55 protein-coding genes (2 of these 55 running past the window's edge) are annotated in these 56,817 nt (G+C 58.4%); 36 read left to right on the top strand and 19 right to left on the bottom strand.

The genetic code is table 11. The features are described 5' to 3' along the window. Window positions 1-253, top strand: the final stretch of a protein-coding gene (locus NAC44_RS04580) for a chromate transporter (RefSeq protein ID WP_250938257.1). The gene continues 269 nt to the left of window position 1, outside the view; 253 of the gene's 522 nt are visible here — the last part of the coding sequence; its start codon lies off the left edge, out of view; the stop codon is at window positions 251-253. Between the two features lies 1 nt (window position 254). Here NAC44_RS04580 and coaBC read toward each other — a convergent pair whose 3' ends face one another. The 6 genes from coaBC to ubiE all read right to left on the bottom strand — a co-directional run bounded on the left by coaBC (window position 255) and on the right by ubiE (window position 6,957). Next, window positions 255-1,484, bottom strand: coding sequence for a bifunctional phosphopantothenoylcysteine decarboxylase/phosphopantothenate--cysteine ligase CoaBC (gene coaBC, locus NAC44_RS04575; protein ID WP_250938255.1), 1,230 nt, complete (start codon window positions 1,482-1,484; stop codon window positions 255-257). Window positions 1,485-1,500: 16 nt separating this feature from the next. Continuing rightward, complete coding sequence (locus NAC44_RS04570) at window positions 1,501-2,532, bottom strand: sensor histidine kinase (RefSeq protein WP_250938253.1); 1,032 nt, start codon at window positions 2,530-2,532, stop codon at window positions 1,501-1,503. Between the two features lie 17 nt (window positions 2,533-2,549). Beyond that, the gene (locus NAC44_RS04565) at window positions 2,550-2,987 is read right to left on the bottom strand and encodes a response regulator (RefSeq protein WP_250938251.1); all 438 of its coding nucleotides are present in this window, start codon (window positions 2,985-2,987) and stop codon (window positions 2,550-2,552) included. Window positions 2,988-2,989: 2 nt separating this feature from the next. After that, a complete protein-coding gene (locus NAC44_RS04560) occupies window positions 2,990-4,477 on the bottom strand; it encodes a sensor histidine kinase (RefSeq protein ID WP_250938249.1) in 1,488 nt (495 codons plus the stop codon). Window positions 4,478-4,542: 65 nt separating this feature from the next. Then, a complete protein-coding gene (ubiB, locus tag NAC44_RS04555; protein ID WP_250938247.1) occupies window positions 4,543-6,114 on the bottom strand; it encodes a 2-polyprenylphenol 6-hydroxylase in 1,572 nt (523 codons plus the stop codon). A 66-nt stretch (window positions 6,115-6,180) separates the two neighbouring features. Then, on the bottom strand, window positions 6,181-6,957 hold the full coding sequence (gene ubiE, locus NAC44_RS04550) for a bifunctional demethylmenaquinone methyltransferase/2-methoxy-6-polyprenyl-1,4-benzoquinol methylase UbiE (protein ID WP_250938245.1): 777 nt from the start codon (window positions 6,955-6,957) through the stop codon (window positions 6,181-6,183). Window positions 6,958-7,190: 233 nt separating this feature from the next. Here ubiE and mutM point away from each other — a divergent pair, with 233 nt between their 5' ends. From mutM to dnaA, 4 genes are all read left to right on the top strand, one after another. After that, window positions 7,191-8,084 (top strand): bifunctional DNA-formamidopyrimidine glycosylase/DNA-(apurinic or apyrimidinic site) lyase, encoded by an 894-nt coding sequence (gene mutM / locus NAC44_RS04545; RefSeq protein ID WP_250938243.1) that lies wholly within the window; start codon window positions 7,191-7,193, stop codon window positions 8,082-8,084. A gap of 216 nt (window positions 8,085-8,300) precedes the next feature. Beyond that, complete coding sequence (rpsT, locus tag NAC44_RS04540) at window positions 8,301-8,567, top strand: 30S ribosomal protein S20 (protein ID WP_250938241.1); 267 nt, start codon at window positions 8,301-8,303, stop codon at window positions 8,565-8,567. A 796-nt stretch (window positions 8,568-9,363) separates the two neighbouring features. Further along, a complete protein-coding gene (locus tag NAC44_RS04535) occupies window positions 9,364-9,546 on the top strand; it encodes a hypothetical protein (protein WP_250938239.1) in 183 nt (60 codons plus the stop codon). A 164-nt stretch (window positions 9,547-9,710) separates the two neighbouring features. Continuing rightward, entirely contained in the window at window positions 9,711-11,252 is a 1,542-nt protein-coding gene (gene dnaA, locus NAC44_RS04530; protein WP_250938237.1) for a chromosomal replication initiator protein DnaA, read from the top strand. 359 nt (window positions 11,253-11,611) lie between these two features. On the opposite strand, the gene gcvA is transcribed toward dnaA, so the two are convergent. Next, window positions 11,612-12,526, bottom strand: a complete 915-nt coding sequence (gcvA, locus tag NAC44_RS04525; RefSeq protein ID WP_250938235.1) for a transcriptional regulator GcvA — start codon at window positions 12,524-12,526, stop codon at window positions 11,612-11,614. 168 nt (window positions 12,527-12,694) lie between these two features. Between gcvA and NAC44_RS04520 the strand changes: the two genes are divergently transcribed. Further along, window positions 12,695-13,615 (top strand): DMT family transporter, encoded by a 921-nt coding sequence (locus tag NAC44_RS04520; protein WP_250938233.1) that lies wholly within the window; start codon window positions 12,695-12,697, stop codon window positions 13,613-13,615. A 21-nt stretch (window positions 13,616-13,636) separates the two neighbouring features. Here NAC44_RS04520 and hemW read toward each other — a convergent pair whose 3' ends face one another. Genes hemW through rph form a run of 4 tightly spaced genes read right to left on the bottom strand, consistent with a single transcriptional unit; the run spans window position 13,637 to window position 16,665 of the window. Beyond that, the gene (gene hemW / locus NAC44_RS04515) at window positions 13,637-14,818 is read right to left on the bottom strand and encodes a radical SAM family heme chaperone HemW (RefSeq protein ID WP_250938231.1); all 1,182 of its coding nucleotides are present in this window, start codon (window positions 14,816-14,818) and stop codon (window positions 13,637-13,639) included. Window positions 14,819-14,823: 5 nt separating this feature from the next. Continuing rightward, window positions 14,824-15,468 carry an RdgB/HAM1 family non-canonical purine NTP pyrophosphatase gene (gene rdgB / locus NAC44_RS04510; RefSeq protein ID WP_250938229.1) on the bottom strand — a complete coding sequence of 215 codons (645 nt, stop codon included), beginning with the start codon at window positions 15,466-15,468 and terminating at the stop codon, window positions 14,824-14,826. 23 nt (window positions 15,469-15,491) lie between these two features. Further along, on the bottom strand, window positions 15,492-15,935 hold the full coding sequence (locus NAC44_RS04505; protein ID WP_420839871.1) for a VOC family protein: 444 nt from the start codon (window positions 15,933-15,935) through the stop codon (window positions 15,492-15,494). 13 nt (window positions 15,936-15,948) lie between these two features. Beyond that, complete coding sequence (gene rph / locus NAC44_RS04500) at window positions 15,949-16,665, bottom strand: ribonuclease PH (RefSeq protein ID WP_250938217.1); 717 nt, start codon at window positions 16,663-16,665, stop codon at window positions 15,949-15,951. Between the two features lie 172 nt (window positions 16,666-16,837). Between rph and hrcA the strand changes: the two genes are divergently transcribed. Continuing rightward, on the top strand, window positions 16,838-17,920 hold the full coding sequence (hrcA, locus tag NAC44_RS04495) for a heat-inducible transcriptional repressor HrcA (RefSeq protein WP_420839882.1): 1,083 nt from the start codon (window positions 16,838-16,840) through the stop codon (window positions 17,918-17,920). A 128-nt stretch (window positions 17,921-18,048) separates the two neighbouring features. Beyond that, window positions 18,049-18,672 carry a nucleotide exchange factor GrpE gene (grpE, locus tag NAC44_RS04490; protein ID WP_250938195.1) on the top strand — a complete coding sequence of 208 codons (624 nt, stop codon included), beginning with the start codon at window positions 18,049-18,051 and terminating at the stop codon, window positions 18,670-18,672. 81 nt (window positions 18,673-18,753) lie between these two features. On the opposite strand, the gene ptsN is transcribed toward grpE, so the two are convergent. The 6 genes from ptsN to lptC form a co-directional block, all read right to left on the bottom strand. Continuing rightward, window positions 18,754-19,218: a PTS IIA-like nitrogen regulatory protein PtsN gene (gene ptsN / locus NAC44_RS04485; protein ID WP_250938193.1), complete on the bottom strand. Its 465-nt coding sequence runs from the start codon at window positions 19,216-19,218 to the stop codon at window positions 18,754-18,756. 70 nt (window positions 19,219-19,288) lie between these two features. Next, window positions 19,289-19,855, bottom strand: a complete 567-nt coding sequence (gene hpf / locus NAC44_RS04480; protein WP_250938191.1) for a ribosome hibernation-promoting factor, HPF/YfiA family — start codon at window positions 19,853-19,855, stop codon at window positions 19,289-19,291. A gap of 359 nt (window positions 19,856-20,214) precedes the next feature. Beyond that, entirely contained in the window at window positions 20,215-21,759 is a 1,545-nt protein-coding gene (rpoN, locus tag NAC44_RS04475) for an RNA polymerase factor sigma-54 (protein ID WP_250938181.1), read from the bottom strand. Window positions 21,760-22,238: 479 nt separating this feature from the next. Next, window positions 22,239-23,042: an LPS export ABC transporter ATP-binding protein gene (lptB, locus tag NAC44_RS04470; RefSeq protein WP_250938179.1), complete on the bottom strand. Its 804-nt coding sequence runs from the start codon at window positions 23,040-23,042 to the stop codon at window positions 22,239-22,241. Window positions 23,043-23,054: 12 nt separating this feature from the next. After that, entirely contained in the window at window positions 23,055-23,615 is a 561-nt protein-coding gene (locus tag NAC44_RS04465) for an LptA/OstA family protein (protein WP_250938177.1), read from the bottom strand. 8 nt (window positions 23,616-23,623) lie between these two features. Continuing rightward, the gene (lptC, locus tag NAC44_RS04460; protein WP_420839881.1) at window positions 23,624-24,283 is read right to left on the bottom strand and encodes an LPS export ABC transporter periplasmic protein LptC; all 660 of its coding nucleotides are present in this window, start codon (window positions 24,281-24,283) and stop codon (window positions 23,624-23,626) included. A gap of 369 nt (window positions 24,284-24,652) precedes the next feature. Here lptC and NAC44_RS04455 point away from each other — a divergent pair, with 369 nt between their 5' ends. The 25 genes from NAC44_RS04455 (at window position 24,653) to trmB (ending at window position 52,959) form a co-directional block, all read left to right on the top strand. Next, window positions 24,653-24,964 carry an integration host factor subunit beta gene (locus NAC44_RS04455; RefSeq protein WP_250938173.1) on the top strand — a complete coding sequence of 104 codons (312 nt, stop codon included), beginning with the start codon at window positions 24,653-24,655 and terminating at the stop codon, window positions 24,962-24,964. A 193-nt stretch (window positions 24,965-25,157) separates the two neighbouring features. After that, window positions 25,158-25,508 carry a LapA family protein gene (locus NAC44_RS04450; protein WP_250938162.1) on the top strand — a complete coding sequence of 117 codons (351 nt, stop codon included), beginning with the start codon at window positions 25,158-25,160 and terminating at the stop codon, window positions 25,506-25,508. Window positions 25,509-25,827: 319 nt separating this feature from the next. Continuing rightward, a complete protein-coding gene (locus tag NAC44_RS04445) occupies window positions 25,828-26,949 on the top strand; it encodes a class I SAM-dependent methyltransferase (RefSeq protein WP_250938159.1) in 1,122 nt (373 codons plus the stop codon). Then, the gene (locus tag NAC44_RS04440; RefSeq protein ID WP_250938157.1) at window positions 26,946-27,821 is read left to right on the top strand and encodes a TrmH family RNA methyltransferase; all 876 of its coding nucleotides are present in this window, start codon (window positions 26,946-26,948) and stop codon (window positions 27,819-27,821) included. The genes NAC44_RS04445 and NAC44_RS04440 overlap by 4 nt, the downstream gene beginning before the upstream one ends. After that, window positions 27,818-28,312, top strand: coding sequence for a signal peptidase II (lspA, locus tag NAC44_RS04435; protein WP_250938136.1), 495 nt, complete (start codon window positions 27,818-27,820; stop codon window positions 28,310-28,312). The genes NAC44_RS04440 and lspA overlap by 4 nt, the downstream gene beginning before the upstream one ends. Window positions 28,313-28,646: 334 nt before the next feature. After that, the gene (locus NAC44_RS04430) at window positions 28,647-30,245 is read left to right on the top strand and encodes an ATP-binding protein (protein WP_250938134.1); all 1,599 of its coding nucleotides are present in this window, start codon (window positions 28,647-28,649) and stop codon (window positions 30,243-30,245) included. Between the two features lie 345 nt (window positions 30,246-30,590). Next, complete coding sequence (gene olsB, locus NAC44_RS04425) at window positions 30,591-31,460, top strand: l-ornithine N(alpha)-acyltransferase (protein WP_250938132.1); 870 nt, start codon at window positions 30,591-30,593, stop codon at window positions 31,458-31,460. 265 nt (window positions 31,461-31,725) lie between these two features. After that, window positions 31,726-34,371, top strand: a complete 2,646-nt coding sequence (gene mutS / locus NAC44_RS04420; protein WP_250938761.1) for a DNA mismatch repair protein MutS — start codon at window positions 31,726-31,728, stop codon at window positions 34,369-34,371. Window positions 34,372-34,452: 81 nt separating this feature from the next. Continuing rightward, on the top strand, window positions 34,453-37,287 hold the full coding sequence (locus NAC44_RS04415; protein ID WP_250938130.1) for a [protein-PII] uridylyltransferase: 2,835 nt from the start codon (window positions 34,453-34,455) through the stop codon (window positions 37,285-37,287). A 230-nt stretch (window positions 37,288-37,517) separates the two neighbouring features. Beyond that, window positions 37,518-39,089: a murein biosynthesis integral membrane protein MurJ gene (murJ, locus tag NAC44_RS04410; RefSeq protein ID WP_250938128.1), complete on the top strand. Its 1,572-nt coding sequence runs from the start codon at window positions 37,518-37,520 to the stop codon at window positions 39,087-39,089. Window positions 39,090-39,224: 135 nt separating this feature from the next. Continuing rightward, a complete protein-coding gene (gene trpS / locus NAC44_RS04405) occupies window positions 39,225-40,289 on the top strand; it encodes a tryptophan--tRNA ligase (protein WP_250938126.1) in 1,065 nt (354 codons plus the stop codon). Window positions 40,290-40,387: 98 nt separating this feature from the next. After that, window positions 40,388-40,879 carry a universal stress protein gene (locus NAC44_RS04400; RefSeq protein ID WP_250938124.1) on the top strand — a complete coding sequence of 164 codons (492 nt, stop codon included), beginning with the start codon at window positions 40,388-40,390 and terminating at the stop codon, window positions 40,877-40,879. A 148-nt stretch (window positions 40,880-41,027) separates the two neighbouring features. After that, a complete protein-coding gene (locus NAC44_RS04395; protein WP_250938122.1) occupies window positions 41,028-41,585 on the top strand; it encodes a NifU family protein in 558 nt (185 codons plus the stop codon). A 112-nt stretch (window positions 41,586-41,697) separates the two neighbouring features. Beyond that, window positions 41,698-42,357, top strand: a complete 660-nt coding sequence (tsaB, locus tag NAC44_RS04390) for a tRNA (adenosine(37)-N6)-threonylcarbamoyltransferase complex dimerization subunit type 1 TsaB (RefSeq protein WP_250938120.1) — start codon at window positions 41,698-41,700, stop codon at window positions 42,355-42,357. Continuing rightward, window positions 42,350-42,847, top strand: coding sequence for a GNAT family N-acetyltransferase (locus NAC44_RS04385; RefSeq protein WP_250938118.1), 498 nt, complete (start codon window positions 42,350-42,352; stop codon window positions 42,845-42,847). Before tsaB ends, NAC44_RS04385 begins: the two co-directional genes overlap by 8 nt. 72 nt (window positions 42,848-42,919) lie before the next feature. Further along, window positions 42,920-43,354: a Fur family transcriptional regulator gene (locus NAC44_RS04380; RefSeq protein WP_250938116.1), complete on the top strand. Its 435-nt coding sequence runs from the start codon at window positions 42,920-42,922 to the stop codon at window positions 43,352-43,354. A gap of 25 nt (window positions 43,355-43,379) precedes the next feature. Beyond that, window positions 43,380-44,177, top strand: a complete 798-nt coding sequence (olsA, locus tag NAC44_RS04375) for a lyso-ornithine lipid O-acyltransferase (RefSeq protein WP_250938114.1) — start codon at window positions 43,380-43,382, stop codon at window positions 44,175-44,177. 53 nt (window positions 44,178-44,230) lie between these two features. Next, a complete protein-coding gene (gene miaB, locus NAC44_RS04370) occupies window positions 44,231-45,625 on the top strand; it encodes a tRNA (N6-isopentenyl adenosine(37)-C2)-methylthiotransferase MiaB (RefSeq protein WP_250938112.1) in 1,395 nt (464 codons plus the stop codon). Between the two features lie 36 nt (window positions 45,626-45,661). Next, window positions 45,662-46,717: a PhoH family protein gene (locus NAC44_RS04365; protein WP_250938110.1), complete on the top strand. Its 1,056-nt coding sequence runs from the start codon at window positions 45,662-45,664 to the stop codon at window positions 46,715-46,717. A 28-nt stretch (window positions 46,718-46,745) separates the two neighbouring features. Continuing rightward, window positions 46,746-47,249, top strand: coding sequence for an rRNA maturation RNase YbeY (ybeY, locus tag NAC44_RS04360; protein WP_250938108.1), 504 nt, complete (start codon window positions 46,746-46,748; stop codon window positions 47,247-47,249). A gap of 12 nt (window positions 47,250-47,261) precedes the next feature. Then, the gene (locus NAC44_RS04355) at window positions 47,262-48,287 is read left to right on the top strand and encodes a hemolysin family protein (protein WP_250938106.1); all 1,026 of its coding nucleotides are present in this window, start codon (window positions 47,262-47,264) and stop codon (window positions 48,285-48,287) included. A gap of 394 nt (window positions 48,288-48,681) precedes the next feature. Beyond that, entirely contained in the window at window positions 48,682-50,274 is a 1,593-nt protein-coding gene (lnt, locus tag NAC44_RS04350) for an apolipoprotein N-acyltransferase (RefSeq protein WP_250938104.1), read from the top strand. 146 nt (window positions 50,275-50,420) lie between these two features. Further along, the gene (locus NAC44_RS04345; RefSeq protein ID WP_250938103.1) at window positions 50,421-50,843 is read left to right on the top strand and encodes a helix-turn-helix domain-containing protein; all 423 of its coding nucleotides are present in this window, start codon (window positions 50,421-50,423) and stop codon (window positions 50,841-50,843) included. 170 nt (window positions 50,844-51,013) lie between these two features. Continuing rightward, window positions 51,014-52,252 carry a methionine adenosyltransferase gene (gene metK / locus NAC44_RS04340; protein ID WP_250938101.1) on the top strand — a complete coding sequence of 413 codons (1,239 nt, stop codon included), beginning with the start codon at window positions 51,014-51,016 and terminating at the stop codon, window positions 52,250-52,252. Between the two features lie 5 nt (window positions 52,253-52,257). Next, window positions 52,258-52,959: a tRNA (guanine(46)-N(7))-methyltransferase TrmB gene (gene trmB / locus NAC44_RS04335; RefSeq protein ID WP_250938759.1), complete on the top strand. Its 702-nt coding sequence runs from the start codon at window positions 52,258-52,260 to the stop codon at window positions 52,957-52,959. Between the two features lie 140 nt (window positions 52,960-53,099). Here trmB and NAC44_RS04330 read toward each other — a convergent pair whose 3' ends face one another. Beyond that, window positions 53,100-53,357, bottom strand: a complete 258-nt coding sequence (locus NAC44_RS04330) for a BQ00720 family protein (protein ID WP_250938099.1) — start codon at window positions 53,355-53,357, stop codon at window positions 53,100-53,102. Window positions 53,358-53,654: 297 nt separating this feature from the next. On the opposite strand from NAC44_RS04330, the gene NAC44_RS04325 reads away from it, so the two are divergent. The 3 genes from NAC44_RS04325 to NAC44_RS04315 all read left to right on the top strand — a co-directional run bounded on the left by NAC44_RS04325 (window position 53,655) and on the right by NAC44_RS04315 (window position 56,448). Further along, window positions 53,655-54,599, top strand: a complete 945-nt coding sequence (locus tag NAC44_RS04325) for a nucleoside hydrolase (RefSeq protein ID WP_250938098.1) — start codon at window positions 53,655-53,657, stop codon at window positions 54,597-54,599. Window positions 54,600-54,622: 23 nt separating this feature from the next. Next, on the top strand, window positions 54,623-55,336 hold the full coding sequence (locus NAC44_RS04320) for a pyrimidine 5'-nucleotidase (RefSeq protein WP_250938096.1): 714 nt from the start codon (window positions 54,623-54,625) through the stop codon (window positions 55,334-55,336). Between the two features lie 284 nt (window positions 55,337-55,620). Further along, window positions 55,621-56,448 carry an EF-hand domain-containing protein gene (locus tag NAC44_RS04315; RefSeq protein WP_250938095.1) on the top strand — a complete coding sequence of 276 codons (828 nt, stop codon included), beginning with the start codon at window positions 55,621-55,623 and terminating at the stop codon, window positions 56,446-56,448. 173 nt (window positions 56,449-56,621) lie between these two features. On the opposite strand, the gene NAC44_RS04310 is transcribed toward NAC44_RS04315, so the two are convergent. Continuing rightward, window positions 56,622-56,817, bottom strand: the final stretch of a protein-coding gene (locus NAC44_RS04310; RefSeq protein ID WP_250938094.1) for a HAMP domain-containing methyl-accepting chemotaxis protein. The gene runs 1,760 nt beyond the window's last position; the window shows 196 of its 1,956 coding nt (coding positions 1,761-1,956); the start codon falls outside the window, past its right edge; it ends in the stop codon at window positions 56,622-56,624.

Genomic DNA, 56,817 nt, shown 5'->3' with positions numbered 1-56,817 from the left:
GATCACGGCGGGTGCGCTGACCCTTTGGGACCGTTACAAGGATAAGCCCTGGCGCAAGATCGTTATGGGCGGGCTGCAGCCCATGACGGCCGGTCTTGTCGCCGCCAGTGCCGCCATCATCACCCATGCCTCGGTCACAAGCCTGTTGCTCGCAGCCGTGACAGCCGCTTCCGCCGCTCTGATGATCGCCACGCGGCTTCATCCGCTTGTCGTTCTGGCCGCTGGCGCGGTGATCGGCATGGTGTTGTTGTAAGTCAGGTTTTTGCCAGAAACATCTCGGCCATGCGCAGGGCAAGCTTTTCGGCCACCTGATCCTTGGTCATGTCCGGCCAGTGTTCGACGCGGTCGGCAAAGATCAGGCTGACGCTGTTCTGCGTGCCGCCCATAATGCCGGTGGCGGGCGAGACGTCGTTGGCGACGATCAGATCAGCGCCTTTGCGCGCGAGTTTCGTCTTACCGTTTTCCTCGACATTGCGGGTCTCGGCGGCAAAGCCCACCACCAGTGAAGGTCGCTCTGGATGATGACCGACCTCTTTGAGAATGTCGGGATTTTCAACCATCTGAAGCGTGGGGGCGGCATCGCCGGGCTGTTTCTTGATCTTGTGCTCTGACGCTGTGGCCACCCGCCAGTCGGCGACGGCAGCGACCATCACCGCCAGATCGGCGGGAAAGGTAGCCAGCACCGCCTGGCGCATCTCCTCTGCCGTCTCGACATGGATGGTTTTCACCCCATGCGGATCGGCAAGCGTGACGGGTCCGGAGACCAGCGTGACCTCTGCGCCGAGACGGGCAAGGGCGCTGGCAATCGCATGCCCCTGACGGCCAGAGGAACGGTTGGCGATATAGCGCACCGGATCGATGGGTTCATGGGTTGGCCCGGAGGTGACGATGGCGGTCTTGCCGGAAAGCGGTTTTTCCGCAGGCGTGAGGAGCGCTTCAATGGCAGCGACGATCTCCAGCGGTTCGGCCATGCGGCCAAGACCGCTTTCGCCCTTTTCCGCCATTTCACCCGCCATCGGCCCGATGAACGTGAGGCCATCGGCTTTCAAGGTTGCGACATTGCGCTTCGTTGCCGGATGCGCCCACATTTTCGGGTTCATCGCCGGGGCGATCAGAACCGGGCGATCGGCCGCCAGAAGCACGGTGGAGGCCAGATCGTCCGCCAGCCCGTTGGCCATTTTCGCCATGAGATCGGCAGTCGCGGGCGCCACGACGATCAGATCGCATTCCCGCGCCAGTCTGATATGACCGACATCCTGCTCATCCTCGCGCGAAAACAGCTCTGTATAGACATGAGAGGCAGACAGGGCGCCAACGGCCAGCGGCGTGATGAAGTGCTGGGCAGCAGCCGTCATTACCGGTCGCACCTCGGCCCCCCGTTCCTTGAGCCGCCGGATGAGATCGAGGCTTTTATAGGCGGCAATGCCGCCGCTGATGATCAGCAGAATCCGTTTGCCGTGAAGGCTTTTGGTCTCAAGGCTCATGACGCGCCCTTTCCGCTTATCCGAGCGTGATCGGCACGCGGGCAAGGGTGCCGTGGCCGGTTTCATCATAGCTCAAACCATCTCCGAGCGACGCAGCCATGGATTTGATGATCCGGCTGCCAAGCCCGGTTCCCTTCGGCGCTGCCGCCGGATTGATGCCGACGCCGTCATCCTCCACCGTCAGAAGTGCCCGGTCTTCTGCCACCTGTTTCAGCCGCACGCGGATTTCGCCGTCCGAGCGTTCCGGATAGGCATATTTGAAGGCATTGGTGACGAGTTCGGTGACGATCATGCCGATCGACACGGCCCGGTCGGATTTCAGCACGATGGGATCGGCCTCGACCCGCACATCGATCTTCTTTTCCGGATTGGCAAGCGAACTGGCCAGCTCGTTCACCAGATGGGCGGTATAGATGTTGAGATCGACGCGGCTGACATCATGGGAGGTGTAAAGGCTGCGATGCATACCGGCAATTGCGGTGATCCGTGCCTGGGTTTCGGCAAGCTCAGCCTTGATCTCATCATTGCGGGCATTGGCGATCTGCAGCCGGATCAGGCTTGCCACCAGCGCCAGACTGTTGGCGACACGATGATTGACTTCGGCCAGCAATGCTTCAGCGCGTTCCTTGCCCAGCCGGATTTCTTCTTCCGCGCGCGCCTTTTCCGCTCGCAGACGGGCATTGTCCACCGATTGCTCGATGGCGCTGGTCAGAAGCGGCAGGAAATCCCCGTCCACCGTCTTGATCACATAGTCGGATGCGCCGGCCTTGATGGCATCAATGGCCACCTGCGCTTCGTTCGACCCGGTGACATAGACGACCGGCAAGGTCACGCCTTCGCCTCTCAGCCGCGCCAGCACGTCGTGGCCGGTCATGGCCTGGAGATAGTGGTCGAGGACAATGGCATCGAAACGGTCCTCAGCCAGCAGGGCAAGTGCGCTGTCGAGGTCTTCGGCATGAATAACGGAATGCCCGTTGCGCCCGAGGGCCTTCTGCACGAGGCGCACGATCGCCGGATCATCGTCGAGGTAAAGAACGCGGACATTCATGGCTGACGACACGAAATTCAGGAAATTTGCATGACGGAGAAAAACAGGCCGAGCTGCCGGATCGCATGGGCGAAATTCTCATAATCGACCGGCTTGGTGATATAGACATTGGCGCCGAGATCGTAGCAGCGCTGGATTTCGCGCTCGTCATCGGTGGTGGTGAGAATGACGACCGGCAGGCGGCGCGTATGCGGATTGTTCTTCACCTTCTCCAGAATATCGGTGCCGGACATGTCTGGAAGGTTGAGATCGAGCAGGATCAGAAGATAGCGCTCGGACGAGACCTCACCGGAGCGGTCCGGTCCCAGAATATAATCCAGCGCTGAATTGCCGTCGGTAAAAGGCAGGATTTCGTTGTTCACGCCGGCGCGGCGCACATTCTTTTCGATCAGACGGGCATGCCCCTCATCATCCTCGACCATGACAATGGTGACTTCGCGGCCAACAGCTTTCATACTCAACTCCTTACCAGTTTAGAAAGGTCTCGCGGAAACCGCAGGATGAAGGTTGAGCCGACACCCAGTTCCGATCGAACTGTGATTTCTCCACCCAGGTTTCGCACCAGAGAGCGTACATGAGCAAGTCCTATCCCTTCGCCAACCTGATTTTGTTGGCCTGAACGGCGAAAAAGTTCAAAAATACGCTCGTGGTCTTCCTTGGCAATGCCGCGGCCATTGTCTGCAATCTCTATCCTGACGAAATGCCGCCCTTCGGCAGTGGCCGTGACGCCAAGTTGCAGGGGTCTGTCATGTGACTTGTACTTGATAGCATTATCGAAAAGATTTCCAAGGATTTGTTCGAGCGAAAGCCGGTCCGAGATGATGGTGAGGTCGCCAGCCTCGATCAGGGTTTCACCGCCATTGTCGCTGATCTGATGGTGAACGCTGGCGGCGGTTGCTTCGATGGCCTCTTTCAGCTCGAAAGGTTCCGGTTTCAATTGCCGGCGTCCGTCGCGGGAAATCTTCAAAATGGCATTGATCAGTCCGTCCATCTTGCGGGTGGACGAGCGGATGAAATCGATGGCTTCCGGCAGGTCTTCGGCAGCAGCCAGCCGGGCATCCTCGATATCCTGGGGCGAAAGGTCCTTGCCATCGGCCAGAACATAGGTCTGAAGCGCCTTGAGAGCGGTTTCCAGCTCGGCGGTAAAACCCATGATATTCACCAGCGGTGCGCGCAGATCGTGGGTGATGATATAGGCGAAACGCTGGATTTCCTGATTGGCCTGAATGAGATCTTCCGTGCGCTCCTGCACCCGTTCCTCCAGCCCCTGATTGAGGTCCTCCACCTCCCGTCGGGCGCGGGACAAATCCTTCACATGGTCGAGAACGATGAGGATTGCTCCACCGACAACGGCGAGAATGGCAAGGGCAACCCCCAGCCCGAACCAGGTCAGCATGGTGTTGACCGCAAGCTGCCGGGTAATCGCCTCATTCATCTTGCGGTCGGAAATGTCGCGGATATGGTCGAGAATGGCCCGGTTTTGATCCATCAATTTTTTGCCATAGCCGCTGCGCACCTCCGTGAGTGCGTCGGCGACCTCGCCGTTATTGGCCATGACGATGGTTTTAGCCAGTTCCTCAAGCTTGGCGTGAACCAGATTTTTCAACCCCGTCATTTCAGCCTTGCGCTCGTCCTGCGGCGGCGTGATGGCAATCAGCGCCTCCATCTGGGCGGAGACCTCCTTGATCGCTTCCTTGTAGGGCGTCAGATAGGCGGTATCCAGGGTCAGAAGAAAACCGCGCTGGCCGGTTTCGGCATTGGTCAGGGTCTGCATCAGATCAGCGCTGGTGCGGCGAATGGCCTGTTCAGTGACGACGGCATTGAAGGTGGTTCGGGTCTTGTCGACCATCCAGAGCGAAGACCCGATCAGTCCGAGCAGCAGAAGACAGCCAAGGCCCAGCATGACAAGGCTGGAGCGGACGAAATTCCGGTTGGTGGCAGGCATGGTCTTATCCCCCTTGTCTCGGAACCTATGTGAGAAGACCCGTCAGGCTGTCCTGAAAAGGCCCCTCACACATGCAGGGCAATGGCCAGCAGGCTGAGCGCGATGACCCAGAGCGCCAGCCGTCCGCTGCGGCTGTGGCGCGCTTCGGCTTTGCCGATGGCCTCTGCCGTTTCAGCATCGAAGCGCAGGCCGTGCTCGCTCATATGCATCAATTCGCTGTGCAGTTTCTCGGTCTTGGCGGCAATGTCGGGCAGGGCTTCGGCCACGCGCAAAGCGGCCTTGACGCCATCCTGCACATCGACCAGCAGGCGTTTCGGGCCAAGATTGTCCCTTATCCAGCTGGCGACGACCGGTTCGGACGCTTTCCACATGTTGAAGCGCGGATTGAGCATGCGCGAGACACCCTCCACAACCACCATGGTTTTTTGCAGCATGACCAGTTCGGGCCGCGTCGCCATGTCGAAGAGTTCCGTCACCTCGAACAGCAGCGTCAGAAGCCTTGCCATGGAAATGGTTTCGGCGGGCTGGCCGTGGATCGGCTCGACAATGGCGCGGATGGCCTGAGCGAAGCTGGCGACATTCTGGTGTGAGGGTACATAACCCGCCTCAAAATGCACCTCTGCCACCCGCATATAGTCGCGGGTGATGAAGCCATAGAGAATTTCCGCCAGAAACCGCCGCTCTTTCTTGCCGATCCGACCGCTGATGCCCATGTCGACGGCGACGATGACACCCTTTGCATCGACGAAGAGATTGCCGGGATGCATGTCGGCATGGAAAAAGCCGTCGCGCAGCGTGTGGCGCAGGAAGGATTGCATCAGCGTATCGGCCAGCGCATCGAGATCGTGACCGGCGGCTTTCAGCCCCTCGACATCCGACATCTTGACGCCGTCGATCCATTCCATGGTCAAGACGTCGCGACCGGTGCGCTCCCAGTCCACCTCCGGCACACGGAAACCCGGATCCTTGCTTGTGTTTTCCGCAAGTTCCGACAGGGCGGCGGCTTCGAGCCTCAGATCCATTTCCAGCTTGGTGGTCTGTTCCAGCGCCTTCGTCACCTCGACCGGCTTCAGCCGGCGCATATGCGGCAGAAACAGGTCCTGCAGCCGCGCAACCAGATACATGACTTCAATATCGCCGGCAAAACGGCGGCGCACGCCGGGCCGGATGACCTTCACCGCCACCTTGCGCGCTCCCGACGGCGTGTCGACCTGACAGGGATGGACCTGGGCAATGGAGGCGGCGGCGATCGGTGCACCGAAGGACGTGTAGAGCGCATCGACCGGGCGACCGAGCGAATTCTGGATGGCGCTCTTTGCGTCTTCCATCGGGAAAAAGGTCATACGGTCCTGCAGACCGGTCAGATCGGCGGCAAGCTCCGCCCCCACCACATCCGGACGGGTGGCGAGGAACTGGCCGATCTTGACATAGGAGGGCCCGAGCCGCTCGACCGCGCGCGACAGGCGGTCGGATCGGACCGAGCTTATCTTTCGCTTGCGCTCGAGAAGACTGAGGGCGGATTTCACCATCACGGCCGCCGGTGGCAGGCCGTCCGTCGGCAGGGCCGAAATCACCCCTTCACGAAGCAGAATCCACCCGACCTTGACCAGCCGGAGATAAGCGCTGAACGTACTCATGAAACCTCATCGAACCGCGGTCACACGCCGCATCGCCACGATTGGACCGCAGCCTCTACCCTGTCGTCAGATTTTCCAGCCGGAATGCAGCGCCACAATGCCGCCGGTGTAATTGGTATAGGCCACTCTGGAAAAGCCTGCGGTCTCCACCATCCGGGCAAAATCCTTTTGATTGGGAAACTTTCGGATCGATTCCACCAGATACTGATAGGGTTCGCCATCGCCGGTGATCATTTGGCCAAATTTCGGAATGGCCTTGAACGACCACTGGTCGTAAACCTCGTCGAGAACGGGAAGCTGCACCTCGGAAAATTCCAGGACCAGCAGACGTCCGCCGCGTTTGAGCACGCGGAAAGCCTCCGACAGCGCCGTATCGATGCGCGGTACATTGCGGATGCCGAAGGCGACCGTATAGGCATCGAAACTGTTGTCCTCGAAGGGTAGCGCTTCGGCATTGGCTTCGACAAAGGTCACATTGTCGCTCAGCCTCTTCTTGGCTGCGCGTTCTTCGCCGACCTGAAGCATCGAGGCATTGATGTCGAGCACGGTCACATGTGCCTGACGCTTCGAGGCTTCGACGATGCGGAAGGCGATATCGCCTGTGCCGCCTGCCACATCCAGGACTTTGTAGCTCGGGTTTTTCGACGGATGAAGCGCTGCCACCATGGCATCCTTCCACAGACGATGCATGCCCGCCGACATCACGTCGTTCATGATGTCGTAGCGCTTGGCCACCTTGTGAAACACCTCGTTGACGAGGCCCTGTTTTTCACCTTCCGCGACATCGCGAAAACCATAGGATGTTTCCATGCCGCCTTCGGCCAGGGTCCGGCTTGCCGTCATCGTTTCACTCCATCTGCCTCGTGTCTGCTGCAACGCCCGTTCGTGCCGGGAACTGCCTTTTGACTGGTCTGTACAAAGGGTCCGCAGGAAAGGGTCGTTCGCACCCGCGGGACGTGGGGTCGATCAAACCTTTGGCCTGGCCGATCCAGCTTCTATATAGAAGCAGAACGTCACCGGTCGAGACAGTCCATAGACCATCCTGACCGGCGCCGAAACAAAAACATGGAGATATCATGCCGGAATTGCCAGAGGTGGAGACGGTCCGACGCGGACTGGCGCCCGTGATGGAGGCAGGCCTTATCGAAAGGCTTGAACTCAGGCGCGCAGACCTGCGCTTTCCCTTGCCCGAAGGGCTGGCCGGGCGGGTGGCGGGGCGGCGGATCGTCGCATTGTCGCGCCGGGCCAAATATCTGCTGATCGATCTGGACGATGGTTTTTCCATCCTCTCCCATCTCGGCATGTCCGGCTCCTATCGGGTCGAGGCCGGGGGCGATGCCCGACAGCCCGGCCAGTTTCACATGGCCCGCTCGCGTGACGAAAAACACGATCATGTCATTTTTCACCTTGTGGCCGCAAACGGAAGGCCGGTGCGGGTGATCTATAACGACCCGCGCCGTTTTGGCTTCATGGATATTCTGGAGCGGCGCGTCATGCAGGAGCATCCGGCACTGGGCGGGCTCGGGCCGGAGCCTGTCGGAAATGGGTTCGATGCCGCTTATCTCGCAGGACGCTTTAAAAGCAAGGCGCAACCCCTGAAAGCCGCCTTGCTCGATCAGCGCACAATAGCAGGCCTCGGCAATATCTATGTCTGTGAGGCCCTGTGGCGGGCGGGCCTTTCGCCGCAAACGCCGGCAGGAATGCTGGTCGGCAAGGCGGGCGAACCACTGCCGGCGCTGGTGCTGCTGTCCGATGCCATTCGCGCCGTCATCGATGAGGCCATTGCCGCCGGCGGATCGACTTTGCGCGATCATATCCGCGCCGATGGCAGCCTTGGCTATTTCCAGCACAGTTTCAATGTCTATGACCGGGAAGGGCAGGATTGCCGCACGCCCGGCTGCACAGGAAAGGTGGAGCGTATCCTCCAGTCGGGTCGTTCCACCTTTCATTGCGCACGCTGCCAGAGATGACAAAGCGGCAAAGTCGACCCATGCCATGCAATAAAGCACGAGAACGGCGTTGACGGCGGCGATCTTTCCGGTTATAGCACCGCCCACAGTTAGGAAAGCTTATGGCTTTTGTCCGATTGCTCCCTTGATTGTCGGCCGTGATCACCTGCATAGGCGGGTGGGAACGACGCTGCGACACGAGTGGGGTCAGGTCAGAACAGATTGAGAGAGACATAAATGGCCAATACGACTTCGGCTAAAAAAGCGACCCGCAAGATCGCTCGCCGCACTGAAATCAACAAGAGCCGCCGTTCGCGCGTGCGCAACTTCGTGCGTAAGGTCGAAGAAGCCATCGCATCAGGCGATGCTGCCGCTGCTGCTGAAGCCTTGAAGGTAGCTCAGCCTGAGTTGCATCGCGCAGCTTCAAAGGGTGTCATGCATCTGAACACTGTATCGCGTAAAATTTCCCGCCTTGCCGGTCGGGTTAAGGCCCTGGCAGCCTGATTTTCGTCATAAATTCGGTTTTTTTATAAAGCCTGGCAGGTGTGCCGGGCTTTTTATGATTCTGGTCCGCCTGAATGCGCAATAGAGAAAACTTGCCGTTCAATGTCATCTGCGTGACGGGAAAATTCCATTGATTTCAATGGCATGTGCGAGGATCGTATCCTTGCGGCCCCTTTCCTTTACGGCAGGCGGCCCGGAAAGAGAGTCAAGTTATTTTTTTATTTTTTGCACTTTTGCCCTCTTCCCCAGAGGTCGCGTCACAAACTCCTTGATTCAAAAGCATTTCTTTTTTGGCGTTTTAGGCTGTGGAAGCTTGCCTTGCAGAGTCAATGGCGGGCTCTTAATTTTAGGTAAAATTCATTGTTGATCTCCGCCTCCGATCCTGACTAAATGGTTTTCAAGAGAGGCGAGGGCAGTGACCCTTTTCGAGAAAACTGAGTTTAAAAAAACGGTTTTTCAGAAGTGTCTTCTCCCAGGCGGAACGATCTGTTCCGTTTTCTCACACATTTGATTTGAGTTGCGTCCATTTTCGTTTTGCGAAAGTGGTGACTTGATTTTTGTCTGCCATTTCCCCGGAAATGGTGTCGAGCCTTGAACGGAAACGAGAGGAGACCGGAAAGACAGCCGCCTTTCATGTACGAGGATGACAGGTGTGCTGACAGGAATGTGTGTCATATTTTGGCACGATGCTGGGCATATGTGACCTGATGATCACCTCAGCGGTTTGATTGGGCCGATTTTGCCGGAAAGATGGCGTTGCGCCACGTATCTGGCAAAAGGAATCCGGGGACAGGGCATGTCGCGTGTCGGTATGTTGCTTTCCTGGTTTAAGGTGTTGGATCTTGCTGCAGGTGATGGGAACACGGACGGGGGCGTCTGGGTAACTGTTGGCATTTTGGTTGAGGATTTCGGTAAGCCGTTTTCCGAAAGATCAAAGGCTTTGGCGAGCTTGAAGAAAAGTCTGTCCAATTCCTGGTGAATCTGGCGACTTTCAGCCTGACAGTCACTTTATCGGGTTGCAGGGCTTTGATGGTCTGGAACGGACGCTGCTGACGGGTGGCGGGTGTCGTTCCCTGAGAGAAATAAATTGTCGGCCACGAATGATCGATGGCCGGCCGGGATTGAAGATTGGAAGGCGGCGATATGCATATGACGATGGTAACGGCGAATTCAGCGGCCAATGGGGATGGGCAGCTCGCCAGTGATGAGGCCATTGGCCATGAAAGCGAGGGGGCTGAAATCCGGCATGACGCATTGTTTGAGCGGTTCTGCGTTCTGTTGAAGGCTCAGGTCGGGCCCGATGTGTTTGCCAGCTGGTTTGGACGTCTGAAACTGCATTCGGCATCGAAAAGTGTTGTACGCCTGTCCGTTCCGACAACCTTCCTCAAGTCCTGGATCAACAATCGTTATCTCGATCTGATCACCTCGATTTTTCAGGGCGAAAACCCGGATATTCTCAAGGTTGAGATTCTGGTGCGCAGCGCCAGCCGCAATGTGCGCGCAGCAGATGACCGTGGTCAGGCCGTTGAGGCTTCTGCCGCATCGACGGCAAAGCGGTCTGTGCCGTCCAGTGCCCAGCAGGTGGCCTCGGTGCTGCCGACCGTTTCTGCCCCGCAAAAAACCGCCAGCGTTCAGGGTCCGCTGTTCGGATCGCCGCTGGATAGCCGTTTCACCTTTGACGGTTTCATCGAAGGCTCGTCGAACCGTGTGGCCGTTGCCGCCGCCAAGACCATTGCCGAGGCCGGTGCTGGCGCAGTGCGCTTCAATCCGCTCTTCATCCATTCCTCCGTTGGTCTGGGCAAGACCCATCTGTTGCAGGCCATTGCCAATGCGGCGATCAATAGCCCGCGGGCGCCGCGTGTCGTCTATCTGACGGCGGAATATTTCATGTGGCGCTTTGCCACGGCCATTCGTGACAATGACGCGCTTTCGCTCAAGGATTCGCTGCGCAATATCGATCTTCTGATCATCGACGATATGCAGTTTCTGCAGGGTAAGACCATCCAGCATGAATTCTGCCATCTGCTGAACATGCTGCTCGACAGCGCCAAGCAGGTCGTCGTGGCTGCTGACCGCGCGCCCTGGGAGCTGGAATCGCTCGATCAGCGCGTTCGCTCGCGTCTGCAGGGCGGTGTCGCCATCGAAATGGAAGCGCCCGATTACGAGATGCGCCTCGATATGCTGAAATCGCGTCTGGAGGCCGCGCGCAAGGACGATCCTTCGCTGGATATTCCGGTGGAGATTCTCGCTCATGTGGCGCGCAATGTCGCCAGCAGTGGTCGTGATCTGGAAGGGGCTTTCAATCAGCTGGTGTTCCGGCGCTCCTTTGAGGCCAATCTGACCATCGACCGCGTCGATGAATTGCTGGCCCATCTCGTCGGAGCATCCGATCAGAAGCGGGTGCGCATTGAGGATATCCAGCGTATCGTCGCCCGCCACTATAATGTGTCGCGTCAGGAACTGGTGTCGAACCGGCGCACCCGCGTTATCGTCAAGCCGCGACAGATCGCCATGTATCTGTCGAAGACCATGACGCCGCGCTCCTTCCCGGAAATCGGTCGCCGTTTCGGTGGGCGCGATCACACCACGGTATTGCATGCTGTGCGCAAGATCGAGGAACTGATTTCCGGAGATCAGAAGCTGTCGCAGGAAATCGAACTGCTGCGCCGTCTGATCAACGAATGATCCTGCTGGAGCGTTTCCGGTGATACTGGAAACGCTCTAGAGCATCGACCGAAACGTGGGAACAGGTTTTCGGTAAAATCCGGTGTATCAACAAACTCTAAAGCACGTTGCGGCTTATCAGCCTCACGCAACGTGCTTTAAGTCTTTGTTTTGCCGCATATACGTTATCGTTTCATTGAGGACAATGAAACGCGACATGCTTTAGAGCGTCGGATCCCAACCGATTTTCGATCCGATGCTCTATGAACCTGACAGTCTCAATGTGTTTGCTGAAATGCTCTGGTCAACCTGCCGATAGCAACTGCATGGTGCATTTTATCAAACGCAGCATGTTGCGGCGGGTTTGCGTGAGATATGACTTACATCTCGTTTGGCTCTGGCGGCTGCGGAGCAGAGGCTTCGGCCATGAGCCAGTCCCTGACCTGTCGTGTTGCGGTTCTCTGCAAAGATGTTGCTGGATAGGCAAGGTAATAGGCCATCTGGCTTCTATGGGATGCTGGAAAGGGTGCGATAAGACGCTTTTCTCGGAGGTCGTGCTCAATAAAACTGCTCCGCATCAAGGCAAAGCCCAAACCGGCACGCGCAGCCTCCAGTGCACCATTGCTGTCTGGGGCAATCACCGGCCCCTGTTTCCAATGCGCAGGTTTCAGTCCATTTGCTTCCAGCCATAGACGCCAATCTTCACGGCTCACATCATGGATGAGGGTGTGGTGCTGCAATTGCTCAGGCCGGGCCGGGTTGCCGAGTGTCCGGGCCAGATCGGGACTGCAAACGACCAGCATATCGTCATCCACCAGCCGTTCCGACACAAGTCCCTTCCAGACGCCCAGACCATGGCGCACGGCAAGGTCGATACCGTCTCTGTCGAAATCCACCAGACGGCCCGTTGTGCCGATGCGCAGATCGATCTCCGGGTGCCGGAGGTTGAATTGCTCCAGTCGTGGCAGCAGCCATTGGATGGCAAAGCCCGTGGTGCAGCTCAACACAACGATTTCCTGGCGATTGCCGGCTTTGATGGCTGCGGTTGCCTCCTGCATCAGACGGAAGGCGATCCGCAGGGACGCAAAATAGTCATGGCCCTCGCGCGTCAGTTCAAGGGAACGGGGCTGGCGAAGAAAGAGTGTGAGACCGAGAAACGCTTCCAATGTCTTGATCTGCAGGCTTACGGCACCAGCGGTGACATGCAGTTCTTCAGCGGCTTTTTTCATGCTTCCATGCCGTGCTGACGCCTCAAAGGCCCGAAGTGCGGAGAGAGGAGGAAGGACAGAATTCATGCTTTAGAAAAACTCAATGCCGAGCAGAGAATTACTCGTTTGTTCAAGCGTTGAAAAAGAAATAGCACAGAAAAAGTCAACATGAAATGGAGCGCGCGAGCAACCGAAAAACGGGTGGCGTCTCCATCAATCCCTCTGTCGTTTTGAGGGAAACCTCGGAGATGTGCTATGGCGACAAAACAAATGACGACAGCGGAATGGGCAATGCTGGTGTTGCTTTCGCTGCTATGGGGTGGGTCTTTTCTGTTTATCGGCATTCTGGTCAAGGTCTGGCCGCCTTTGACCATTGTTCTGGCGCGCGTCAGCCTTGCTGCAATTGCTCTCTGGCTGATCGTCCGGCTCAAAGGCATGGAAGTGCCACGTTCGCCGCAGATATGGCTGGCCTTTCTCGGCATGGGGCTGTTGAACAACGCCATCCCCTTCACCCTGATCGTCTGGGGGCAGACCCATATTGCGGCAGGGCTTGCGGCGATTTTCAATGCGACGACACCGCTCTTCGGTGTGGTGCTGGCCCATTATCTGACGGCAGATGAAAAGCTCACGGCCAACCGCCTTGCCGGGGTGCTGATTGGCTTTTCTGGCGTGGTGGTGATGATCGGCCCGGCTGTCGTCCAGCATATGGGCAGTTCGCTGGCCGGGGAGCTGGCTGTATTGGCAGCGGCGGTTTCCTATGCCTTTGCCGGTCTTTACGGACGCCGTTTTCGCCGCATGGGCTTGCCGCCGCTTTTGCCGGCGGCCGGTCAGGTCACGACTTCGGCCATCCTGTTGGCTCCCGTTACGCTCCTGCTCGAGCATCCTTTCAGCCTGCCCATGCCGGGTCTTGAAACCCTTGGCGCGATTGCCGGTCTGGCGCTGCTCTCGACGGCCATCGGCTATACGCTCTATTTCCGCATTCTTGAAACGGCGGGTGCCACCAATCTCATGCTGGTCACCATTCTGATCCCGCCAAGCGCCCTTTTTCTCGGTGCGCTGGTCCTTGGCGAACAGGTCGCGCCACGCCATCTCGTCGGCATGGTTCTGATCGCTCTCGGACTTCTCGCAATTGACGGGCGGCTCTGGCGGCGCCTGCGTGGTGTGGCAAGCACCTGATGTCTGTCAGAGACGGTGCCGTCAGGAGGCGAGATCAGCGACCACGGCATCCAGCACCAGCATGCCCTTCGGGGTGCAGCGCAGACGGGAATTGCCCAGCCGTTCGATAAAACCGTGTTCCAGTAAAAACCGCTCGCGCTCGGGGTCGGGATCGCGCCCGGACAAGTCCTGCCAGCGGGCAAGATCGACGCCTTCACGCAGGCGAAGGCCCATCAACAGCAGCTCATCAGCCTGTTCGTCGCGGTCCAGAAGTTCCTGATCCACCATGCCGTGGCGGTTTTTCTCCACCTCGTCCAGCCAGGTTTCGGGATGGCGTTCGGTGGCGGTGGCAAGCTTGCCCTGTCCCGTTGTCAGCCGCCCATGCGCGCCGGGGCCGATACCGGCATAATCGCCATAGCGCCAATAGGTCAGGTTATGGCGGCTTTCTGCGCCGGGGCGGGCATGGTTGGATACTTCATAGGCAGGCAGGCCCTGAGCGGCGGTTATCGCCTGCGTGGCCTCGTAAAGCTCGGCAGCGCGGTCTTCATCCGGCGTGATGATCTTGCCTGCCTTGTGCAGTCCGTAAAATGGCGTGCCTTCCTCGATGGTCAACTGGTAGAGCGACAAATGATCGGCCGCATGGGAAATGGCCTGGTTCAGCTCTGCCTCCCAGTCTTTCACTGTCTGGTCGGGCCGGGCATAGATCAGATCGAAGGACATGCGCGGGAAAATCTCCCGTGCCAGTTTCACCGCTTTCAACGCATCCTCGACCGAATGAAGACGGCCGAGAAATTTCAGGTCGCGATCATTCAGCGCCTGAACGCCAAGCGAAACCCGGTTGACGCCGGCGGCCCGATAGCCGCGAAAGCGTTCGGCCTCGACGCTGGTCGGATTGGCCTCCATGGTGATTTCAATGCCGCGCGGAACCGTCCAGAAACGGGCAATACCATCCAGGATCGCGCCCACAGTGGCCGGGTCCATCAGCGAGGGCGTGCCGCCACCGAGAAAAATGCTGGTCACGGTTTTCGGCCCGCTCAAAGCGCGCATTTCCTCCATTTCGGTGAGGAAAGCAGCGGTAAACCGTGGCTGGTCTATGCCCTGGTGCCGGACATGGCTGTTGAAATCACAATAGGGGCATTTGGCCGCGCAAAACGGCCAGTGAATGTAAACGCCAAAGCCGGGCTCGCCGGTATCGGGAAGAAGAAGCGCGGTCGGCTCGGCCATGGGGGTCAGGCCGCCAGACAGGTTTCGACGAAGAGCTTGAAGGCGCGGGCGCGATGCGACAGCGCTTGAGGCTCGCCGGGTTTCCAGCCATGTTTTTCTTGTGCCGTCATTTCCCCGAAGGTGCGGTCATGCCCTTCCGGTGCGAAGATCGGGTCATAGCCGAAGCCGGACGTGCCGCGCGGTTCGGGCGCAATCACGCCTTCGATCTCGCCGCGGAAAAATTCCGTATGGCCATCCGGCCAGGCCAGACACAGCACGCTGACGAAACGGGCGGTTCGGGCCTCCGGCGTCAGCGCAGCCTTGTCCTGAAGCGCTTTCTCCACCTTGTTCATGGCCATGACGAAATCGCGGCTGCCATCTGCGCGCTCGGCCCAGTTGGCGGTGTAGACGCCGGGCGCTCCATCCAGAGCATCGATCACCAGGCCGGAATCGTCCGACAGCGCCGGAAGGCCGGAGGCTTTGGCCGAGGCGAGCGCCTTGATTGCGGCATTGTCCTCAAATGTCGTGCCGGTTTCTTCCGGTTCGATAAAATTCAGCTCACGGGCCGATTTGGCGGAAAAGCCGAAGGGGCCGATCAGATCGGCGATTTCGGCGATCTTGCCCTCATTATGGCTGGCGACGACGATGGTTCTGGTGTCGAGTCTGCGCATGGTCCGTCCCCTGTCCTAAGGCCTTATGCTTCGTCCGTGTCGATGCCCCACAGGCGTTTTTGAGAAAATTCGACGCTATTGCCGGCCGGGTCACGCACATAGAGCGAGCGTGCGCCGTTCGGCCAGAAAAAATCGGCCTCGATGGCAATGCCAGCGGCTTTCAGCCGCTCGGCAAGGGTGTCCATATCCGCTTCAGCCACGCAAAAACAGATGTGACCCTGACCTTTGGCACCATGGGATGGCACAGGCAGCGCACCGGCGGGCGCGGGCTTGACCGTTTCCGCCGGATTGAAGATCAGCACCATGCCCTCACCGCAACGGTAAAACACATGGCGATGATCTTCCCGCCGCACTTTTGTCAGGCCGATCACGCCGCCATAAAAGCCCTCTGCCGCATCGAGATCGGCGGCATAAAGGGCCGTTTCCAGAACGGTTTCAACCGGCAGCGACTGGGAGGCAGGGGACATGGCGTGTCTTCCTTCAGGCGATTGCCTGTTTCTGCATGGTCACCAGATCGGCAATTCCGTTGCGGGCAAGGCCGAGCAGGGTGAGGAATTCTTCCTCGCTGAACGGCTTGCCTTCCGCCGTACCCTGAATTTCGACAATGCCGCCTTGGCCGGTCATGACGAAATTGGCATCGGTTTCGGCAGACGAATCCTCCAGATAATCGAGATCGATCACCGGCTGGCTGGCGAAGATCCCGCAGGAAATCGCGGCGACATGGTCTTTGAGCACGCGCTCGACCTTGACCATATTGCGGCTTTCCATCCATTTCAGGCAATCATGAAGGGCAATCCATGCGCCGGTGATCGAGGCGGTGCGGGTGCCGCCATCGGCCTGGATCACGTCGCAGTCGAGCGTGATCTGCCGCTCGCCCAAGGCTTCGAGATCGACGACGGCGCGCAGCGAACGGCCGATCAGACGCTGGATTTCCTGGGTGCGTCCGCCCTGCTTGCCGGAAGCGGCCTCACGCTTCATCCGCTCGCCGGTGGCGCGCGGCAACATGCCGTATTCGGCTGTCACCCAGCCCTTGCCGCTGTTGCGCAGCCATGGTGGGGTCTTTTCTTCAAGGCTTGCCGTGCACAGAACATGGGTGTCGCCGAATTTCACCAGACAGGAGCCTTCCGCATGTCTGGAAAAATTGCGCTCGAATGTCACCTTACGCATCTGATCGGTTTTTCTGCCGGACGGCCGCATGACTGTCTTCCTTCCTCTGTTTAATGGCCTTCTAAGGGGCGCGTCGCGCTTTTGCAAAGGAAAAGGCGGATTTATGGACAGGAATGCGCCCGGCTGCTGCTGAAAAGCCGTTGTTATCGCCTTGGCACCGATTATATTATCCAAGGGATAAAACGCTTTGTGAAGGAGCATGATGGGCAAGGACGCGATCAGGGCAGGTGACGCCGCCGCTTCTCTGGATGAGCGGTCCCGGGAAATATTCCGCCGCATCGTCGAAACCTATCTGGAATCGGGTGAGCCGCTCGGCTCGCGCAATCTGTCGCGCATCCTGCCCATGCCGCTGTCTCCGGCTTCCGTGCGCAATGTGATGAGCGATCTGGAAGAGCTGGGACTGATCTATTCGCCGCATGTCAGCGCTGGTCGCCTGCCCACCCAGACGGGCCTTCGGTTTTTCGTCGATGCCTTCATGCAGGTCGGCAGGCTGTCGGAAGAAGAGCGCGGCTCGATCGAGCGGCAGATGCGCTCGTCCGAGGATCAGCCGGTGGAAACGCTTTACAATGAAGCGAGCCGGATGCTTTCCGGCCTGTCGCGCGGTGCAGGTCTGGTGATTGCCGCCAAATCCGATCCCGTGCTCAAGCATGTGGAATTCATCCGTCTGGAGCCGGCCAAGGCGCTGGCTGTGCTGGTGGGTGAGCATAATCAGGTTGAAAACCGAATCATCAATCTGCCCGCAGGCGTCACCGCCTCGCAATTGACGGAAGCCGCCAATTTCCTCAATGCCCATCTGACCGGCCAGACCATTCAGGATCTGCGCAAGGATCTGGAAAAGCTGAAACAGGCGGTCGCGGGAGAACTGGATGTGCTCTCGCGCGACTTGGTTGAGCGCGGTCTTGCCGTCTGGTCCGGGGAGGGCGATGACAAGCCGACGCGGCTCATCGTGCGCGGGCGGGCCAATCTTCTCGAAGGGTTGGCGGGCGAGGACGATATCGATCGCCTGCGTCTGTTGTTCGACGATCTGGAGCGTAAGGAAAGTCTGATCGAAATTCTCGATCTGGCTGAAAGCGGGCCGGGGGTCAGGATTTTCATCGGCTCGGAAAACAAGCTGTTTTCGCTCTCGGGTTCGTCGCTGATTGTTGCACCCTATCGGGATGGTGACGATCGCATCGTCGGAGCTGTCGGCGTGATTGGTCCGACCCGGCTCAATTATTCCCGTATTGTTCCCATGGTCGATTATACCGCCCAGATCATGGCCAAGCTGACGCGGAGCGGCCATTGAGGTGTGTATGGGAACCGGTGGCAGGTCGAGTGTGGCAAAACCACCGATGAAATTGCCCGGAAGACTTGATTTTTCAGTGCCGAACGCTGATATCGGGCACGAACGAAACCATCATTCCGGAGAACGTCATGACCGACGATACCAACAGGAACGGACCTGACGCAGCCGTTGAGACTGAGACGGGCGCTGAAGTTCAAGGCGAAAAGGCTGCTGCCGAGACCCGGCAGGAAACCCCGGCGGAGCCTGATCCTCTGGAGGCGCTGAAGGCTGAAAACGCCGAGATCCGTGATCGCTTCCTGCGGCTTGCCGCTGAAATGGACAATCTGCGCCGCCGCACCGAACGCGATGTCAAGGATGCGAAAACCTATGCCGTGACGGCCTTTGCCCGTGACATGCTCGCCGTATCGGACAATCTGCGCCGCGCCATCGAGGCCGTTCCCGCCGAGGCGCGTGACGCTGCCGAAGCCGGTCTTGCTGCCCTGATCGAGGGTGTCGAAATGACCGAGCGCGCCATGCTGTCGGCGCTGGAACGTCACGGTGTGAAGAAGATCGAGCCGGAAGGGCAGAAATTCGATCCGAATTTCCATCAGGCCATGTTTGAAATTCCCAACACCGAGGTGGCGAACAACACGGTGCTTCAGGTGGTGCAGGCCGGTTACACCATTGGCGACCGGGTCTTGCGTCCGGCCATGGTCGGCGTCGCCAAGGGTGGCCCGAAAGCTGAGACCGCAACGGAAGCCAAGGCTGAGTGAAACTATTATCTTTGCCGTCAATCTGAAAAACCCTTCCTGTCAGGCGACAGGAAGGGTTTTTTGCAGGAAAGCGAAAGCCTGTCAGGCAGCGTCGGAGGTCTGGTCGCTGTTGAGAAAGGTATAAAGGGCGGTGGCGGAATCGCTGGCACGCAGTTTCGCCACCAGATCCTGATCGCGCAGCACGCGGGCAATGCGTGACAGCGCCTTGAGATGGTCTGCACCCGCCCCTTCGGGCGCAAGCAGCAGAAAGACCAGATCGACCGGCTGCTCATCCAGCGCCTCGAAGTCGATCGGTGCATCCAGACGGGCAAAGACGCCCTGAATTTTCGTGATGGCGTTCAGCTTGCCATGCGGAATGGCAATGCCGTTGCCGACACCGGTGGAGCCCAGCTTTTCCCGTTGCAGGATGACGTCGAAAATGTCCTTTTCAGCAATGCCGGTCATTTTCGCGGCACGCTGGGCGAGTTCCTGCAGCAACTGTTTCTTTGAATTGATTTTCAAGGCGGGGATGATTGCATCCTGTTGCAGGAGATCTGCCAATGCCATTTCAAAATCCTTTATACCGCCTGGTCTGTGTGCATCAGGGCGGCGGATGGCGCCGCCCTGATCGTGGCAATCAATTTTTGATAGCAGCAGAATCGATCCAGCCAATATTGCCATCGTTTCGACGATAGACAATGTTCAATTCGTCCTTGCCGGGGCTTCTGAACAGCACAATCGGCTCATCGGTCATGTCGAGTGCCATGACCGCGGTGGCCACCGACATGGTCCTCAACTTCTTCGTGCTTTCAGCAACGATGGTCGGAGCGAAATTCTCCGGCACTTCCTCATCGTCCTCGGGAATGGCGTCCATGACCGTATAGGCAATCTCAAGCGGCGTACCATTGCCATGGTGGTCCTTGAGCTTGCGCTTGTAGCGGCGCAGCCGCTTTTCAATCCGCTCTGCCGCCGCATCGAAAGCCGCCTGCGGCTCCGTAGCCTCCCCCGTGGCGTGGAGATTGATGCCCGTGTCGAGGTGGATGATACAATCGGCGGAGAAACGAAAGGCGGATTTGGAAACGATCACCTGGCTCGAATAGCCTCCATCGAAATATTTGCCAACCGCATCGGCAATCTGGCTTTCGATGCGCTGGCGGAACGAGTCGCCGATTTCCATCTGTTTGCCGGATACACGCACACTCATGGGTATCTCCCTTTTCTTGATTTACGAGATGAGCTTACGCCAACCTCGCTTCGCATCCAAGCGTTTCCATCATGGACAAGATAGGGCTTTATGGTTAGAAAACGAGCCCTTGCGGCCTCTGCCGATCAAGCGCCGACCCTTTGACACAGGCGCCGACCCTATGGTCGAAATGGCAGGAAATAGAGACAAAAACCCCTTTAATTTATTGTTTTTGCCCATGAATTTATCTCGCTGTTCCCTTTGACCGCTGCTCTTAGAGAGTGTTTCAGAAGTTGTCAATATTCCATTAAGCATAAACTGTTGCGTGAATGTGCCTGATCTTTCTGTGTCAAACCCAGCAGCAGGCCCAGATCCCGCAATCAGGTCTTTGCCATGGCGCGCTTTTCCCGCCGACGCTGCACGGAGGAGGGGATATTCATCGCTTCCCGGTATTTGGCGACGGTGCGTCGCGCCAGATCGATACCGGCGCTTTTCAGTAAATCGACGATGTCGTCATCGGAGAGAATGGCCTGTGGTTCTTCCTGTGAGATCAGCGTTTTGATCTTATGACGCACGGCTTCAGCCGAATGACTGTCTCCGCCTTCGGCAGAACTGATGGAGACGCTGAAGAAATATTTCAGCTCGAACAGGCCGCGCGGTGTCAGCATATATTTGTTCGAGGTGACACGGCTGACGGTCGATTCATGCATCTTGATCGCATCGGCCACGGTTTTGAGATTGAGTGGCCGCAGATGGTCCACCCCGTGCCGCAGGAATGCGTCCTGCTGGCGGACGATTTCCGTTGCGACCTTCAGGATGGTTTTGGCCCGCTGATCCAGGCTGCGGGTCAGCCAATTGGCGGTGTTCAGGCAATCGGTGATAAAGGCCTGGTCACCTTCCTGCCGTATACCGTGCCGCTTCACCTGCGCATAATAAGCATTGTTGACGAGAACCCTTGGCAGGGTGTCGCTGTTTAATTCCACGTGCCACGTGCCGTCTTTTCCGGGAAAGACATGAATGTCAGGGGCGACGGTCTCTGGCGGGGTGCTATCGAAATTGGCACCGGGTTTTGGGCAAAGCCGGCGAATTTCCGCCAGCATGTCGATCAGGTCGTCTTCATCCACCCCACAGAGCCGCTTGAGGCTGACGAAATCGCGTTTGGCCAGAAGATCGAGATGGTTGAGCAACATGGCCATGGCCGGATCCAGCCGGTTGCGCTGGCGAAGCTGGATCTCAAGGCATTCGCCGAGATTGCGGGCAAAAACACCGGCAGGTTCGAGTTGCTGCATCAGGGTGAGCACTCGCTCCACCTCGCTGACGGTCGTCCCCAGCGGTTCGGCAATGTCGGCAAGCTCGGTGCGCAGATAGCCCGCCTCATCCAGATGATCGCAAAGCGCACGGGCGATCAGACGGTCGGCATTGCCGCTCACGGCAAAGGGGATCTGCTGCTCGATATGATCGCGCAACGAGAGCCGTCCGGCCACGAAATCGTCGAGGTCGTAGCCTTCGCCAGCTTCGCCCGTGCCACCCGGCATGGATTTCCACTGGCCAAGAAGGTCGGGCGCATCCACCGCCTGGCGCACACCGTCATCGGTGAAGACGCCGTCGAAATTGGCGTCGAGCCGGTCCTGAAGGTGAGCCTCGCCTGTCTCTTCATACCAGTCGCTGCTGAGGCTTTCTGCCGCGACGGGGCTGCCGTCTTCTATCGTTGGCATCTCCTGAAGGGAGGGGGGCAGATCCTCCCCATTGCCCATGCTCTGCTCACCTGCTGCAATTTCAAGCAGCGGATTCTTTTCAACTTCTTGTGATATGAACTGCAGCAGCTCGAAATGGGTCATCTGCAACAGCTGAATCGACTGCATCAGCTGCGGTGTCATCACCAGCGACTGACTTTGGCGAAGGAAAAGATTGGCTGACAGGGCCATGGCGGACGAAAAACTCCCCTACAATTCCCTCTTGGACTTCTTTTGTTCCTGTTTTGGTTTTTGTGAAGTCTCAATTGGCCCAAAAATTGCTTTTTTATCGGGTTAGGTCAAGCGCCAGCCGCCTGAGTTTTGAAAATAATGCGCAATATTGGACCTGTTCTGACAAGATCCGCTGTTGTGTTTCTCCGAGACGTCTTGCAAGGAGCGCGTAAATTCTTTGCCGCTTGTCGTTATTCTTGCAGGTGAAGGCCGTTTCGGCTTTTGTCATCCTGCTGTGACGCCCTGCATTTTGTCATATGCGGGCCGTCGCACGTTTTACCAAAGACATGGGATAAACGCGAGGCTGAAAGGGTCAATCAGTATCTGACAGCTTCGAGAGCGCCGAGCGCCCAATATGGCGCACAAAGCTTCGCGGTAACTCTTTATTCTTGCGCTGTTCCCGACGAAAAGCCGCTACACCCTTTTCTCGGGACAATGCGTTAAAGACTGAATTTGTCGCCAAGATAGAGGCGGCGCACATCTGGATTGTTGACGATATCCTCGGCGCGGCCATGGGTCAGCACCTCGCCCGCGTGGATGATATAGGCGCGATCGATCAGGCCCAGTGTTTCGCGCACATTATGATCCGTGATCAGCACGCCGATGCCGCGCGCTGTCAGATGGCGCACCAGATTCTGGATATCCGACACTGAGATCGGATCGACACCGGCAAAAGGTTCGTCCAGCAGCATGAAGGTCGGATCGGTTGCCAGGGCACGGGCGATCTCAAGCCGTCGCCGTTCGCCGCCTGAGAGCGCCACCGCTGGCGATTTGCGCAGCCGTTCGATGTTGAATTCATGCAGCAGCGAATCGAGCTTTTCTTTGCGGCGCGCCTTGTTGCGTTCATGCAGTTCCAGAACGGCCAGAATGTTGTCCTCGACCGACAGGCCCCGAAAAATCGAAGCTTCCTGCGGCAGATAGCCGACGCCAAGGCGGGCACGACGGTACATCGGCATGGTGGTCACGTCATTGCCGTCAATGGCAATTGTGCCCATGTCGACGGGAACGAGCCCGGTGATCATGTAGAAACAGGTGGTCTTGCCAGCGCCATTCGGCCCCAGCAGTCCAACGGCCTCGCCGCGGCGCACCACGAGGGAAGCACCATTGACCACGCGCCGCGTGTTATAGCTCTTGGTCAGGCCATGGGCGATCAGCGTGCCTTCGTAACGCTTTTTTTCCGCCTCTTCAGCAGGGTCGGTCGCGCCATGTCCGCGTCGGGAGGAAAAACCGGATAAAAGTGCCATAGACTGCCGGCCTCAGGGTTTTTTCTTGGGCGTCGGTGTCTGCTGGGACTTGGGGTCCAGCTGGATCTGCACGCGTCGGCCACAACTATCGAGCTTGGCCACGCCCGTTTGCATGTGAACGATGAGTTTGCAGCCGACGAAGATATTATTGCCTTCGGTCAGCACGACGCGGTCGCCCTCCAGGGTGGCGATCTGGCTGTTCATGTCAAAATGGCCTTTGTCGGCCGTGGCCTTCTGGGTGTCGGTGGTGATCACCACATTGCCGCTGACATCGATCGTGTCGATCTTGGCCTGGCCGTTGCTCACAGCTTCGCCCTTGCCCTTGTAGTGCACGAGCATGTCATTGGCCGTCATATGGGTGGTGCCCTGCACGACACTGACATTACCGGTGAAATTGGCGGTATTGTCCTGCTGATGCACTTCCAGCTGGTCGCTTTCGATGTTGACCGGCTGATCGCCGGACAGTTTCAGCCCGGTCATGTTGCTCGTGGTCGTCTGGGCGTATGCAACGGACAATCCGGCAAAGGCAACGGCGGCAAAAGCGAGAAAAAGCGGGCGGGTGCGTGGCGTCATGGTCGGTCTCAGTTGCCCTGGTTCTTGAAGGCGGATGGATCGATATCCAGGCGGACCTGGCCTTTGAGAAGGATATTCTGTCCCTTGTCGCTCATCACCATCGACTGGGCGAGAATCGTCGAATTCTCAGTCTTGATGACGACGGGTTTATCTGTCTTAAGCTTTCCGGCCTTCACGTCAAGCTGTCCCGATTGAAAGCTGGCGTCGACGCCACTTGAAATATGCACCTGAAAGGGTTTGTCCAGCTGCATTGTGTCGGTGGCGCGGTCATAGGTGCCGCTGATGGCGGTGATATGCGCCATATCCTTTTCATTGACCGGAACATTTGCCTTGATCGCTTCCAGCGTGATCAGGTTCGGATTTTTGATATCCTGCAACGCCTCGTTTGCCACCATGGAATAGACCGTGCCGTTGGCGTTGCGGCCGGAAAGCGCCGGTTTGGCCATCACCACCTTGCCATCCTCGATGCGGGCGCTTTCAATCTTGATATTTTCCGGCAGATAGGCACGGACGATGGAAACTCCGACGAAAGCCGCAGACAGGACAAGGGCGGTCACCGGTAAAATAATTTTCAGCCGTCTCACACGGCGCGAATGTCCGACGGCCTTGCGATAGGTCTTGTCCTGCGGCGGCGGCTCATGCGCGCCATGGTCTAGTCGATTGAGCATGCCAGCGATCCGGATGACGATGGGAGAGCGCATTCATCTTGCCTCAGGCCGCCGGGTCTTGCTGTTTCGGCTGGCTCTCAGGTTTCGATCTACTCTACGGTGTTTCTTGAGCACTGCAAATATGGATTTTTAAAGCCTGTTACAAGTCGTGACTGCAGCCTTTGCCCTGTCTGGAGCTGTTACCCCCTGACTTTCAGGGCGCCAAGGTCGATTTTCTCCGCTTCTTTGTTCCGTAAACCATTGATTATTCCAAATTTCTATGATGTTTTACGAGGATAGACATCCGCGTGGCGCTGTTTGCCGGTCCTGCAGGGACGGTAGATGCGCGTTGACATTTTTAAACCAAGTCCATGATGACAGGGGGTTATCGTGATTAAATCCGAACTGGTGCAGATCGTTGCGGCGCGCAATCCGCATCTTTATCACCGGGACGTCGAGAATATCGTCAACGCTGTTCTGGATGAGATCACCGATGCTCTTGCTGCCGGCAACCGTGTGGAACTTCGTGGGTTCGGAGCGTTTTCGGTGAAGAATCGTCCCTCTCGCACCGGCCGCAACCCTCGCACCGGTGAAACCGTCTCCGTCGAGGAAAAGTGGGTCCCCTTCTTCAAGACCGGGAAGGAGTTGCGCGAGCGGCTCAATCCCGGCATGGACGATGAGGATGACGGCGACGCCGATTGAGCGGCCCCTATCAATGCCTCTTGTCGGCCTTGTCGGCAACCTCTTGCAGAATGCTTAATCTTGGACCATTTTGCTGTTATTTGGGGCTGATCGATCAATCGGTCTCATCTCACTTGCGCAACAGGGTTTGCCAAGAAAGGGTCCCGGTCAGTTCCGATCCGGTATGGCGATGCATGAGCATGGAGGCATCTATATGAAAAAGATTGTCAATCTTGTTATCCTGGTGCCCTTGGCCATTGTCCTGATTGTCTTATGCGTGGCCAACAGGCAATCGGTTCTCTTGGCGCTCAATCCTTTTCGCCCCGATGATCCGATGCTGTCGGTGGCCGCACCTTTCTTCGTCTTCCTGCTGCTGTCCTTTGTGTTCGGCGTTGTTGTCGGTGGTTTGGCCATCTGGTTCAGCCAGGCCAAATATCGCAAACGCGCCCGTATCGAGGCGCGCTCTGCGGTGAAATGGCAGGGCGAGGCCGACAAACAGAAAAAGCGCGCCGATCATATGGCCGCCGTTGCCACCGGTCTGCCGCAGATCCCTTCAAAGGGATAGGTTGATCAAGGATAGGTCTGATTGCCAAAAAGATCGCGTTGTTCATTTGACGCCGGGCTGGCGGCGCTGTATGCGCTGCGCTGACTGACCGGGACAGGGGAGGTATCCTTGTCTTGCGGGCATTCCTCTATCATTTTCAGCTTCAGTCGAAATCGGCTTAAGCTGAAAATGATAGAGCAGATATAAAGTGCGACAGCGGACCTTTGTGCGCCCTATATTGGCGCACGGCGCTGACGTTATAAGGTCTTGATGAGACCCCGGTCGTCTGTTCGGCAGGACATGACCGATCAACGGGGCAAGGGTGAAAGCCGACACGATCGTGAAAGACAAGCCTCGACAGCCGTCTGGTAAAAAACGTCCATCCTCCGTTTCCGGACGGCCCGGCGCTAAAGTCTCTCCCGGCAGGGAGCAGGCTGTGCCGCCGGTTGCGCGGCGTGCAGCTGAAAAGCCACAATCGAAATCCCGCGAACGATCGGTGGACGATGCGGCTGAGCCGACGGTTGTGCGGCTTCCCTTGCGCTCTGGTGAATTGCCGCAGGAGCGTTTGCCGCTCATTCTCGAATCGACTGGTGCAGGCGATTTTCATCTGATTGACAGCGGTTATGGGTTGAAGCTGGAGCAATATGGCCCCTATCGCATTGTGCGACCCGAGGCGCAGGCGCTTTGGCCGCCGCGCCTTAGTGCTGCCATCTGGGACAAGGCCGATGCCGTCTTCACCGGCGATACCGATGAGGATGGCATGGGCCGCTGGCGTTTTCCGCGCGAGGCATTGGGTGAGACCTGGCCGCTCTCGCTGCTCGATGTCGATTTTCTCGGCCGCTTCACCTCGTTTCGCCATGTCGGCGTCTTTCCCGAACAGATCGCGCACTGGTCGTGGATGAAGGACACGGTGGAAAGGGCCGGCCGACCGCTGAAAGTGCTCAATCTCTTTGGCTATACCGGCGTTGCTTCGCTGGTGGCGGCTGCTGCCGGCGCTGAAGTGACCCATGTTGATGCTTCGAAAAAAGCCATCGGCTGGGCGCGAGAAAACCAGACACTCAGCCGTCTCGACCGCGCGCCGATCCGCTGGATCTGCGAGGATGCGATGAAATTCATCCAGCGCGAAGAGCGGCGCGGCAGCCGCTATGACATCATTTTGACCGACCCGCCGAAATTCGGACGCGGACCGAATGGCGAAGTCTGGCACCTGTTCGATCACCTGCCGGCCATGCTGTCGCTGTGCCGGGAGATTTTGTCGCCACGTGCCGTCGGGCTGGTTTTGACCGCCTATTCGATCCGCGCCAGTTTTTACGCCACGCATGAACTGATGCGTGAGACCATGCGCGGCAACGGGGGCGTGGTCGAATCGGGCGAGCTTGTCATCCGCGAGGCCGGGCTCGATGGCAAAACACCGGGGCGGGCGCTTTCAACCTCGCTTTTCAGCAGATGGATGGCCCAATGAACGAGACGAGATCGCAGGACAGGCCGGGCCGCGTCGGGCAGGTGAAGGAGATCACCAGCCTCGCCAATCCGATCGTCAAGGACATCAAGGCGCTGTCGCAGAAAAAGACCCGTGACGAGACCGGGACCTTTCTGGCGGAAGGGCTGAAACTGGTGCTCGATGCCGCCGAACTTGGCTGGCGGCTGCGCTATCTGATCTATTCCAAGGCGGCCAAGGGAAAGCCGCAGGTGGAAACGCTTGCGGCCCGTACCGTGGCCCATGGCGGCATGGTGCTGGAGGTATCCGAAAAAGTGATGTCCTCCATCACCCGCAAGGACAATCCGCAGATGGTCTCCGGCGTGTTCGACCAGCGCTGGACCATGCTTGCCGATGTCCGCCTTGGCGCCGACGAGACCTGGGTGGCGCTCGACCGGGTGCGCGATCCGGGCAATCTCGGCACGATCATTCGTACAGCCGATGCCGCTGGCGCCTCCGGTGTCATGCTGATCGGCGATTCGACCGATCCTTTCGCCATGGAAACCGTCAGGGCAACCATGGGTTCGATCTTCGCCCTGCCGCTGGTCAAGGCAAGCGTCTCTGAATTTCTGGCCTGGAAGGAGAAGGCTGGCGTCAGTCTGGTGGCGACCCATCTCGAAGGGGCTGTCGATTACCGCAGGGTGGATTACAAGAGCCGACCGGTGGTGTTGCTGATGGGCAATGAGCAATCCGGCCTGCCGCCGGAACTGGCGTCGCGCGCCGACCGGCTGGCGCGCATTCCGCAGGCGGGTCTGGCCGATTCGCTCAATCTGGCGATTGCCACCGGCGTCATGCTGTTTGAGGCGCGTCGCCATCTCCTGACCCTGACAGAGAGTGCAAAGGAGACGGGGCGATGAGCGCAGGACTGCGATTTTCCCGGCTGCTGCCGATGCTCTTCATTCTGGCATTGATCCTCGCCGATCAGGCGATCAAATATGCCGTGGAGACACGGCTTCCGGTGCAGGAGGTGGTGCCGGTGCTGCCCATGCTGGCGCTTTATCGCACCCATAATCTCGGCGTTGCCTTTTCCATGCTGTCGCATCTCGATGCCTGGACCATCATCGCCATGCGACTGGTCATCGTGGTGTTCGTTTCCTGGCTGTGGAGCAGAACGGACCCTGCGCATCGTCTGGCCCGCATTGGCTATGCAATGATCATTGCCGGTGCTTTCGGCAATATCATCGACCGTTTCGTCTACGGTTATGTCGTCGATTATATCCTGTTTCACACCCAAAACTGGTCTTTTGCCGTGTTCAATCTGGCCGACAGTCTGATCACGGTCGGGGCGGGCTTCATTCTGCTGGAAGAGCTGGTGCTGTGGCTGCGGTCTCGCAAACAGGCTGGCTGATGGCAGGGTGGCTGATGCTTGAAAACGGATCAGCCGGACTGTCTCATTTTGGTGCGCGTTGATGGGAATGTAGAGCAATTGTGACGCTCTTCTGCGCATTCCCGTAACAAACCATTGAGATTTTTGATCTATTGTCGATCCGCTCGCGATTGTCGGCTGCTGCGTCCTGTTTTGATTTGGAGCTGTGTCGGTTCGTGATAGACTGGTGTGGGGTATTGCGCTTGCATAAGTCCTGAACCGGAGTCGGCTTCAGGTCTTGGGCCGGAAAGCACACGGGGATTGATGCATGGCCGGTCAGCGGCACAAGCGGCCTCGTCAAGAAGGGATGGCGTGGATGACGACAGACAGTGAAACGGACGTCATGCGTTCAAGACTGTTGGCCACGGTCAGCCATGAAATGAGAACGCCACTCAATGGCATTCTGGGCATGAGCCATCTTCTGTCGCGAACCGACTTGTCGCCGGAGCAGCGCAATTATCTCGCGGGCATCACTCAGGCCGGTGAGGCTCTGCAACAGCTGATTGCCGATCTGATGGATTATTCCACGCTTGAAATCGGCCATTTCCAGCTGCACAGCCAGCGGGTGGCGCCGCGCCGGATGATTGAGGGCGTGGTGGAGATGCTGTCGGCGCGGGCGCATGCCAAAGGCATAGAAATCGCCGCCACGTTCAGCGCCGATGTGCCGGAAGATATCGAGATCGACGTCGCACGGCTGCGGCAGGTCCTGTTCAACGTCATTGGCAATGCGGTGAAGTTTACCGCTGAAGGCGGTGTTCTGGTTGCTGTCTTTTGTCAGCGGGCGGAACTGGTGGTGCAGGTGCGCGACAGCGGCCCGGGACTGACGGAAGAAGAACGCGCCCGGCTGTTCGTGGAATTTTCCCAAGGTGGCGATCAGGTTCAGCGCAGCGGCGGCACGGGGCTTGGCCTGTTCATCTCGCAGCGGCTGATGCTGGCTCTTGGGGGTGCGCTTGCCATTGTCGAGTCGGAAAAAGGCCGCGGCACGCTGTTTGAAATCCGTTTTCCCAACTCCGCCCAGGTGCAGGAGCCGCAGGGAGAGTTGCGACAGACCCGGCTTGCCTCTTCCCATGTGTTGATTTTTGCCCCGGACGGCCCCTGTGCGGACGGTGCGGCGCGTACCATCCGTGCGCTTGGTGGCGTCTGTGTCACCGCATCGACGGCGCCTGAGGCGGAGCGTCTGATCGCATCTTTCGCCGAGCAGGGAACGCCGCTGAGCGACATCATCGTCGATCACCGGCTGATGTCGGACTATGATGCCCGCCTGGCGCGCCTGCCAGCGTTTGTTCAGGCGGTTGCCGCGCGTCAGCTACGCCGGATTTTCCTCGTGACGGCGGAGGAGCGGCCGCACCGGCCGCTGACCGGTTTCGATGCCTGGCTCATCCGCCCGCTGCGGGAGCAGACCCTGAGCGATGTGCTGCGCGGTTTGATGACCGGGGTCGATGCGGCCCATCATGTTGAGGTGGAAAAGCCGGTGGCTGAGCCTGTTCAGGGCGAGGGGCAGAAACAAGAGGCTCCCGCCATTCTTCTGGGTGAGGATGATATCGTCAATGCCACCCTGATCAAGGCCGTGCTCGGCAAGGCAGGCCACGCCTTGTGCCATGTGGATGATTTTCACGCCATGCGTCAGGCGATCGCTGCCGATGAGGGTCGGCATTTCCGCATGATCGTCACCGATCTCGGCATGCCAGGCGGCGAGGGGACCTCGGTACTGCGCTATGTCCGGATGATCGAACAGTTGAAGCGGCGCAAGCGTTGCCCCATCGTGGTGTTGACCGGCGATCTGCGCGATGCCACCCGGCAGGAGGCCCTGTTGAGCGGTGCGGATCTCGTCCTGCAGAAACCGGTCAATCCAGACCGTTTGATCAATGAGGTCGAGGCGCTGATGGCGGGGGCTGGTGGTCAGCGTTTTGGCTGATCGCTGCCTTTTATGCAGACAGTTCTCTATCAACATTGCAGTGAGCGTCGTCAAAGTGTCTGGATGATGCTCCTGTTTTCCGGTATGGTTTCGAAGGGCCATGAGAATTTGCAGAGTCCTTGAACTGCTGCGGCTTGAAGAGTAAGAATGTGGAATATGCAGCTATCGCATCATTCCTCAAACCGGGATCGATTTAAGGAATCATGCAGCAAAGGACAATTTTGGCTGCGGCAGCTCTTCAGTATCCTTTGTTTAAACGGGTTTTGCCGTTGATCGTAATGTGTCAAAATATTGTCGTATATCCGTGTTTAACACCTATGACCATGACAGGATCGGGTGACCCATATGAGCATTGACCTTCTCGAACAGGCAACGGGCGTCAAGGCGCAGGGCTCACCAACCTCGGGGCTGGATGAACGGGCTGCCGATGTTTTCGGCTCGATCGGAACGCTGGAAACGAGGCTGGCGCGCAATGGGCGTGAGATCGATGCCGCCCAGGCTTTGCGCTACCGGGTTTTCGTCGAGGAAATGGGGGCGGTGCTGCCACCAGAAGCCATGCGGCTGAAGCGCGACATCGATGCCTTCGATGATATCTGCGACCATCTTCTGGTGATCGATCACGCCATCGAAGGCGATCCGGAAGATCAGGTCGTCGGCACCTACCGGCTCTTGCGTCATGAGGTGGCGATCGCGAATGGCGGATTTTATTCCGCCTCGGAATTTGCCATCGAGCCGCTCATCAACCGTCATGCAGGCAAGCGGTTCATGGAACTTGGTCGCTCCTGCGTGCTGCCGGATTATCGCACCAAGCGCACGATCGAGCTGTTGTGGCAGGGCAACTGGAATTATTCGGTCAGGCACAATATCGATGTCATGTTCGGCTGTGCATCCTTTCCCGGCGTTCAGCCGCAGGACCATGCACTTGCACTCTCATTTCTCGCTCAGACGGCGTGTGTGGATGAGGAATGGATGGTCGAGGCCCGTCCGGAAATTTACCAGTCGATGGATATCCTGCCGCCTGACAGCGTCAATGCCCGTCGGGCGCTTGCCGCCATGCCGCCACTGGTCAAGGGGTATCTGCGTCTGGGTGCGATGATCGGCAAGGGCGCTGTCATCGATCAGGCCTTCAACACCACCGATGTGCTGATCGTTCTGCCGGTTGCGCGGATTTCGGAACGGTATCTGAATTATTACGGATCTCCGGCGACGGCCTGACATTCGCCTGCAGTGCGCATTTTATCAAATACATGGTGCGGCGTGCGAAAGCTGTATTCTTTCTTGCCTGAGTGAAGCTTCCTGTGGGCAGCCGGGCAGGAACGGCGCGGCTGTGTTGCAACGGGTGGGCAAAGACCGTTAGTCTTCAGAAAATCCCGTTTTCAACGATTATCCGGCCATCGTGACAGAATTCCAAGCCTTCGGACAGCACGTCCTCAGCACCGCCTCGCTTGCCTCGGAGGAAAGCCGCGCCGCGGCAACGCCGATGATGGAGCAATATATCGAAATCAAGGCCAGCAATCCCGGTGTGCTGCTGTTTTATCGCATGGGGGATTTCTACGAACTGTTCTTCGAGGATGCGGTGGAGGCCTCGCGCGCACTCGGCATCACGCTCACCAAGCGCGGCCAGCATCTGGGTCAGGATATTCCCATGTGCGGCGTGCCGGTCCATGCCGCGGACGATTATCTGGAAAAGCTGATTGCCCTCGGTTTCCGTGTCGCCGTATGCGAACAGATGGAAGACCCGGCGGAGGCGAAGAAGCGTGGCTCGAAATCCGTCGTTCGCCGCGATGTCGTGCGTCTGGTCACCCCCGGCACGCTGACGGAAGAAAAGCTTTTGTCGCCCGCCGATTCCAACTATCTCCTGGCGCTCGCGCGTGTGCGTGGCGGCGATCAGGATCTTGGTCTTGCCTGGATCGATATCTCCACCGGCGTCTTTCGCGTGGCCGAAAGCAATGCGACACGGGTTCTGGCCGATATTTTCCGCATCGATCCGCGTGAGGTCATTGTGGCCGATACGCTGATGCAGGATGGGGAGTTGAAGCCGGTCTTCGACATTCTGGGTCGGCTGGTGGCACCGCAGCCTGCGGTGCTGTTCGACAGCGCCTCGGCGGAAGGCCGCCTGACGCGCTATTTCTCCGTAAAGACGCTTGAAGGCTTCGGCAATTTCTCGCGGGCCGAGCTGGCGGCGGCCTCCGCCGCCGTCGCCTATGTTGAAAAGACGCAGGTGTCCGAGCGTCCGCCCTTGAGCCTGCCCGAGCGTCAGGCCACATCCTCGACACTCTTCATCGATGCAGCGACACGGGCCAATCTGGAGCTGGTCAGGACGCTGTCGGGCCAGCGCGACGGTTCGCTGCTGAAAGCCATGGACCGCACGGTGACAGGCGGTGGCGCAAGGCTTTTGTTCGAGCGGCTGATGTCGCCCTTGACCGAGCCCGGCCCGATTGCCGAGCGGCAGGATGCTCTGGCCTGGCTGTTGTCCGACAGCTTTCTCAATGAAAACCTGCGCAGCCTGCTCAAACGTGCCCCTGACATGCCGCGGGCCTTGTCGCGGCTGGCGCTCGACCGGGCAGGCCCGCGCGATCTGGCCGCGATCCGTCAGGGGCTTTCCGTCTCGGCGGAGGTTGCAGGTCTTTTGCGCGGGGCGGTGCTGCCAGATGAACTGCACCGCGCCTTTACCGATCTCGAATGCTTGCCGCCCGCGCTCGACCATCTGCTTTCCTCGATGCTGGCCGATGAGCTGCCGTTGTTGAAGCGCGATGGCGGTTTTCTGCGTGAGGGCGCAGATGACGGGCTGGATGAAGCACGGGCGCTGCGCGACCAGTCGCGGCGGGTGATTGCCGGATTGCAATTGCAATATGCCGAGGAAACCGGGGTCAAATCGCTGAAGATCAAGCACAACAATGTGCTGGGCTATTTCATTGAGGTGACGGCCAGCAATGCCGGTCCGCTGACGGAGGGTGAGGCGAAGGCGCGTTTCATTCACCGCCAGTCCATGGCCAATGCCATGCGCTTCACCACGACGGAACTGGCCGATCTGGAAAGCCGCATTGCCAATGCCGCCGGTGAGGCGCTGACGATCGAGCTTGCCGCTTTCGAGCGCATGCGTCTTGCCGTCGTCGCCGAGGCCGAGGCGATCAAGAAGGCGGCCCGGGCGCTTGCCGTTATCGATGTTGCCTCCGGCCTTGCGGTTCTGGCAGAAGAGCAGGGTTATTGCCGCCCGCTTGTCGATGACAGCCGGATGTTTTCCATCGTCGCCGGACGCCACCCGGTGGTCGAGCAGGCGCTCAGGCGGCAGGCTGAAAGCCCGTTCATCGCCAATGACTGCTCGCTTTCGCCAAGCTCCCCCGGCGGTCACGGTGCGATCTGGATGCTGACCGGCCCGAATATGGGCGGTAAATCCACTTTTCTCCGGCAGAATGCGCTGATTGCCATCATGGCGCAGATGGGGTCTTTCGTACCTGCCGGTTCGGCGCATATCGGCGTGGTCGACCGGCTGTTTTCCCGCGTCGGCGCCTCTGACGATCTGGCGCGCGGCCGCTCGACCTTCATGGTCGAAATGGTCGAGACGGCAGCCATTCTCAATCAGGCCAGCGACCGCTCGCTGGTCATTCTCGATGAAATCGGCCGCGGCACCGCCACCTTCGACGGTCTGTCGATTGCCTGGGCAACTGTTGAGCACCTGCATGAGGTCAATCGATGCCGGGCGCTGTTTGCCACCCATTTTCATGAGCTGACGGCGCTGTCGGAAAAGCTGGCGCGGCTGGCCAATGTGACGATGCGGGTCAAGGAATGGCAAGGCGAGGTGGTCTTTCTGCATGAGGTTGGCCCCGGTGCTGCCGACCGCTCCTATGGCATTCAGGTGGCCCGTCTTGCCGGTCTGCCGCCTGCCGTGGTGGCGCGCGCACGCGATGTGCTGACCATGCTGGAAGATGCCGACCGCAAGAACCCGGCGACGCAGTTGATCGACGATCTGCCGCTGTTTCAGGCTTCGCAACGCCGCGAGCCGGTTGCATCTGCGGCGGCCTCGGCCGTGGAGGAGGCCTTGCGCGGGCTCGATATCGATGACATGACACCGAAGCAGGCGCTGGATGCGCTTTATGATCTGAAGAAACGGCTTGGCAAGGGTTGATCCGGTAAAAGAGAGCGGGCGCGGGCTTGGCCCTTGGGTCGCTCAGGTTACGTCTTTCATTACGCAAGAGATCGGCACATCATGGGCAATCACGACAGTCTTTTCACCGCGATACCTGAGCTGAAGGGGCTGGAAGACCAGTGCATGGCCGTGATGCGGAGCAAGGGAACCGCGCTCGACAAGCGGTCTGCCCTTTTGCCGCTGTTGAAAAAAGCAAGCGCCGATGGCCGGGAATGCGCCCACAAGCTGCTGATCGAGAAAGGCAGCGGCCTCACATGCGCCGGGCTGATTTCCCATGTACAGGACTGGCTGATCACCCTGGTGCATGACATGGTGGTCGAGGGGCTTTATCCGGCAACGCGTCAGGAATTCGCCGTGGCGGCGGTTGGCGGTTATGGCCGAAGCACGCTGGCGCCGGGCTCGGATATCGATCTTCTCTTTCTTCTTTCGGTCAAGGCGAGCACGGATGCGCGCAAGGCGGTCGAGTTCCTCCTCTATATCCTCTGGGATCTCGGCTTCAAGGTCGGCCATGCCACCCGCACACTGAACGAATCCATCACCATGTCGCTCACCGACATGACGGTGCGCACCGCCATTCTTGAAACGCGCTTCATCTGCGGCGAACGCAGCCTCGTCGATGAATTGCAGACGCGCTTCAATGCGGAGGTGGTGGAAAAGACTGCCCAGGAATTCATTGCCGCCAAGCTTGCCGAGCGTGACGAACGCCACCGGAAGGCAGGCGATACGCGCTATCTGGTCGAACCCAATGTCAAGGAAGGCAAGGGCGGGCTGCGCGACCTGCACACCCTGTTCTGGATTGCCAAATATTATTACCGCATTTCCGATCCCGCCGATCTGGTGCGTCTTGGCGTGCTGTCGCGGCAGGAATGGCGCATGTTCGAAAAGGCGGAGGATTTTCTCTGGTCGGTGCGCTGCCACATGCATTTCGTCACCGGCAAGCCGGAAGAGCGGCTGTCCTTCGACCTGCAGCCGGAAATTGCTCATCATCTCGGCTATAATTCGCGGCCGGGCCTTTCCGCCGTCGAACGTTTCATGAAGCATTATTTCCTCGTTGCCAAGAATGTCGGTGATCTGACCCGGATCATCTGTGCGAGTCTGGAGGAAAAACAGGCCAAGGCTGCGCCGGGGATCACGGCGGCGATCGGACGTTTCGCCCGCCGCCCGCGCCGTATTCCCGGCGCACCGCAATTCATCGAGGACAAGGGCCGCATTGCGCTGGCCGAGCCCGATGTGTTCAACCGCGATCCGATCAACATCATGCGGCTTTTCCATGTGGCCGATCTGCATGCGCTGGAATTTCACCCTGATGCGCTGAAGGCGGTGACGCGGTCCTTGCCGCTGATCAATGCTGATTTCCGCGAGGATGAGGAGGCAAACCGCCAGTTCCTGTCGATCCTGACCTCACGGCGAGATCCAGCGCTGATGCTGACCCGCATGAACGAGGCGGGCGTGCTTGGCCGCTTCATTCCCGATTTCGGCAAGATCGTCTCGATGATGCAGTTCAACATGTATCACCACTATACGGTGGATGAGCATCTGATCCGCTCGGTCGCGGTGCTAGCCGAGATTGATCAGGGCAAGCATGATGATATTCATCCGCTTTCCGTCAAGCTGATGGCGAGCATCGAGGAGCGCACGGCGTTGTTCGTTGCCGTTCTGCTGCACGATGTGGCCAAGGGGCGGCAGGAGGATCACTCCGTGGCCGGGGCCAAGGTGGCGCGGCGGCTTTGCCCGCGCCTCGGCCTCAATGAAAAACAGACGGAACTGGTGGTCTGGCTGATCGAGGAGCATCTGCTGATGTCCATGGTCGCCCAGACGCGCGACCTGCATGACCGCAAGACCATTACCGATTTCGCCGACCGGGTGCAGTCACTCGACCGGCTGCGCATGTTGCTGGTGCTGACCGTCTGCGACATTCGCGCCGTGGGGCCGGGCGTATGGAACGGCTGGAAGGGGCAATTGCTGCGAACCCTTTATTATGAGACCGAACTTCTGCTTTCTGGCGGCTTTTCCGAAAGCCCGCGCAAGGAGCGGGCAAAGCACGCCGTCGAGCGGCTGGCCGAGGCTTTGGCAGAAAAGAACTGGTCTCAGAAGGATCAGAAAACCTACACCCGGCTGCATTATCAGCCCTATCTGCTCACGGTGCCGCTGGAAGACCAGTTGCGCCACGCCGATTTCATCCGCCATGCCGACAAGGCCGGAAAGGCGCTCGCCACCATGGTGCGCACCCATTCCTTCCATGCCATCACCGAAATCACCGTGCTGTCACCGGACCATCCGCGGCTGTTGTCGATCATTGCCGGGGCCTGTGCGGCGGCGGGCGCCAATATTGCCGATGCACAGATCTTCACCACGTCTGACGGGCGCGCGCTCGATACTATTCTGATCAACCGCGAATTCTCCGTGGATGAGGATGAAATGCGCCGCGCCAACACCATTTCAAGAATGATCGAGGATGTGCTGTCCGGCAAGAAACGCCTGCCCGACGTGATTGCCACCCGCACAAAGGGCCGCAAGAAGAACAAGATGTTCCACATCGTGCCGCATGTGACGCTGGCCAACAGCCTGTCGAACAAGTTTACCGTCATCGAAATCGAATGCCTGGACCGTATCGGGCTTCTGGCGGAAGTCACCTCGGTTCTCTCCGATCTGTCGCTCGACATTCATTCCGCCCGCATCACCACCTTCGGCGAAAAGGTGATCGACACCTTCTATGTCACCGATCTCGTTGGCCAGAAGATCACCAATGAAAACCGTCAGGCCTCGATTGCCGCGCGGCTGAAAGCGGTGATGAGCGAACAGCCGGATGAATTGCGTGATAAAATGCCTTCGGGGATCGTCGCGCCGACGCTTGCAGCGGCAAAGCCGGTATCGGCGAAACGGACAAAGGCTTGAGGGGGAATATCTGACATCGCCGATGGCATTTGCGATGGCGTCCATCGAGACATCTTGATCTTGCCGTCAATTCATTCCAATCAGGCGCATCGACTGTTTTGCCAAAGCCTGTCGCGTTTCATTGCTCGCAATGAAACGATAACGTACAGGCGAGAAACGAAAGCCTGTCGCGTTTCATTGCTCGCAATGAAGCGATAACGTACAGGCGAGAAACGATACAAAGAGTGCCGATGTCGCTGTTCAAGAAATTCATCACCGTCGGAGCCACGACTTTCGGCAGCCGTCTGTTCGGCTTTGCCCGCGAAACCCTGATGGCGGCGGCACTCGGCACCGGGCCGATGGCGGATGTGTTTTATGCTGCCTTCCGCTTTCCCAATCTCTTCCGGCGGCTGTTTGCCGAAGGCGCGTTCAACGCCGCTTTTGTGCCGTTGTTTTCCAAGGAGATCGAGGCTGGCGGTCTCGACGGGGCCAAGCGCTTTTCCGAAGAGGTGTTCGGTGTGCTGTTCACCGTGCTGCTCGGGCTCACCATCGTCATGGAACTGGCCATGCCACTTCTGGTGCGCTTCATCATCGCGCCGGGCTTTGCCGATGATGCGGAGAAGTTTTCGCTGACGGTGCGCCTGGCCGCCGTGATGTTTCCCTATCTCATGTCCATGTCGCTGACAGCGATGCTGTCGGGCATGCTCAATTCGCTGCATCATTTCTTTGCCGCCGCCGTCGCACCGATCTTTCTCAATCTGGTGATGATCGGGGTGCTGTTTTACACGCTGCATATCGGGGCTGATCCGGCATTGACGGCCTGGTATCTCTCCTGGGCGGTGCTGGTCGCCGGGGTCTTGCAGCTTTTTGTCGTCTATGTCGGTGTGCGCCATGCCGGGATCAGGCTTGGCTTCAAATGGCCGCGCATGACCCAAAATGTGAAGCGCCTTCTCATTCTTGCCGTTCCGGCGGCAGTGACCGGCGGTGTCACCCAGATCAATCTGGTCATCGGCCAGGCAATTGCCTCGGGCAAGGATGGAGCCATTGCCGCCCTGCAATATGCCGATCGTATCTATCAGCTGCCGCTCGGCGTCGTCGGCGTGGCGGTTGGGGTCGTGCTGTTGCCGGAACTGTCGCGGGCGCTGAAATCCGGTCAGGAAAAAGACGCGCTGACCATTCAGAACCGTTCGATCGAATTCGTGCTGTTTTTGACCCTGCCTGCGGCCGTCGGTCTGTGGGTGCTGTCGGAGGATATCATTCGTGTTCTCTATGAACGCGGTGCCTTCACTGCGGAGAATACGAAACTCGTCGGGGCCATTCTGGCCTGGTATGGGGTGGGGCTGCCGTTTTTCGTGCTGATCAAGGCGTTGCAACCGGGCTTTTATGCGCGTGAGGATACGAAATCGCCGATGCGCTTTACCGGGGTGTCGGTGGTGATCAATTCGGCCCTGTCGATCCTGCTCTTCCCGATCCTGTTCGAGCGTGGCATCGCCATTGCCGAGGCCGTGGCCGGCATCGTCAATGTCATCCAGCTTTTCGTCACACTCTACCGGCGCGGCCATATCCAGCCCGACTGGCGCCTTGTGTCGCGGTCGCTGCGGCTTCTGGCGGCAGCGCTTGCCATGGGCGGCGTGCTGTTGATGTTGTCGCGGCATTTTGCCGCCGATCTTGTTCCGGCGGCCTCCTTCCTGCATGCGGCAGGGGCGCTGGCGGTAGAAATTGGCGCGGCCATGCTCATCTATTTTGGTCTGGCCTTCCTGCTGGGCGGGGCCGATATCGGCATGGTTCGCCGGGCACTCCAGCGCAAGGCAAAGGGGCGTTGAACCTTGGGGGATGATCTGAAAATTTTCTGATCGTCCCCCGTTGGCCCCCGCTTGATTGCGAAAGGGACCCATGTTTAATGCGCAGCACCATCAACAGCGAGGCATCAGGCCCTCCACAAGCCTGAAGAGGATGACATGACCGAATTCAAGCCGCTCGTCTTTTCCGGCGTCCAGCCCACCGGCAATCTGCATCTGGGCAATTATCTCGGCGCGATCCGCAAATTCGTGGCGCTGCAGGAGAAGAATGACTGCATGTATTGCGTCGTCGATCTGCATGCGCTGACCGCCCAGCTCGTGCATGAGGACATGCGCGGCCAGATCCGCTCGATCACGGCGGCCTTTCTTGCGGCAGGCATCGATCCGAAGGCGCACATCGTCTTCAACCAGTCCCAGGTGCCGCAGCATGCGGAACTCGCCTGGATATTCAACTGTGTCGCCCGCATCGGCTGGATGAACCGGATGACCCAGTTCAAGGATAAGGCCGGCAAGGACCGTGAGCAGGCCTCGCTCGGTCTTTACGCCTATCCGAGCCTGATGGCGGCGGATATTCTCGTTTACCGCGCCACCCATGTGCCGGTCGGCGAGGACCAGAAACAGCATCTGGAACTGACCCGCGACATCGCGATGAAATTCAACATGGATTTTGCCGAGCAGATCCGTCCGACCGGCCTTGGCGTCGATATTCTCGTCGGCGACGAACCAGTGCATGCCTATTTCCCCATGGTCGAGCCGTTGATCGACGGACCGGCGCCCCGGGTGATGAGCCTCAAGGACGGCTCGAAGAAAATGTCGAAATCCGATCCCTCCGACCTGTCGCGTATCAATTTGATGGACGATGCCGAGACGATCTCGAAGAAGATCCGCAAGGCCAAGACCGATCCCGATGCGCTGCCAAGCGAGGAAGAGGGGTTGAAGGGACGCCCGGAAGCCGACAATCTCGTCGGTATTTATGCCGCCCTTGCAGACCGGACCAAGGCAGAGGTTCTGGCAGAGTTCGGCGGTCAGCAGTTCTCCGTGTTCAAGCCGGCGCTGGTTGATCTGGCGGTTGCGGTGCTTGCTCCGATCAATGGCGAAATGCGCCGGTTGATGGGTGATCCCGGCCATATCGATGCGGTGCTGCGCGATGGCGGCGAGCGGGCGCGTGAACGGGCGGAAAAAACCATGACGGAAATCCGTGACATTATCGGCTTCGTTCGATAATTTGCCGGTTAACCGATGGGAGAAGGCGGCGTCGCTACAGCCTGTAGCAGTGCGGTCCTGGCGATGTTCCTGATCTTGACGATGTGAAAGGGGTTTGGATGGTTTCACAGCGTCTGTCGCGACAGGAAGGCCATCGGCGTAAATTTCTGGCCATTGTCGACGAGACACCGGAATGTGGTCGTGCAGTCTTGTATGCCGCTCTGCGCGCCAGAAATTCCGGCGGCGGTCTGGTCTTGCTTTATGTGATCCCTGACGGCGATTTCCAGCAATGGCTGGGCGTTGAGGAAATCATGCGGGCTGAGGCGCGGGAAGCCGCCGAGGCCACCGTGGCCAAGGTGGCCGAGACCATGCGCGAAACGGTTGGTGTCGAGCCGGAAGTGGTGATCCGCGAAGGCAGTGCCGCCAGCCGTATTCATGAACTGATCGAAGAAGACAGGGATATCGCCATTCTGGTTCTGGCGGCAGGATCGGCCAAGGATGGGCCGGGGCCGCTGGTGTCGATGCTGGCGGGAAAACCCGGTGCCTTCACCATTCCGGTTACGGTTTTGCCGGATACGCTTTCTGATGCCGATATCGAAGCGCTTTGCTGACTGAAGCGCTGTCTTGACAGAGAGACTCAGGATTTTGCCGATCCGCACTTGAAGCGGGCCACAACAGAGCCTATTCTGGAAGTATTCTAAACATCAGGCAAAGTTCCGGGCCGCTTTGGGCTTGAGGCCTTTTGCCAAGGAGATGACGATGTTCATTCAGACCGAAGCCACCCCCAATCCCGCCACGCTGAAATTTCTGCCGGGCAAGGTGGTGATGGACAATGGCACAGCGGAATTTCGCGATGCCGGGGCCGCGTCTGCCTCGCCGCTGGCCGAGCGGCTTTTCGCCATTCCCGGCGTCAGTGGCGTGTTCTTCGGTTATGACTTCATCACCGTGACCAAGGATGATGCCGAGTGGCCGCATCTGAAACCGGCCATCCTCGGCTCGATCATGGAGCACTTCATGAGCGGTGCGCCGATCATGGGCAAAAAGACCCAGGAGGATATGCCGGAAAACGAATTCTTTGCCGAGGGCGATGAAACCATCGTCGCCACGATCAAGGAACTTCTGGAAAGCCGGGTGCGCCCCGCCGTCGCCCAGGATGGCGGCGACATCACCTTCCGCGGTTTCCGTGACGGCACAGTCTATCTCAACATGAAGGGGTCCTGTGCCGGATGCCCGTCCTCGACGGCGACATTGAAACATGGCGTGCAGAATCTGCTGCGCCATTTCGTGCCGGAAGTACGTGAGGTCGAGGCCGTCTGATTTTCCTGATCGGCAGCGGCAAGATCTTTGATTCTTTCGTATAACAGCCTCATCTCATAATGAAAGCGACACCCTTGTCATGCTATGCTAGGGTCGTCTTGGAAAGGCAGCCATGATCCTTCTGGCGCTGGATACGGCAGGCGCAGACTGCGCCGTCGCCCTTTATGACAGCGAAAGGGACAACCTGCTGTCTTGCGTCAGCGAGACCATCGGGCGCGGCCATGCCGAGCGTTTGATGGGCATGGTCGATGCGGCGTTGGACACGGCCGGGCTCACGCTGGAGCATGTCGGGCGTGTGGCTGTCACCGTCGGACCGGGCTCTTTTACCGGTATCCGTGTCGGTCTTGCGGCTGCCCGGGGATTGGCGCTGGGGCTTGGGGTGGAGTGTGTCGGGATCGGCACCCTGCCGGTTCTGGCGGCAGACTGGCGAAAGCGCCATGGTCGTGGGCCGGTTCTGGCCGCCATGGATGCCAAGCGTGGCGAGGTCTATGCTCAGTGCTTCGATGCGGCAGGGCATCCCTTTGCCGATCCGGGCCTTTTGAGCCTTGATGATTTTCTGCGTCTTGCCGGTGATTGGCAGGGCGCAATTGCCGGAAGCGGCCGGGCGTTGATGGGAGAGGAGCCCATGCCCGACCACTTCCCCATTGCCGAGGTGGCGCGTCTGGGGGCGGCGGCACCATATTCGGGCAAGCCGAAGCCGCTCTATCTGAGAGGACCGGATGCAAAGCCGCAGACCGGCTTTGCCGTCGAGAGAGTGGGGGATCATGCTTGAGGCGATTTTTGCCCGAAAGGCCGAATTTGAAATCCTGGATTTGACCGTCGAGGATTGCCATGCCGTGGCCGAGCTGCATGGCCAGCGCTTTGCAAGGCGCTGGGGCGATGGCGAATTCCTGAGCCTGATGCTGCAGCCGTCGGTTTTCGGTTTTCAGGCGCGCCAGACCAATGCGCTGATGTTCACGCCGCCGCTCAGCGGTTTCGTGCTGGCCCGCGAAGTGGCTGGTGAGGCGGAAATCCTGACCATTGCCGTGCATGAAAAGGTGGCGCGCTCGGGTCTCGGCTGGCGGCTGATGCAGGCGGCCATGCGCCAGGCGCGGATGCGTGGTGCCGACACCATGTTCCTTGAGGTCGAGGAAAGCAATCTCGCCGCCATCGATCTTTACCGAAAGCTTGATTTCGAGAAGGTCGGTGAACGGCCAGCCTATTATGCCGATGCCTCCGGCAAGCGCAGTGCGGCGCTTGTCATGCGCGCCAATCTCCGCTAACTGGCTTCTGCTGCGGGGCGTGTGTCAGATGCATGCGCCCTCACGGATCGGAAACGCCAATAGCGGACCATCATGACGGAGACTGCCAAAGCCCTTGAGGTTCTGTGCGCCGAACGCGGCATGCGCATGACCGATCAGCGCCGGGTGATTGCCCGCATTCTGGATGCGTCCGACGATCATCCTGATGTGGAAGAGCTGTACCGGCGCGCCTCCGCCGTGGATAACCGCATTTCGATTTCCACTGTCTATCGCACCGTCAAGCTGTTTGAGGATGCCGGCATCATCGCCCGTCATGATTTCCGTGATGGCCGCTCGCGCTATGAAACCCTGCCGGAAGAACACCATGATCACCTGATCGATCTCAAGAGCGGCGTGGTGATTGAATTTCATTCGCCTGAAATCGAGGCGCTTCAGGAAAAAATCGCCCGAGAACACGGTTTTCGCCTCGTCGATCACCGGCTGGAGCTTTACGGCATTCCGCTGAAGACGGATGAGGCCGGATCGTGACGGTTCAGATAACGGCATTGCTGGCATGATCATCGCTCTGCGCACCTTTAGCCTGCTTCTGCTGCTGGTGGTCGTTACGCTGGTCATGTTGCCGTTTCAGTTGATCGGGCTTGCCTTCGATCTGAAACTGCGTCGTGTCTTGCCGCGCTACTGGCACAAGGTCGCCTGTTTCGTCATCGGGGTGAAGGTCAGGGTGCATGGCGTGCCGGAGCGTCGCCGTCCGTTGATGCTGGCCGCCAATCATGCCTCCTGGGTCGATATTCTCGCCTTGAGCTCGATTGCCGATGTTGCCTTTATCGCCAAGATGGAGGTGGCGGAATGGCCGATTTTCGGCACGCTGGCGAAATTGCAGAAAAGCGTCTTCATCCGCCGGGAAGACAAGCGCTCCAGCGGCGAACAGGCCAGCGAGATTGCTGGGCGTATGGCGGGCGGCGAAATTGTCGTACTCTTTCCCGAAGGCACGACCTCGGACGGCAACCGGGTGCTGCCGATCAAATCCTCGCTGTTTGGCGCGGCGGCGCTGGCCCTGCCGAAAAGCCCGGACGGTGTCGTCTATATCCAGCCCGTGGCCATCGCCTATACCGGCTTTCACGGCATGCCGATGGGTCGCTATCACCGTCCGATCCTGAGCTGGCCGGGCGATGTGACACTCGGTCCGCATCTGATGGGGATCATGCGCACCATGGCGCTGGAGATCGATATCTGTTTCGGTGAGCCGATCGAATATCGCGCCAGCACCAATCGCAAACAGGTGGCGCTTCAGGTCGAGACAGAAATCCGCCGGATGCTGACGGAAAAGCTGACGGGCCGCGTTCTCGGCTGATCGCGCCGCATTTTTCGGTTTAAAGACATCCGGAAAAGGATTAAAGAGCGGGCATGACCGACACGCTGACCACGCCCGAACCGTCCCTGCAGCCGGAGACACCTTTGAAGAAGGTGTTCATCAAGACCTATGGCTGCCAGATGAATGTCTATGATTCCAGCCGCATGGCCGATGCGCTGGCGGCTGACGGCTATCGCACCACCGAGGTCATGGAGGAGGCGAACCTCGTTCTCCTGAACACCTGCCATATCCGCGAAAAGGCCGCCGACAAGGTCTATTCCGCCCTTGGCCGTCTGCGCGACATGAAAAAGGCGCGTCAGGCAAAGGGCGAGGAATTCATGATCGGGGTGACCGGTTGCGTCGCCCAGGCGGAAGGCGAGGAAATCATCCGGCGTGAGCCGGGTGTCGATGTCGTCATCGGTCCGCAGACCTATCACCGCCTGCCGGACGCCTTGAAAAAGGCGCGCACGGGTCGCCGCGTCGTCGATACCGATTATGCCGTCGAGGACAAGTTCGAGCATTTGCCCGATCCGACGAAAATTCCCGGCAAGCGCCGTTCCGTCACCGCCTTTTTGACGGTGCAGGAAGGCTGCGACAAATTCTGCACTTTCTGCGTCGTGCCCTATACCCGTGGGTCGGAAGTCTCACGCCCGCTCAGTCAGATCGTCGATGAGGTAAAGCGGCTGGCTGACAGCGGCGTGCGCGAAATCACCCTGCTGGGCCAGAACGTCAATGGCTGGCATGGCGAAAGCCGGAACGGCGCGCCGATGGGGCTTGGCGATCTGCTTTATGAACTGGCCGAAATCCCCGGTCTGGCGCGGCTGCGTTATACGACCAGCCATCCGCGCGACATGGATGACCGGCTGATTGAGGCACATCGCGATCTGCGCGTGCTGATGCCCTATCTGCATCTTCCGGTGCAGTCGGGCTCCGACCGGATATTGAAGGCGATGAACCGGCGTCACAAGGCGGCGGATTATCTGGCCTTGATCGAACGCATCCGTGCCGCCCGTCCTGATATTGCACTCTCCGGCGATTTCATCGTCGGCTTTCCCGGTGAAACCGAGGAGGATTTTGCCGATACGATGGCGCTGGTGGAAAAGGTTGGTTATGCACAGGCCTTTTCCTTCAAATATTCCACCCGACCCGGCACGCCGGGGGCCGAACTGGACAATCAGGTGGACGAAGAGGTCAAGAGCGAGCGGCTTGCCCGCTTGCAGGAACTCCTTCTCCGCCAACAACATGATTTCGCCCGTTCGCTGGTCGGTCAGACCATGGATATCCTTCTGGAAAAGCCCGGACGGATGGAAGGCCAGGTCATCGGAAAATCTCCCTGGTTGCAGTCTGTGAATGTTGATGCAAAATCTTTGCAAATCGGCGACATTATTAAGGTGCGAATCACAGATACCGGCCCGAACAGCTTGTTTGCCGAGGTGGCACCGGGTTAGAATGGGTCGGAACCGACTGGACAGGAGCATACCCGCTTGAACGCATCAGAAGTGGTCACTTCACCCTCGCGCAACAGCAAAACCGCCGCGACCGACGCCAATCACTTCATTTTGACGTTCGAGAACAATCGCCATGCCAGCGAGCTCTTCGGCCAGTTCGACCAGAATCTCAAGTTGCTGGAGCAAAGGCTGCATATCGAGGCCCGCGCCCGCGGCAATTCCGTTTCGATCACCGGCGAATTGAATGCCACTCATCAGGCGCGCCGCGCGCTCGACTATCTTTACGCCCGGCTGCAAAGCGGCGGCACGGTCGAGGCCTCCGATGTCGAAGGGGCGATCCGCATGGCGGTTGCCGCCGACGATCAACTGACGCTGCCGACCATGGAACGGAAAGCCCGATTGAGCATGGCGCAGATTTCCACCCGCAAGAAAACCATTGTCGCGCGAACCCCGACCCAGGATGCCTATATGCGGGCGCTGGAGCGCTCGGAACTGGTCTTTGGCGTCGGCCCGGCCGGCACCGGCAAGACCTATCTGGCGGTCGCCCATGCGGCGCAATTGCTGGAACGCGGTGCGGTGGACCGTATCATCCTGTCGCGGCCTGCGGTTGAGGCCGGCGAGCGGCTCGGCTTCCTGCCCGGCGACATGAAGGAAAAGGTCGATCCTTATCTCAGACCGCTTTACGATGCGCTTTACGATATGATCCCCGGTGACAAGGTTGAGCGGGCGATCACGGCCGGCGTCATCGAAATCGCCCCGCTTGCCTTCATGCGCGGGCGCACCCTTGCCAATGCCGCCGTCATTCTCGATGAGGCGCAGAACACCACGTCGATGCAGATGAAGATGTTCCTCACCCGTCTTGGCGAAAATGCACGGATGATCGTGACCGGCGACCCGAGCCAGGTGGATTTGCCGCGCGGGGTGAAATCCGGTCTGGTCGAGGCGCTGCAAATCCTGCGCGGAGTGGAAGGTGTCTCCTTCGTCCAGTTCAAGGACACGGACGTCGTGCGTCATCCTCTCGTTGGTCGCATCGTCAAGGCCTATGACGCACAATATGAGGACCAGCAGGGCAGCGAGCAGGCGCAAGCGTGACTTTGCCGACAGTTCCCCGGACACTTTCATGACGAAACTCGATCTTCAGATTGCCGTCGAGGCAGAAGGCTGGCCGTCTGAGGACGGTCTCGTCGCCATGAGCAGTCGCATTCTCGAAGCGGCTGCAGCCTATCTCAGCGAACAGGGACAAGCCTTCCCGGACATGCCGGTGGAAGTGTCGCTTGTCTTCACCGATGATGAGGACATCAAGGCGATCAATGCCGAATGGCGTGGTCAGGACAAGCCGACCAATGTTTTATCCTTCCCCGCTTTTCCGATTGCACCGGGCGAGCCCCCCGGGCCGATGCTGGGCGATATCGTCATTGCCCGCGAGACGGTGGCGCGTGAGGCGCTTGATCTGGACAAAAGTTTCGAAGACCATCTGACCCATTTGCTGGTTCATGGATTTCTCCATCTTTTCGGGTATGATCACATGACGACCGATGAGGCGGAGGAAATGGAAGGGCTGGAGACTCGCATTTTGGCGCGACTTGGCCTATCTGATCCTTATGCGGGACAAGACCCGCTTTGATAGAACGGAACAATGAGCGATTTTTCAATAAAACCGGCCGGTGAGGCCGCCAAGGAGCAGGACGGCTCCTCCTCCGACGAGGGCAGTAGTTCCCAGCGAAGTCCCGCGGCCCAAAAGCCGCATTCCTCTTTCTGGGCGCGCGCCGCCCGGATTCTGCGCCCGGTCACGGGGGCAAGCCTGCGCGAAGACATCGCCGATGCACTTTTGACCGATGATCGCGCTGTGGACAGTTTTTCGCCTGAAGAACGGGCGATGCTACAGAATATCCTGCGATTTCACGAGGTCCGCGTCGAGGATGTGATGATCCCGCGTTCCGACATTCAGGCCGTGGAGATGTCCACGACGCTGGGCGAATTGCTGACCCGCTTTCAGGAAAACGGCCATTCGCGCATGCCGGTCTATTGCGATACGCTCGACGACCCGCGCGGCATGATCCATATTCGTGATCTGATGGCCCACATCACCTCGAAAGCACGCCGCGGCAAGGAGATCGACCTCTCCACCGTCGATCTTGGTGTCGATCTTGAAGCCGCAGGCATTATCCGGTCTATTCTCTTCGTTCCGCCGTCGATGCAGGCCTCCGACCTGTTGACGCGGATGCAGGCCGCCCGCACCCAGATGGCGCTGGTCATCGATGAATATGGCGGCACGGACGGCCTCGTCTCGCATGAGGATATTGTCGAAATGGTTGTCGGCGATATCGAGGATGAGCATGACAAGGATGAAGCGTTGGTGACGCGCATTTCCGACGATGTCTATGTCGCCGATGCCCGCATCGAGCTTGAGGAGATTGCCGAGGCAATTGGCCCTGATTTCGATATCAGCGCAGAAATCGATGAGGTCGATACGCTGGGCGGGTTGATTTCTGCTGCTGCCGGTCGCGTTCCCCAGCGCGGTGCAGTGGTTGCGGCCGTTCCCGGTTTCGAGTTGCAGATCCTCGATGCCGATAAGCGCCGGGTGAAGCGGGTGCGCATTACCCGCATGGCACCCCCTGCCGGACGGCTTGAAACATCCGGTGCGGCGTCATCCTCGCGGTGACGTCGGTTCATGATCGCAAAAGCATCGGCAGCCGGCCTGAAAAATGGAAAGGCAGCGCCTGTCAAGCTTGGATCCCTTAGGCGCTGTCGCGTTTTCATGTTGATAGACCGGGTTTTCCTGCCCGGTTATCGGCTTGTGATCCATCGTGTCCGCGACATAACGCGGTTTTTCTGAAAAATTCCTGCAAGTGATTCGATCCTTAAACGATCTGTTCCCTTCTGCATCGCTCTTTACAGCGCCGTGCGCCATATATGGCGCACAAAGGACGCTGTAACACTTTTAATCTGCTGCATAATTTTCTCCTTAAACCGATTCCGGTTTAAGGAATTATGCAGTAAGTCGATGCCGAGTGCAGGAATGATGGTGGACGTGATCAAGACACAGGGAGACTTGTATGGAGAGGCTGGCTGGCAGGATTATTCTGCTTTCGGGATGGCGACGGGCAGCTCTTGCCTTTCTCGCCGGGGCCTTTGGTGCACTTGCGCTGCCGCCGGTTAGTTTCATGGCGCCGATGTTTCTGGCGTTCCCGGTCCTGGTCTGGCTGCTGGATGGGGCCTCGGGCAATCCGCACCGGCGTTGGTCGCAAGGCTTCCGATCCGCCTTCGCCATTGGCTGGCTTTTCGGCTTCGGTTACTTCGTCGCCTCCTTATGGTGGCTGGGTCACGCACTTTTGATCGATGCCGATCAATTCGCCTGGGCACTGCCTCTGGCGGTGCTGGGGCTTCCTGCGGTGCTGGCGCTGTTTTATGGTCTGGCGACAGCCTGTGCGCGCCTTTTGTGGTCGGAAGGGGTCGGTCGCATTGCTGCTCTTGCCGCCGCTTTTGGCATTGCTGAATGGCTGCGCAGTTTCGTGGCAACCGGTTTTCCCTGGAACGCGATTGGCTATGCCGCCATGCCGGTGCCACTCCTGATGCAGAGCGCCCATATTCTGGGCCTTTTTGGGGTGTCGGCTCTGGCCGTCTTCATCTTTTCCGCGCCAGCGCTGATAGGCACGCGGCGAGGGGCTACCCTTGGTCTGATGCTGGCCGGGGCGCTCATCGTGGCCGATCTGGGCTATGGCGCCTATCGTCTGCATCAGCCGGAACCGGCGGGTGGGCAAGAGCTGACGGTGCGTCTTGTTCAGCCGAATATTCCCCAGACGGAGCGGATGGATACCGATCAGGACAGGGTGGCGATTTTCAAAAAACATCTGGCCCTGACGGCAAGGCCCGTGGCCGACGGAAAGAAACAGCCGGACATCATCATCTGGCCAGAGACGACAATTCCCTTCATTCTGACAGAAAACCCGGATGCACTGCGCGATATCGCTCAGACGCTGAAACCGGGGCAGATCCTCATCACCGGCGCCGTGAGGGTCGAAGATCGCGGGCCGGGCTTTGCGCCGCGTTACTATAATTCCGTCTATGTCATCGACAGCAAAGGCGAAATCATCGGCGCTGCCGACAAGGTGCATCTCGTACCCTTCGGGGAATATGTGCCATTTGAAGACGTCTTGTCCCGTATGGGTATATCCAACATTGTCGAGATGCCCGGCGGTTTTTCGCCCGGGGCGCGGCGGCAGGTCCTGACCCTGCCGGACGGGCTGAAAATCCTGCCGCTGATCTGTTACGAGATCATTTTCCCCGATGAAACGCTGCCCGATCATCTTGCGGCGCAGGCAATCGTTAACGTTACCGATGATGCCTGGTTCGGCACGACACCCGGACCCTATCAGCATTTTCAGCAGGCCCGACTACGCGCCGTCGAAACCGGTCTACCGGTTTTACGCGCCGCCAATAATGGCATTTCTGCCATAATTGATGCGCGCGGAAGGGTATTTTCGGGCTTGCGATTAAACGCTGAGGGTGTTGTTGATGCAACCATTCATTTTAAAAATCCTTCAATTTTAGGGGAAATTCATCAAAAAGACAACTTTTGGATGGTAACTGCTTTGTTATTATCAATGGCTGTAATTACTCGTTTAGGTTTAATTTATCGGGTGAATTGACCAAAAACCCCTAAAAATGCATAGTAAGCCAACTTGGTGGCATGAAAAGGCTTGCGCATGAAGCGCTGGCGTGTGCAACGTAACGTTATGGAAAGTTGCGAGTGCCACCAGTGGGGCCATAAATTAACATTTATCAGGAACGTATCATGCTTGAAAACAAGAAGAAGCCGAACCCGATTGACATCCATGTCGGCAGCCGTATCCGGTTGCGTCGCACCATGCTGGGGATGAGCCAGGAAAAACTGGGTGAAAGCCTCGGTATTACCTTCCAGCAGATTCAGAAGTACGAAAAAGGCACAAACCGCGTCGGCGCCAGCCGCCTGCAGAATATTTCGAGCATTTTGAATGTACCGGTCTCCTTCTTCTTCGAGGATGCACCCGGTGAGCAGGCCGGCAATATGGGCAATGGTTTCTCTGAAGCCGCCAGTTCCAATTATGTGGTTGATTTTCTGTCGTCTTCCGAAGGCTTGCAGCTCAATCGTGCTTTCGTGAAGATCAACGATCCCAAGGTTCGCCGCAAGGTGGTTGATCTGGTCAAGGCGCTTGCTGAAGAGGCCGATGCGGAATAACCGTCTTGGTCTTGATGAAAAAAAGCGGCATTCAAGCCGCTTTTTTTATGGCTGCTTCAGAAATGAGAAAGGCTTTCGCACATAAAGATATATTTATGTCGTTGTGTGCTTGTCATCGCCGTTGCAAAGCACTAACAAAGAGCGATCAGTTTCATTGAGGGGTACCCCGCATGCGCGCCAGTTATCTGTTCACCAGTGAATCCGTTGCTGAAGGTCATCCGGACAAGGTCTGTGACCGAATTTCCGATGAAATTGTCGATCTGGTTTATCGTGAGGCGACCAAGACCGGTGTTGATCCGTGGTCTGTTCGGATTGCCTGCGAAACCCTGGCGACCACCAACCGCGTCGTGATCGCCGGTGAGGTTCGTTTGCCGCCAAGCCTGATGAAGACGGACAAGAACGGCAATGAGGTGATCAACCCGGCCAAGTTCAAGGCCGCTGCCCGCAAGGCCATTCGTGATATCGGTTATGAACAGGACGGCTTTCACTGGAAGACGGCGCGCATCGATGTGCTCTTGCATTCCCAGTCGGCCCATATTGCTCAGGGCGTTGACAAGGCTGCCGATCACGACAACAGCGAAGGCGCTGGCGACCAGGGCATCATGTTCGGATATGCCTGCAAGGAAACGCCGGACCTGATGCCGGCGCCGATTTATTATTCCCACAAGATTCTCCAGCTTCTGGCTGCCGCCCGCAAAACCGGCGAGGGCGATGTCGGCAAGCTCGGCCCCGACGCCAAGAGCCAGGTGACGGTGCGTTATGTCGATGGCAAGCCGAAGGATGTCGTCTCCATCGTTCTGTCCACCCAGCATCTCGATGAAAGCTGGGATTCGGCCAAGGTGCGCTCCGTGGTCGAGCCTTATATTCGTGAAGCACTCGGTGATCTGCCGATTGCCGAGGATTGCAAGTGGTACATCAATCCCACCGGCAAGTTTGTGATCGGCGGTCCTGATGGCGATGCCGGTCTGACCGGCCGCAAGATCATCGTTGACACCTATGGCGGTGCGGCACCCCATGGCGGCGGCGCATTTTCCGGCAAGGACACGACAAAGGTTGACCGTTCCGCTGCTTATGCTGCTCGCTATCTGGCGAAAAATGTCGTCGCTGCCGGGTTTGCCGAACGCTGCACCATCCAGATTTCCTATGCCATCGGTATTGCCCAGCCGCTGTCGATCTATGTCGATCTGCATGGCACTGGCAAGGTGACGGAAGATCAGGTCGAAGCGGCAATTCGCAAGGTGATGGATCTGTCGCCGAGCGGTATCCGCCGTCACCTCGATCTCAACAAGCCAATCTATGCCAAGACGTCTGCCTACGGCCATTTTGGTCGCAAGGCTGGCCGTGACGGATCGTTCTCCTGGGAAAAGCTGGATCTGGTCAAGCCGCTCAAGGATGCGCTGAAAGCGTGAAGACCATGCAGGACGATCAGCGCCGCAGCCGGGCGACCGAAGCTTTTTTCGGTCGCCGTAAAGGAAAGCCCCTGCGCGAACAGCAGGTGGGGCGGATGGAAACCCTGTTGCCCGAGCGCAAGCTTGATCTTGCGGCAGAGCCGCCTGCTGCGCTTGCATCGCTGTTTACCGTTCCGGTCGAACGGATCAGGCTGGAAATCGGCTTTGGCGGCGGTGAACATCTGGCCCACAGGGCGCGATCCAATCCACAAACGGGCTTTATCGGCGTCGAGCCCTTTGTCAATTCCATGGCCAAGCTTCTGGCCGTGATCGAGACGGAAGGTCTGCCGAATATCCGCGTTTACGATGATGATGCGACGCAGTTGCTTGACTGGCTGCCGGCTGAAAGCATCGATCATATTGATCTTCTTTACCCCGATCCCTGGCCGAAAAAGAAGCACTGGAAACGCCGCTTCGTCAATCAGGCCAATCTGGCACGGTTCCATCGGGTTTTGAAGCCTGAGGGCCGTTTCTGCTTTGCATCCGACATCGATACCTATGTGAACTGGACGCTGCTTCATTGCCGCGACCATGGCGGTTTTGTCTGGCAGGCAGAAGCCTCTGCCGATTGGCTGACGCCCTATGATGGCTGGCCCGGCACCCGGTATGAAGCAAAGGCCCGGCGTGAAGGCCGCTCAAGTGCCTATCTGACCTTCCTGAAGCGCTGAAATCGTGAGGATTCTCTCCTCCAATCGCTATCGATTGCAGGCGTTGTGTCAGGAATATGCTACAATCATGAAAGCGTTACAGCATCGTTTGTTGGACAGGACGAACGATGCTGCGGAGGTATTGGCGGTTTCACAACGTTTCAATGCAGGCTGACGGTTTTGAGTTCGTCTTCCGCCGCCTTGAAAAAGGTGGAGGAGCGGTTGTCGGTCAGGAGGATCGGGGTGCCATCGGCGGCAAACAGGGCCCAGAGGTCCGTGCGTGGATCGATGTCGGGGGCATCGGGAAAGCAGCGGGAAATGTCTTCGTGCCGGATTTTTCGCACATAGGCCACTTCGCCGGAACCGAGATGGGCAAGTTCGGATTGGGAGATTTGGGGGCAGGCTTCTTTGATTAACATTCCGGTTCTCCATCGATGAGGGAGCAGCGGGTCCTCCGCGTATTCATGAGTCTGACGTGAAATTGTTAACATTTCCCACTACGGCAAGGGGTGAGCGTGGAGAAATGCGACCTCAAGCCAACGTCATTTGCTTGACAAGCCATGAACATCCGGCCATCACCCGATGAAGATGCAGCTTTTGGCCGGAGGGCCTGACTGCAGCAAGCCCGGAACGTTTCCTGCTGGTCGATGCATTTGAACATGCATGTTTCAGCAGAGGTTGCCCTTTGTAACAGGCATAATATCGCAGGAATGCTCATGACCAATCCGCGCAAGATCATCATCGACACCGATCCCGGCCAGGACGATGCCGTCGCCATTCTGCTGGCCCTGGCCAGTCCTGAAGAGCTTGAGGTTCTGGGACTGAGTGTGGTTGCGGGCAATGTGCCGATCGCCATGACCAGCCGCAATGCCCGCGTCGTCTGCGAACTGGCGGGCCGCCCCGATCTTGCCGTTTATGAAGGCGCCACGCGGCCGCTGTTGCGCGCGCCAGTGACAGCAGAACATGTGCATGGCCGCACCGGCCTCGACGGAGCCGAGGTCGATGAGCCGGTCATGCCCGTTGTGCCGCAGCATTCGGTCGATTTCCTCATTGAAACCCTGCGCCGCGAGCCTTCCGGCACGGTAACAATCTGTACGCTCGGTCCGCAGACCAATCTCGCCATGGCCTTGCAGCGCGCGCCTGACATTGCTCCGCGCATCCGCGAGGTGGTGATGATGGGTGGAGGCCTGTTTGAGGGTGGCAATATTACGCCAGCTGCCGAGTTCAACATCTATGTCGATCCCCATGCGTCGAAACTGGTCTTTTCCTCCGGCATTCCGATCGTGGTTCTGCCGCTGGATGTCACCCATCAATTGCTGACGACAAAAGCGCGGATGGACCGGATCGGCGCCATTGGCAGCCGCGTGTCAGAGGTCGTCACCGGCTGGTTGCAGTTTTTCGAGCGGTTCGATGTGGAGAAATACGGGTCGGATGGCGGGCCGTTGCATGATCCCTCGGTGATTGCCTATCTCTTGAAACCGGAGCTGTTTTCCGGTCGTGTGTGCAATATCGAGATCGAAACGGCCTCCGAACTGACCATGGGCATGACGGTGGTGGATTGGTGGCGGGTCACGGGCCGTCAGGCCAATGCCACCTTCTTGCGCACGGTCGATGCGGATGGGTTTTTCGAGCTTTTGACTGAGCGTCTGGCCCGGTTGTAATTGAACCCGAAGGAAAGAACACCATGGCGGATGCAAAGCGCGAACCGGATCATCAGGATTTCGCCCATGTGCGCGACTGGGTGTTTGATCTCGACAATACACTATACCCGCATCACATCGATCTCTTCAGTCAGATCGATGTCAACATGACGGCCTATGTCGCCGCTTTGCTGCAGATGGAGCGCGAGGAAGCCCGGCAGCTGCAAAAGCGCTATTATCATGAACATGGCACGACCTTGGCCGGCCTGATGTTGCATCATGGTGTTGATCCGCACGATTTTCTCGAAAAGGCGCATCAGATCGATTATGCCCTGCTGCAGCCGGATCTCGATCTGGCAGCGGCCATTGCCGCACTGCCGGGGCGGAAATTTATTTTCACCAATGGAACGGTCAGTCATGCGCAGGCTGCTGCCGCCGCGCTTGGTATTCTTGAGCTGTTCGATGATATTTTCGATATCGTCGCCGGTCATTTTCAACCGAAACCGCTTGAGGCGACCTATGCGGCGTTTCTCGCACGCCATGGCATAAACCCGTTGCAGGCGGCGATGTTTGAGGACCTGCCGCGCAATCTGATCGTGCCGAAAGCGCTTGGCATGGTCACGACCTTGATTGTTCCAGCGCAATTTCAGGAGGTTAACCTCGAAGAATGGGAGCGCCTGGAGAGTTTTGCCGGTCAGGGTCATGTGGATTATGTGACCAGCGATCTGGGCGGTTTTCTAGGACGGTTGACCGCATAAAGTTATAAGAAATAATATTAATTATAATTAACAATCATTACTGAAGCTTAAGTGGCGAATCCGAACGGTCGTGATTACATCAGGCTGACGAGGCGGAACGCTTTACCAATCAGGTTGTTCGCCTTGTCGATGGGGTAGGTTGCGCCTTCCACGTGAAGGTGTGGCAGGGGTGTGGGGAAGACAGACAAAAGGACCTGTTGCCTTAAGCTCTCGAGGCAAAAGGTCGGATCGTTTGAAGTCCGCCGGGAAGCAATGGCTTCCCCCGTTCTCGGAAAGGAAAGTTTATGTCCGCCAGGAAGACGATCGTTGCAGCACTTGCCGCCACCCTTCTGGCCAGTGCGTCGTCAGGTGCCGTTTTCGCGCAGGAAAGAGGTGGGCCTGACGAACATGGTCCGCGGCCTATGATGAGGGCTTGCGGCCCTCATATGCACAGGCCGCCGGGTCCGGCTGAATTGTTTATCATCGCCCTTCAGCAATTCGACACCAACAAGGATGGCAAAATATCTCTTGATGAGGCCAAGGCTGCAGAAGACAAGATTTTTGCGGCCATCGACACCAACAAGGATGGTGTTTTGACGCCGGGAGAACTGAAGGCCTATCACGATACCCGCATGAAGGCGTTGCGTGACATGATGTCGAAGCGCTCGATGGCGGATGAGAAGGCTGCACCGGCAGATGATCCTGCTGCGAAGGAGCCGCCGGTAGGTGCTGATGAAACTGCAAAGGCCCCGCCGCCGCCGCCCGGTGATGACGCCCGAATGGGCCCCATGGGTGGGCCGATGCATGGTCCAATGGATGCCATGGATGATTGCGGACCATCTCCGATGGGGTGGGGAGGGCCGCATGGCCATCACCCGCCAATGCCGCCACATGGGCCGATGCATCACGGCATGATGGGCGAGCGTGGCGAAGGCCCGCATGGCATGAGAATGATGATGGAAATGATGTGGCCTTACGAAATGCTGGCCAGATTCGACACCGATCAGAATGGTCAGATCAGCAAGGCGGAAGCCGATGCGGCGCTGGTCAAGCTGTTCAAGCGCCTGGATACCAATCATGACGGCTATATCTCGGCCGACGACTTCCCGAAGGTGCCGCCTCTGGCGCCCTGATGGCGGAATGATGTTGGAGGGAGGCGGCTTCTGATGGAATTCGGAAGGAGCGGGTTCCAGAAGCTGTAAGCTTCAAGTGAAACCGGATGGTCTCTCCAGCCTTGTACAGAACATTCACATTCTTGCCGCGCCGTGCGTTTTCTGAAACGCACGGCGCGGTCTTATCATGTCCCTCAGAATTCTTCCCAATGATCGTGGCTGACGGCGGCATTCCCATGGCTGACCGGGACAGTCGCGGACATGCGGCGCGGCTGGGCCTGTGGTTTGGCGGTAGCGGTTTTTGCCTGCGGCGGAACTGTACGGGCATAATGCTGGGATGCATGGACGGTTGCGCCATCCTGCTGATGTTGAGCGCCGGTGCGGAAGCGG

This window comes from Allorhizobium sonneratiae (assembly GCF_023700755.1).
GTDB lineage: Bacteria > Pseudomonadota > Alphaproteobacteria > Rhizobiales > Rhizobiaceae > Allorhizobium > Allorhizobium sonneratiae.
Note: the sequence above shows the minus strand (reverse complement) of the source record. Positions and strands in the feature narration are given on the sequence as shown.

Bases quoted from the DNA above. Each gene is read 5' to 3' on its own strand.
- coaBC (WP_250938255.1), bottom strand. From the start codon at position 1,484: ATGAGCCTTGAGACCAAAAGCCTTCACGGCAAACGGATTCTGCTGATC.
- NAC44_RS04570 (WP_250938253.1), bottom strand. From the start codon at position 2,532: ATGAATGTCCGCGTTCTTTACCTCGACGATGATCCGGCGATCGTGCGC.
- NAC44_RS04565 (WP_250938251.1), bottom strand. From the start codon at position 2,987: ATGAAAGCTGTTGGCCGCGAAGTCACCATTGTCATGGTCGAGGATGAT.
- NAC44_RS04560 (WP_250938249.1), bottom strand. From the start codon at position 4,477: ATGCCTGCCACCAACCGGAATTTCGTCCGCTCCAGCCTTGTCATGCTG.
- ubiB (WP_250938247.1), bottom strand. From the start codon at position 6,114: ATGAGTACGTTCAGCGCTTATCTCCGGCTGGTCAAGGTCGGGTGGATT.
- ubiE (WP_250938245.1), bottom strand. From the start codon at position 6,957: ATGACGGCAAGCCGGACCCTGGCCGAAGGCGGCATGGAAACATCCTAT.
- mutM (WP_250938243.1), top strand. From the start codon at position 7,191: ATGCCGGAATTGCCAGAGGTGGAGACGGTCCGACGCGGACTGGCGCCC.
- rpsT (WP_250938241.1), top strand. From the start codon at position 8,301: ATGGCCAATACGACTTCGGCTAAAAAAGCGACCCGCAAGATCGCTCGC.
- NAC44_RS04535 (WP_250938239.1), top strand. From the start codon at position 9,364: ATGTCGCGTGTCGGTATGTTGCTTTCCTGGTTTAAGGTGTTGGATCTT.
- dnaA (WP_250938237.1), top strand. From the start codon at position 9,711: ATGCATATGACGATGGTAACGGCGAATTCAGCGGCCAATGGGGATGGG.
- gcvA (WP_250938235.1), bottom strand. From the start codon at position 12,526: ATGAATTCTGTCCTTCCTCCTCTCTCCGCACTTCGGGCCTTTGAGGCG.
- NAC44_RS04520 (WP_250938233.1), top strand. From the start codon at position 12,695: ATGGCGACAAAACAAATGACGACAGCGGAATGGGCAATGCTGGTGTTG.
- hemW (WP_250938231.1), bottom strand. From the start codon at position 14,818: ATGGCCGAGCCGACCGCGCTTCTTCTTCCCGATACCGGCGAGCCCGGC.
- rdgB (WP_250938229.1), bottom strand. From the start codon at position 15,468: ATGCGCAGACTCGACACCAGAACCATCGTCGTCGCCAGCCATAATGAG.
- NAC44_RS04505 (WP_420839871.1), bottom strand. From the start codon at position 15,935: ATGTCCCCTGCCTCCCAGTCGCTGCCGGTTGAAACCGTTCTGGAAACG.
- rph (WP_250938217.1), bottom strand. From the start codon at position 16,665: ATGCGGCCGTCCGGCAGAAAAACCGATCAGATGCGTAAGGTGACATTC.
- hrcA (WP_420839882.1), top strand. From the start codon at position 16,838: ATGGGCAAGGACGCGATCAGGGCAGGTGACGCCGCCGCTTCTCTGGAT.
- grpE (WP_250938195.1), top strand. From the start codon at position 18,049: ATGACCGACGATACCAACAGGAACGGACCTGACGCAGCCGTTGAGACT.
- ptsN (WP_250938193.1), bottom strand. From the start codon at position 19,218: ATGGCATTGGCAGATCTCCTGCAACAGGATGCAATCATCCCCGCCTTG.
- hpf (WP_250938191.1), bottom strand. From the start codon at position 19,855: ATGAGTGTGCGTGTATCCGGCAAACAGATGGAAATCGGCGACTCGTTC.
- rpoN (WP_250938181.1), bottom strand. From the start codon at position 21,759: ATGGCCCTGTCAGCCAATCTTTTCCTTCGCCAAAGTCAGTCGCTGGTG.
- lptB (WP_250938179.1), bottom strand. From the start codon at position 23,042: ATGGCACTTTTATCCGGTTTTTCCTCCCGACGCGGACATGGCGCGACC.
- NAC44_RS04465 (WP_250938177.1), bottom strand. From the start codon at position 23,615: ATGACGCCACGCACCCGCCCGCTTTTTCTCGCTTTTGCCGCCGTTGCC.
- lptC (WP_420839881.1), bottom strand. From the start codon at position 24,283: ATGCTCAATCGACTAGACCATGGCGCGCATGAGCCGCCGCCGCAGGAC.
- NAC44_RS04450 (WP_250938162.1), top strand. From the start codon at position 25,158: ATGAAAAAGATTGTCAATCTTGTTATCCTGGTGCCCTTGGCCATTGTC.
- NAC44_RS04440 (WP_250938157.1), top strand. From the start codon at position 26,946: ATGAACGAGACGAGATCGCAGGACAGGCCGGGCCGCGTCGGGCAGGTG.
- lspA (WP_250938136.1), top strand. From the start codon at position 27,818: ATGAGCGCAGGACTGCGATTTTCCCGGCTGCTGCCGATGCTCTTCATT.
- NAC44_RS04430 (WP_250938134.1), top strand. From the start codon at position 28,647: ATGACGACAGACAGTGAAACGGACGTCATGCGTTCAAGACTGTTGGCC.
- olsB (WP_250938132.1), top strand. From the start codon at position 30,591: ATGAGCATTGACCTTCTCGAACAGGCAACGGGCGTCAAGGCGCAGGGC.
- mutS (WP_250938761.1), top strand. From the start codon at position 31,726: ATGATGGAGCAATATATCGAAATCAAGGCCAGCAATCCCGGTGTGCTG.
- NAC44_RS04415 (WP_250938130.1), top strand. From the start codon at position 34,453: ATGGGCAATCACGACAGTCTTTTCACCGCGATACCTGAGCTGAAGGGG.
- murJ (WP_250938128.1), top strand. From the start codon at position 37,518: ATGTCGCTGTTCAAGAAATTCATCACCGTCGGAGCCACGACTTTCGGC.
- trpS (WP_250938126.1), top strand. From the start codon at position 39,225: ATGACCGAATTCAAGCCGCTCGTCTTTTCCGGCGTCCAGCCCACCGGC.
- NAC44_RS04400 (WP_250938124.1), top strand. From the start codon at position 40,388: ATGGTTTCACAGCGTCTGTCGCGACAGGAAGGCCATCGGCGTAAATTT.
- NAC44_RS04395 (WP_250938122.1), top strand. From the start codon at position 41,028: ATGTTCATTCAGACCGAAGCCACCCCCAATCCCGCCACGCTGAAATTT.
- tsaB (WP_250938120.1), top strand. From the start codon at position 41,698: ATGATCCTTCTGGCGCTGGATACGGCAGGCGCAGACTGCGCCGTCGCC.
- NAC44_RS04385 (WP_250938118.1), top strand. From the start codon at position 42,350: ATGCTTGAGGCGATTTTTGCCCGAAAGGCCGAATTTGAAATCCTGGAT.
- NAC44_RS04380 (WP_250938116.1), top strand. From the start codon at position 42,920: ATGACGGAGACTGCCAAAGCCCTTGAGGTTCTGTGCGCCGAACGCGGC.
- olsA (WP_250938114.1), top strand. From the start codon at position 43,380: ATGATCATCGCTCTGCGCACCTTTAGCCTGCTTCTGCTGCTGGTGGTC.
- miaB (WP_250938112.1), top strand. From the start codon at position 44,231: ATGACCGACACGCTGACCACGCCCGAACCGTCCCTGCAGCCGGAGACA.
- ybeY (WP_250938108.1), top strand. From the start codon at position 46,746: ATGACGAAACTCGATCTTCAGATTGCCGTCGAGGCAGAAGGCTGGCCG.
- NAC44_RS04355 (WP_250938106.1), top strand. From the start codon at position 47,262: ATGAGCGATTTTTCAATAAAACCGGCCGGTGAGGCCGCCAAGGAGCAG.
- lnt (WP_250938104.1), top strand. From the start codon at position 48,682: ATGGAGAGGCTGGCTGGCAGGATTATTCTGCTTTCGGGATGGCGACGG.
- NAC44_RS04345 (WP_250938103.1), top strand. From the start codon at position 50,421: ATGCTTGAAAACAAGAAGAAGCCGAACCCGATTGACATCCATGTCGGC.
- metK (WP_250938101.1), top strand. From the start codon at position 51,014: ATGCGCGCCAGTTATCTGTTCACCAGTGAATCCGTTGCTGAAGGTCAT.
- trmB (WP_250938759.1), top strand. From the start codon at position 52,258: ATGCAGGACGATCAGCGCCGCAGCCGGGCGACCGAAGCTTTTTTCGGT.
- NAC44_RS04330 (WP_250938099.1), bottom strand. From the start codon at position 53,357: ATGTTAATCAAAGAAGCCTGCCCCCAAATCTCCCAATCCGAACTTGCC.
- NAC44_RS04325 (WP_250938098.1), top strand. From the start codon at position 53,655: ATGACCAATCCGCGCAAGATCATCATCGACACCGATCCCGGCCAGGAC.
- NAC44_RS04320 (WP_250938096.1), top strand. From the start codon at position 54,623: ATGGCGGATGCAAAGCGCGAACCGGATCATCAGGATTTCGCCCATGTG.
- NAC44_RS04315 (WP_250938095.1), top strand. From the start codon at position 55,621: ATGTCCGCCAGGAAGACGATCGTTGCAGCACTTGCCGCCACCCTTCTG.